54 protein-coding genes and 1 riboswitch (1 of these 55 cut by a window edge) are annotated in these 57,671 nt (G+C 47.9%); of the genes, 6 read left to right on the top strand and 48 right to left on the bottom strand.

The window, feature by feature from the left end; genetic code table 11:
• Positions 1 to 459, bottom strand: the 5' portion of a protein-coding gene (locus M1L66_RS11655) for a redox-sensing transcriptional repressor Rex (RefSeq protein ID WP_055655681.1). 216 nt of this gene lie to the left of the window's left edge; 459 of the gene's 675 nt are visible here — the first part of the coding sequence; it begins with the start codon at positions 457 to 459; its stop codon lies beyond the left edge, outside the window.
• Positions 460 to 706: 247 nt separating this feature from the next.
• Between M1L66_RS11655 and M1L66_RS11650 the strand changes: the two genes are divergently transcribed.
• Positions 707 to 2,644, top strand: a complete 1,938-nt coding sequence (locus tag M1L66_RS11650) for an ABC-F family ATP-binding cassette domain-containing protein (RefSeq protein WP_187021160.1) — start codon at positions 707 to 709, stop codon at positions 2,642 to 2,644.
• An 82-nt stretch (positions 2,645 to 2,726) separates the two neighbouring features.
• Here M1L66_RS11650 and M1L66_RS11645 read toward each other — a convergent pair whose 3' ends face one another.
• Together M1L66_RS11645 and M1L66_RS11640 are read right to left on the bottom strand one after the other, a co-directional pair.
• Positions 2,727 to 3,488, bottom strand: coding sequence for an SDR family NAD(P)-dependent oxidoreductase (locus tag M1L66_RS11645; protein WP_055655319.1), 762 nt, complete (start codon positions 3,486 to 3,488; stop codon positions 2,727 to 2,729).
• A gap of 470 nt (positions 3,489 to 3,958) precedes the next feature.
• Entirely contained in the window at positions 3,959 to 5,155 is a 1,197-nt protein-coding gene (locus M1L66_RS11640) for a cell wall-binding protein (protein ID WP_434693058.1), read from the bottom strand.
• 185 nt (positions 5,156 to 5,340) lie between these two features.
• Here M1L66_RS11640 and M1L66_RS11635 point away from each other — a divergent pair, with 185 nt between their 5' ends.
• Positions 5,341 to 5,556 (top strand): hypothetical protein, encoded by a 216-nt coding sequence (locus M1L66_RS11635; protein ID WP_002600296.1) that lies wholly within the window; start codon positions 5,341 to 5,343, stop codon positions 5,554 to 5,556.
• A 153-nt stretch (positions 5,557 to 5,709) separates the two neighbouring features.
• On the opposite strand, the gene M1L66_RS11630 is transcribed toward M1L66_RS11635, so the two are convergent.
• The 20 genes from M1L66_RS11630 to M1L66_RS11535 all read right to left on the bottom strand — a co-directional run bounded on the left by M1L66_RS11630 (position 5,710) and on the right by M1L66_RS11535 (position 31,250).
• Positions 5,710 to 6,984 (bottom strand): adenylosuccinate synthase, encoded by a 1,275-nt coding sequence (locus M1L66_RS11630; protein ID WP_187021163.1) that lies wholly within the window; start codon positions 6,982 to 6,984, stop codon positions 5,710 to 5,712.
• 302 nt (positions 6,985 to 7,286) lie between these two features.
• On the bottom strand, positions 7,287 to 8,192 hold the full coding sequence (locus M1L66_RS11625) for a LysR family transcriptional regulator (protein ID WP_434693053.1): 906 nt from the start codon (positions 8,190 to 8,192) through the stop codon (positions 7,287 to 7,289).
• A 62-nt stretch (positions 8,193 to 8,254) separates the two neighbouring features.
• Entirely contained in the window at positions 8,255 to 9,685 is a 1,431-nt protein-coding gene (gene purB / locus M1L66_RS11620; protein ID WP_207729101.1) for an adenylosuccinate lyase, read from the bottom strand.
• A gap of 529 nt (positions 9,686 to 10,214) precedes the next feature.
• Complete coding sequence (purF, locus tag M1L66_RS11615; RefSeq protein ID WP_187021167.1) at positions 10,215 to 11,657, bottom strand: amidophosphoribosyltransferase; 1,443 nt, start codon at positions 11,655 to 11,657, stop codon at positions 10,215 to 10,217.
• 23 nt (positions 11,658 to 11,680) lie between these two features.
• The gene (purC, locus tag M1L66_RS11610; RefSeq protein ID WP_002600301.1) at positions 11,681 to 12,388 is read right to left on the bottom strand and encodes a phosphoribosylaminoimidazolesuccinocarboxamide synthase; all 708 of its coding nucleotides are present in this window, start codon (positions 12,386 to 12,388) and stop codon (positions 11,681 to 11,683) included.
• 167 nt (positions 12,389 to 12,555) lie between these two features.
• On the bottom strand, positions 12,556 to 12,942 hold the full coding sequence (locus M1L66_RS11605; RefSeq protein WP_187021169.1) for a hypothetical protein: 387 nt from the start codon (positions 12,940 to 12,942) through the stop codon (positions 12,556 to 12,558).
• 24 nt (positions 12,943 to 12,966) lie between these two features.
• Positions 12,967 to 13,635 (bottom strand): SanA/YdcF family protein, encoded by a 669-nt coding sequence (locus M1L66_RS11600; protein ID WP_187021170.1) that lies wholly within the window; start codon positions 13,633 to 13,635, stop codon positions 12,967 to 12,969.
• Between the two features lie 109 nt (positions 13,636 to 13,744).
• A complete protein-coding gene (locus M1L66_RS11595) occupies positions 13,745 to 14,077 on the bottom strand; it encodes a hypothetical protein (RefSeq protein ID WP_434693049.1) in 333 nt (110 codons plus the stop codon).
• Between the two features lie 284 nt (positions 14,078 to 14,361).
• Positions 14,362 to 15,144: a sugar phosphate isomerase/epimerase family protein gene (locus tag M1L66_RS11590; protein ID WP_434693046.1), complete on the bottom strand. Its 783-nt coding sequence runs from the start codon at positions 15,142 to 15,144 to the stop codon at positions 14,362 to 14,364.
• A gap of 558 nt (positions 15,145 to 15,702) precedes the next feature.
• Complete coding sequence (locus tag M1L66_RS11585; RefSeq protein ID WP_434693044.1) at positions 15,703 to 16,434, bottom strand: hypothetical protein; 732 nt, start codon at positions 16,432 to 16,434, stop codon at positions 15,703 to 15,705.
• 43 nt (positions 16,435 to 16,477) lie between these two features.
• A complete protein-coding gene (locus tag M1L66_RS11580; protein ID WP_434693041.1) occupies positions 16,478 to 16,870 on the bottom strand; it encodes a GNAT family N-acetyltransferase in 393 nt (130 codons plus the stop codon).
• 38 nt (positions 16,871 to 16,908) lie between these two features.
• A complete protein-coding gene (gene dapB, locus M1L66_RS11575) occupies positions 16,909 to 17,664 on the bottom strand; it encodes a 4-hydroxy-tetrahydrodipicolinate reductase (RefSeq protein WP_434693039.1) in 756 nt (251 codons plus the stop codon).
• A gap of 112 nt (positions 17,665 to 17,776) precedes the next feature.
• The gene (gene dapA / locus M1L66_RS11570; RefSeq protein ID WP_187021182.1) at positions 17,777 to 18,661 is read right to left on the bottom strand and encodes a 4-hydroxy-tetrahydrodipicolinate synthase; all 885 of its coding nucleotides are present in this window, start codon (positions 18,659 to 18,661) and stop codon (positions 17,777 to 17,779) included.
• A gap of 184 nt (positions 18,662 to 18,845) precedes the next feature.
• Positions 18,846 to 19,023, bottom strand: a riboswitch (Lysine riboswitch).
• 20 nt (positions 19,024 to 19,043) lie between these two features.
• Positions 19,044 to 19,550: a cob(I)yrinic acid a,c-diamide adenosyltransferase gene (locus tag M1L66_RS11565; protein WP_002600311.1), complete on the bottom strand. Its 507-nt coding sequence runs from the start codon at positions 19,548 to 19,550 to the stop codon at positions 19,044 to 19,046.
• Positions 19,551 to 19,679: 129 nt separating this feature from the next.
• On the bottom strand, positions 19,680 to 20,306 hold the full coding sequence (locus M1L66_RS11560; protein ID WP_002600312.1) for a single-stranded DNA-binding protein: 627 nt from the start codon (positions 20,304 to 20,306) through the stop codon (positions 19,680 to 19,682).
• A gap of 408 nt (positions 20,307 to 20,714) precedes the next feature.
• Positions 20,715 to 22,556 (bottom strand): translational GTPase TypA, encoded by a 1,842-nt coding sequence (gene typA, locus M1L66_RS11555; protein WP_187021184.1) that lies wholly within the window; start codon positions 22,554 to 22,556, stop codon positions 20,715 to 20,717.
• Between the two features lie 226 nt (positions 22,557 to 22,782).
• Positions 22,783 to 24,042 (bottom strand): glycosyltransferase, encoded by a 1,260-nt coding sequence (locus M1L66_RS11550; protein ID WP_434693035.1) that lies wholly within the window; start codon positions 24,040 to 24,042, stop codon positions 22,783 to 22,785.
• A gap of 13 nt (positions 24,043 to 24,055) precedes the next feature.
• The gene (locus tag M1L66_RS11545; protein ID WP_110324804.1) at positions 24,056 to 24,565 is read right to left on the bottom strand and encodes a DedA family protein; all 510 of its coding nucleotides are present in this window, start codon (positions 24,563 to 24,565) and stop codon (positions 24,056 to 24,058) included.
• Between the two features lie 159 nt (positions 24,566 to 24,724).
• Positions 24,725 to 30,343, bottom strand: coding sequence for a polysaccharide lyase family 8 super-sandwich domain-containing protein (locus tag M1L66_RS11540; protein ID WP_434693032.1), 5,619 nt, complete (start codon positions 30,341 to 30,343; stop codon positions 24,725 to 24,727).
• Between the two features lie 247 nt (positions 30,344 to 30,590).
• Positions 30,591 to 31,250, bottom strand: coding sequence for a YigZ family protein (locus tag M1L66_RS11535; protein WP_434693030.1), 660 nt, complete (start codon positions 31,248 to 31,250; stop codon positions 30,591 to 30,593).
• Between the two features lie 197 nt (positions 31,251 to 31,447).
• On the opposite strand from M1L66_RS11535, the gene M1L66_RS11530 reads away from it, so the two are divergent.
• Positions 31,448 to 34,135 (top strand): transglycosylase domain-containing protein, encoded by a 2,688-nt coding sequence (locus M1L66_RS11530; RefSeq protein ID WP_434693029.1) that lies wholly within the window; start codon positions 31,448 to 31,450, stop codon positions 34,133 to 34,135.
• Positions 34,136 to 34,225: 90 nt separating this feature from the next.
• On the opposite strand, the gene M1L66_RS11525 is transcribed toward M1L66_RS11530, so the two are convergent.
• From M1L66_RS11525 to M1L66_RS11475, 11 genes are all read right to left on the bottom strand, one after another.
• Positions 34,226 to 35,332 (bottom strand): autoinducer 2 ABC transporter substrate-binding protein, encoded by a 1,107-nt coding sequence (locus M1L66_RS11525; RefSeq protein ID WP_434693026.1) that lies wholly within the window; start codon positions 35,330 to 35,332, stop codon positions 34,226 to 34,228.
• Between the two features lie 64 nt (positions 35,333 to 35,396).
• Positions 35,397 to 36,356, bottom strand: coding sequence for an ABC transporter permease (locus tag M1L66_RS11520; protein WP_434693023.1), 960 nt, complete (start codon positions 36,354 to 36,356; stop codon positions 35,397 to 35,399).
• A 2-nt stretch (positions 36,357 to 36,358) separates the two neighbouring features.
• The gene (locus M1L66_RS11515; protein ID WP_187021196.1) at positions 36,359 to 37,363 is read right to left on the bottom strand and encodes an ABC transporter permease; all 1,005 of its coding nucleotides are present in this window, start codon (positions 37,361 to 37,363) and stop codon (positions 36,359 to 36,361) included.
• On the bottom strand, positions 37,360 to 38,883 hold the full coding sequence (locus M1L66_RS11510) for a sugar ABC transporter ATP-binding protein (RefSeq protein ID WP_243270223.1): 1,524 nt from the start codon (positions 38,881 to 38,883) through the stop codon (positions 37,360 to 37,362). Before M1L66_RS11510 ends, M1L66_RS11515 begins: the two co-directional genes overlap by 4 nt.
• A gap of 15 nt (positions 38,884 to 38,898) precedes the next feature.
• Positions 38,899 to 39,627: a class II aldolase/adducin family protein gene (locus M1L66_RS11505; RefSeq protein ID WP_187021198.1), complete on the bottom strand. Its 729-nt coding sequence runs from the start codon at positions 39,625 to 39,627 to the stop codon at positions 38,899 to 38,901.
• Complete coding sequence (locus M1L66_RS11500) at positions 39,590 to 41,134, bottom strand: rhamnulokinase (RefSeq protein ID WP_187021200.1); 1,545 nt, start codon at positions 41,132 to 41,134, stop codon at positions 39,590 to 39,592. Before M1L66_RS11500 ends, M1L66_RS11505 begins: the two co-directional genes overlap by 38 nt.
• 17 nt (positions 41,135 to 41,151) lie before the next feature.
• Positions 41,152 to 41,979 carry an aldo/keto reductase gene (locus M1L66_RS11495; RefSeq protein WP_187021202.1) on the bottom strand — a complete coding sequence of 276 codons (828 nt, stop codon included), beginning with the start codon at positions 41,977 to 41,979 and terminating at the stop codon, positions 41,152 to 41,154.
• 15 nt (positions 41,980 to 41,994) lie between these two features.
• Positions 41,995 to 42,726 carry a class II aldolase/adducin family protein gene (locus M1L66_RS11490; protein WP_434693019.1) on the bottom strand — a complete coding sequence of 244 codons (732 nt, stop codon included), beginning with the start codon at positions 42,724 to 42,726 and terminating at the stop codon, positions 41,995 to 41,997.
• 255 nt (positions 42,727 to 42,981) lie between these two features.
• A complete protein-coding gene (locus M1L66_RS11485; RefSeq protein ID WP_172683619.1) occupies positions 42,982 to 43,740 on the bottom strand; it encodes a DeoR/GlpR family DNA-binding transcription regulator in 759 nt (252 codons plus the stop codon).
• A 58-nt stretch (positions 43,741 to 43,798) separates the two neighbouring features.
• Positions 43,799 to 45,349, bottom strand: a complete 1,551-nt coding sequence (locus M1L66_RS11480) for an FGGY-family carbohydrate kinase (protein ID WP_434693016.1) — start codon at positions 45,347 to 45,349, stop codon at positions 43,799 to 43,801.
• Positions 45,350 to 45,365: 16 nt separating this feature from the next.
• Complete coding sequence (locus M1L66_RS11475; RefSeq protein WP_187021208.1) at positions 45,366 to 46,235, bottom strand: sugar phosphate isomerase/epimerase family protein; 870 nt, start codon at positions 46,233 to 46,235, stop codon at positions 45,366 to 45,368.
• 166 nt (positions 46,236 to 46,401) lie between these two features.
• Here M1L66_RS11475 and M1L66_RS11470 point away from each other — a divergent pair, with 166 nt between their 5' ends.
• Positions 46,402 to 47,067: a class II aldolase/adducin family protein gene (locus M1L66_RS11470; RefSeq protein ID WP_434693012.1), complete on the top strand. Its 666-nt coding sequence runs from the start codon at positions 46,402 to 46,404 to the stop codon at positions 47,065 to 47,067.
• Entirely contained in the window at positions 47,064 to 47,414 is a 351-nt protein-coding gene (locus M1L66_RS11465; protein ID WP_187021212.1) for a hypothetical protein, read from the top strand. Before M1L66_RS11470 ends, M1L66_RS11465 begins: the two co-directional genes overlap by 4 nt.
• Before the next feature lie 251 nt (positions 47,415 to 47,665).
• Here the strand turns inward: M1L66_RS11465 and spoVAE are convergent, their stop codons facing one another.
• The 13 genes from spoVAE to M1L66_RS11400 form a co-directional block, all read right to left on the bottom strand.
• Positions 47,666 to 48,019, bottom strand: a complete 354-nt coding sequence (spoVAE, locus tag M1L66_RS11460) for a stage V sporulation protein AE (RefSeq protein WP_002600319.1) — start codon at positions 48,017 to 48,019, stop codon at positions 47,666 to 47,668.
• Positions 48,020 to 48,048: 29 nt separating this feature from the next.
• Positions 48,049 to 49,062, bottom strand: coding sequence for a stage V sporulation protein AD (gene spoVAD / locus M1L66_RS11455; protein ID WP_055655688.1), 1,014 nt, complete (start codon positions 49,060 to 49,062; stop codon positions 48,049 to 48,051).
• Between the two features lie 244 nt (positions 49,063 to 49,306).
• A complete protein-coding gene (locus tag M1L66_RS11450; protein ID WP_002600321.1) occupies positions 49,307 to 49,759 on the bottom strand; it encodes a SpoVA/SpoVAEb family sporulation membrane protein in 453 nt (150 codons plus the stop codon).
• Between the two features lie 23 nt (positions 49,760 to 49,782).
• Positions 49,783 to 50,208, bottom strand: coding sequence for a stage V sporulation protein AB (locus M1L66_RS11445; RefSeq protein ID WP_434693007.1), 426 nt, complete (start codon positions 50,206 to 50,208; stop codon positions 49,783 to 49,785).
• Positions 50,198 to 50,824 carry a stage V sporulation protein AA gene (locus M1L66_RS11440; RefSeq protein WP_187021216.1) on the bottom strand — a complete coding sequence of 209 codons (627 nt, stop codon included), beginning with the start codon at positions 50,822 to 50,824 and terminating at the stop codon, positions 50,198 to 50,200. The genes M1L66_RS11445 and M1L66_RS11440 overlap by 11 nt, the downstream gene beginning before the upstream one ends.
• The gene (locus tag M1L66_RS11435) at positions 50,821 to 50,982 is read right to left on the bottom strand and encodes a hypothetical protein (RefSeq protein ID WP_002600324.1); all 162 of its coding nucleotides are present in this window, start codon (positions 50,980 to 50,982) and stop codon (positions 50,821 to 50,823) included. The genes M1L66_RS11440 and M1L66_RS11435 overlap by 4 nt, the downstream gene beginning before the upstream one ends.
• 63 nt (positions 50,983 to 51,045) lie before the next feature.
• Complete coding sequence (gene sigF, locus M1L66_RS11430) at positions 51,046 to 51,759, bottom strand: RNA polymerase sporulation sigma factor SigF (RefSeq protein WP_025530535.1); 714 nt, start codon at positions 51,757 to 51,759, stop codon at positions 51,046 to 51,048.
• A gap of 5 nt (positions 51,760 to 51,764) precedes the next feature.
• Positions 51,765 to 52,199, bottom strand: a complete 435-nt coding sequence (spoIIAB, locus tag M1L66_RS11425) for an anti-sigma F factor (protein ID WP_117623357.1) — start codon at positions 52,197 to 52,199, stop codon at positions 51,765 to 51,767.
• Between the two features lie 10 nt (positions 52,200 to 52,209).
• Entirely contained in the window at positions 52,210 to 52,551 is a 342-nt protein-coding gene (locus M1L66_RS11420) for an STAS domain-containing protein (protein WP_002600327.1), read from the bottom strand.
• Between the two features lie 261 nt (positions 52,552 to 52,812).
• Positions 52,813 to 54,126: a tetratricopeptide repeat protein gene (locus tag M1L66_RS11415; RefSeq protein WP_187021219.1), complete on the bottom strand. Its 1,314-nt coding sequence runs from the start codon at positions 54,124 to 54,126 to the stop codon at positions 52,813 to 52,815.
• An 11-nt stretch (positions 54,127 to 54,137) separates the two neighbouring features.
• The gene (locus M1L66_RS11410; protein WP_002600329.1) at positions 54,138 to 54,278 is read right to left on the bottom strand and encodes a hypothetical protein; all 141 of its coding nucleotides are present in this window, start codon (positions 54,276 to 54,278) and stop codon (positions 54,138 to 54,140) included.
• Positions 54,271 to 55,593: a bifunctional folylpolyglutamate synthase/dihydrofolate synthase gene (locus M1L66_RS11405; RefSeq protein ID WP_187021221.1), complete on the bottom strand. Its 1,323-nt coding sequence runs from the start codon at positions 55,591 to 55,593 to the stop codon at positions 54,271 to 54,273. Before M1L66_RS11405 ends, M1L66_RS11410 begins: the two co-directional genes overlap by 8 nt.
• A 409-nt stretch (positions 55,594 to 56,002) precedes the next feature.
• Positions 56,003 to 56,383: a RidA family protein gene (locus M1L66_RS11400; protein WP_110324823.1), complete on the bottom strand. Its 381-nt coding sequence runs from the start codon at positions 56,381 to 56,383 to the stop codon at positions 56,003 to 56,005.
• A gap of 177 nt (positions 56,384 to 56,560) precedes the next feature.
• Between M1L66_RS11400 and M1L66_RS11395 the strand changes: the two genes are divergently transcribed.
• Positions 56,561 to 57,175 carry a DUF1836 domain-containing protein gene (locus M1L66_RS11395; protein ID WP_187021223.1) on the top strand — a complete coding sequence of 205 codons (615 nt, stop codon included), beginning with the start codon at positions 56,561 to 56,563 and terminating at the stop codon, positions 57,173 to 57,175.
• A 121-nt stretch (positions 57,176 to 57,296) separates the two neighbouring features.
• Here the strand turns inward: M1L66_RS11395 and M1L66_RS11390 are convergent, their stop codons facing one another.
• Positions 57,297 to 57,593, bottom strand: coding sequence for a YerC/YecD family TrpR-related protein (locus M1L66_RS11390; RefSeq protein ID WP_187021225.1), 297 nt, complete (start codon positions 57,591 to 57,593; stop codon positions 57,297 to 57,299).
• Positions 57,594 to 57,671: the final 78 nt, after the last annotated feature.

The raw sequence follows: 57,671 nt of genomic DNA, 5'->3' as shown, positions 1-57,671 counted from the left end.
TATCGTCAAAGCTGCAATCTGAACATCGTTATCCCTCACAAACTGCTCCAGATCATCGACACTTCTGATCTCAATCCCTCGTACGACGAGCCCGATAAGACGGGGATTAATATCGAACATTCCCTTAATCAGAAAGCCCCTCTTCTCAAAATTTGCATAATTGGCAATTGCCTGTCCCAGATTACCCGCACCGATAATCACAATATTATGCTGTCTGTCGATTCCGAGGATCTTAGCGATCTCCGTATATAAATACTTTACATTATAGCCATAGCCCTGCTGTCCAAAGCCTCCGAAATTATTCAGATCCTGGCGGATCTGAGACGCAGTAACCTTCATACGGACACTCAAGTCATTGGAGGAAATTCTTTCCACCCCATCCTCCATCAGTTCTCCAAGATATCGGTAATATCTCGGTAACCTCGCAATCACTGCTTTTGATATCTCTTTTTCTGCCACATCTTCACCTTCTTCAATAGTTTGTTTATTCCTTTTCATCCCTCTGTCTTACAGCGGCGGGGGACTTTTCGCTTGTTTTGTTAAATTAACTACTATTATACAGGCATGACAAAATAATGTCAAACAGGTTTTATTTTTCTTGCTTGGGCGTTCCTCTTAATCGTTGCAGTTGAAAAAAATTCCAACCTATATTATACTATTCGTGTTATTCAACATTTATTCGATCCATTTAAGGGGAGGAACTACCATGATTTTATCATGCAGCAACATAAGCAAGGCCTTTGGAAGCACGGAAATTATCCGCCATGCTTCCTTTCATATAGAGGATCATGAAAAGGCAGCCATCGTCGGCATCAACGGCGCCGGCAAATCCACACTGTTAAAAATCATCATCGGAGAGCTGGCCGCCGATGAAGGCGAGGTCGTCATTTCCAAGGGAAAGACACTCGGATACCTGGCGCAGCACCAGGAGCTGGGCGGTGATCGGTCCATTTTCGACGAGGTACTGGAGGTAAAGCGGCCGCTGATTGAGATGGAAGCAAAAATCCGCAGACTGGAGCTGGATATGAAGCACGCTTCCGGAGATGAGCTGGAAAACATGCTTACCGTCTACAGCCGTTTAAACCATGAGTTTGAACTTCAAAACGGATACGCCTACCAGAGCGAGGTAACCGGTGTGTTAAAAGGTCTGGGCTTTACGGAGGAAGAATTCACGAAGCCGGTATCGGCCCTGTCCGGAGGCCAGAAGACCCGAGTCTCCCTGGGCAAGCTTCTTTTAACAAAGCCCGATATTATTCTTCTGGACGAGCCTACCAACCATTTAGACATGAACTCCATTGCCTGGCTGGAGGGTTATTTGACCAATTACGATGGAAGCGTCATCATCGTCGCCCATGACCGGTATTTCCTCGACCGCGTCGTCACAAAGATTATCGAGATGGACAGCGGCAATCTCGCCGTATACCAGGGCAATTACACAGCTTACAGTGAAAAGCGCGCCATGATCCGGGACGCAAAGATGAAGGCTTATTTAAACCAGCAGCAGGAAATCCGCCACCAGGAGGAGGTCATTGCGAAGCTGAAATCCTTCAACAGGGAAAAATCCATCAAACGGGCGGAAAGCCGTGAAAAGATGCTGGACAAGATCGAGGTCCTGGAAAAACCGGCGGAAGTCAATGACGAGATGCGAATCCGCTTAGAGCCTAACATCATCAGCGGTAACGATGTGCTGACCGTCCGTGACCTAAGCAAGGCCTTCGGTCCCAACCATCTGTTTGACCATGTGGATTTTGATATCAAACGGGGGGAGAGGGTTGCCATTATCGGAGGCAACGGAACTGGAAAGACCACGATTTTAAAGATATTGAACAACCTGCTGCCTGCGGATACCGGGGAAATTCGTCTCGGTTCCAAGGTGCATATCGGTTATTACGACCAGGAACATCAGGTTCTGCACATGGAAAAGACGCTCTTCGACGAGCTTTCTGATACGTATCCCAACATGAACAACACGCAGATCCGGAACATTCTTGCCGCGTTTCTGTTCACAGGAGACGATGTGTTCAAACGGGTCAAGGACTTAAGCGGCGGCGAACGGGGACGCGTCTCTCTGGCGAAGCTGATGCTGTCCGAGGCCAATTTCCTGATCCTGGATGAGCCGACGAACCATTTGGATATCACCTCCAAGGAAATTCTGGAGGATGCGCTGAACAGCTATACGGGCACAATTCTCTACGTGTCCCACGACCGTTACTTCATCAACAAAACGGCCACCCGCATTCTCGACCTGACGGGTCACACACTGGTCAATTACATCGGCAATTACGATTATTATCTGGAAAAGAAAGAGCTGATGACAGAGCTTTACGCCTCAGAGCCGTCAGGAAATCAGGAAAACGGAACGGAAGGCGGCGCATCACAGACTCCCGAGGGTTCCGAAGTCAAACAGGACTGGAAGGCATTTAAAGAGGAACAGGCCAGAATCCGCAAGCGGCAGAACGACTTAAAGAAGACCGAGGATGAGATTCATCAGCTGGAGACGAGGGACGGCGAAATCGACGGGCTTCTCACCCGGGAAGAAGTCTTCACCGATGTCTCCCGCCTCATGGAACTCAATAAAGAGAAAGAAAATATTCAGACAAGGCTGGAAGAACTCTATGAAATTTGGGAAACGCTTGCTGAATAGGAACGGTTCCACCCGACTCGCTGCTCGCGGGAATAAAAAGAATCCACCGGAAGACGTATCGTCTCCGATGGATTCTTTTCATTTATGGTCTCAATCCGCTTCCACCCTGAAGTGTAATTGTTTCACCTGTCACATAACTGGCGTCGTCTGATGCAAGAAATACGCAGACACGTCCGATATCCTTCTCCGGATCTGCAAATCGCTTGAGAGGAATGCTCTGAATCGTCTGGTCATACAGTTTGGGATACTCATCTTTCCACTTTTCCAGACCAGGTGTCATGGCCAGCGGGCAGACTACATTCACATTGATTCCAAACTCGCCCCACTCTGCCGCCGCCACACGGGACATACCGCGAATTCCCTCTTTGGCTGCTGCATAGGAAGACTGGCCCAGTTTGCCGAACAGGCCCGCTCCGGAGGCGAAATTGATTACGCTGCCTTTTGTCTCCTTCAAATACGGGAATGCCTCTCTCATATAGAAAAACGTCGCATACAGACCGGAATAGATCGCAAGGTCGAAATCCTCTTTCGTGTGGTCCACCAGCATTGTGCCGGACTTGGAAACCTGTGCGTTATTGACAAGACAATCCAGCTTGCCAAAGCGGTCAACCGCCTGCTTTACCACGTTCTTCACAGCCGTCTCATCGCCGCCATCCGCAACTACGAACAGCGCTTCAATGCCGTAATCTGCTTCCAGATTCTCTCTTGCCTCGATCAGTGTACTCGCCGTACGTCCCGTAATAACGATATTGGCGCCCTCTTCCGCAAATGCCTTTGCAATACCATAACCGATCCCTCTCGCACCGCCGGTAATCAGTACGACTTTACCTTCCATCTTCTTCATGGATGCCGCCTCCTCATTAATAATAAAAACGATTTAGATTGAACTAAGATAAGCTTTTCATTTATAAGTTATTTCTATTTTGTTAAATAATTAACGTTCTATGGTTAGTATATACCTGATGCCTTCAGGAGTCAAGAGTAAATAAGTATTTTTTTATCGATTATTTTGTAATGATGTCTTTAACATCGCTTCGTTTATTCGTATCCTGTTTTCTGCGTCTATTATCTCCTGTCTTCTATCTCCCTATCCTTTCAGAAGCAATAAAAAAACAGGATTGCTCCTGCTTTTTTATCGTTCCTATTATTTTTCGTATATAGGTTTCATTCCACGCTTAGTCATTTCGCTAAGTGCCGTCTATTTTGTTGTTTCAATCCACACTCGATCATTTCACAGAGTGCGGCTACATCTTATAGATGCGCGGCTTCACTTCATGTCAGTGGGGGAATTCTCGCTTGTTTTGTTAAAGCCGCTTACCGCGCATACAAAACCTTCCTCAAAATCTCACAGACCTGAGGCGAATCCGCTTCCATAGCGGTTCTCGTATCGTTGTCGCTTAAGTATGCCTCCACCAGCTTACCGAAATAAAACTGCATGTTGTTCGTGTAATAATCGGGGACATCGACGAACTCATCCACATTCCCCTTATTCATGGCCAGATCCACAGCGAACTGGCTGTCGCTGTCAAAACAGTCGGCCGCGTATCCGATGTATTCTCCAAAGGCCTGGGTCAATCCCTCCGGCTTGCAGAACTTAATCTTCCGGTAGCTCGTATCCAGCTTATGATACACATAGTATGTACTGCCGTCGGATTCGGGTGCGGAAAAATATTCCTTATCCGGATAATAGAGAATTTCCCATCCGTGATCCACAAAATACTTGATCCAGCCTCTCGGAATATGCTCGAGGGCTGCTGTGATCTCCTCTTTCGTCTCAGATGCCACAGATGATTCCCTGCTCTTTCCTTCTATCACGATGTCATAGCGCTTATCCCTCTGGCCGTTCTCGTCCATATAGAACAGTCCAACATACTGATTGGCCGCCATCTGGCCATCCTCGAAGAAATAATACCGTTTCCCGTCGATCGACTTATAACCGGAAGAAGCCATCTCTCCTCTTGTGGAAAACCAGTACCAGCTTCCGTCTTCATCCTGAAACCAGCCCTTCTTCGCAGTGCCATCCGCATTAAAATTGTACCATTTCTCATCGTCATCATTGTAGCACCAGCCGATTGCCAGATCTCCCGTCTCCCGGAAACAATAGTTATATCCGCCGATCTTCTGCCAGCCCACAGCCATAAGACCGTCCTTGCCAAAATGGTACCAGTAACCGCCGATCTGCTCCCAGCTGTTCTTCTTATACGTTCCAGCTTCGTTATAATATCTCCAGCCGCCGTCTTCCTGCTTCCAGGTTCCCTTTACTTCATTCCCGGAGTCTGCCTCCGGCGCCTGCCCGGCTGTGTTCTCTGAGGTTCCGTTTGCCGGGTTTCCATTCTCTGCAGCTCCGTTTGCCGGGTTCCCATTCTCTGCGGCTCCATTCTCCGCAGTTCCGCTCTCTGAAGTTGTGTTCTCTGTTTGAACGGCCCCCGTCTCATCTGCCGCGGCTGCCATGACGCTTCCGAGGCTTAAGAGCATACTCACTGCAACCGCCGCTGCCCATCTTTTCTTCAAGAATACACACTCCTTCCCTGTCTTTTCACACGTTATCTCTCTCTGATTGTACTATAATCTGGTAAAAAAGTACAGGCTGCAAATCTGAAGTTTTTGTGAACAAATCCCAAATCCTTACCTTGAGTTTCCGAAGTTTTCTGTTATAATAAAGGGAAGTACCATCCCAAAGAAAGCGAGGTGTCCCCATGAAATGGAAACGCCCTCTGGCCATGGCCGGAGTTATATTCATACTGGCCATGTATGTTATCGCCATCGTTTCGGCTTTCTCCAAAAGTCCGTCCGCAAATAACTGGCTGATGGCCGCTATCTTCTCAACCGTCGTCATACCAGTCATATTGTATGCTTTTCAACTGGTGTACAGGCTCTTAAATCCTGAGGAAAAAGACAGAAACAACGAATAGAAAAAAGACGGCCATATCCGGAGGGTTCTTTCTCGGATTTGGGTGCGGGGCGGACACGGGATATGAACTCTCCCTGCGCGGCCCCGCACCCAAAGCTGAGAAAGAACCCGCATATGGCCGTCTTTCATTTTCTGCCAATGAATAAGGACAGTCTTATCTGTAAATGATCTCGTCTCTCCCCGGTCCATTGGAAACCATGGTGATCGGAGTCTCAATCTCTTTCTCAATAAATTCAATATATTTCCGGCAGTTTTCCGGCAGGTCTTCGTACTTTTTGATACCACGAATTTCACATTTCCAGCCAGGAAGTGTCTCGTAGACCGGTTTTGCGCGCTCCAAACGGACTGTAGTCGGGAAATCCTTCGTAACCTCACCGTCAATCTCATAACCGACGCAGACGTGAAGCTCATCTAAATATCCCAGTACATCGAGAACGGTCAGTGCCACCTCTGTGGATCCCTGAATCCGGCATCCATACCGGCTCGCAACCGCGTCAAACCAGCCCATACGTCTCGGACGTCCTGTTGTTGCTCCATACTCACCGCCGTCGCCGCCGCGCTTTCTCAGTTCATCAGCTTCCTCGCCGAAGATCTCGCTGACAAATGCACCTGCTCCAACCGCACTGGAATATGCCTTCACAACGGTAGTGATATTCTTTATTTCATAAGGCGCGATTCCTGCGCCGATGGCCCCATAAGCCGCCAGTGTAGAGGAGGATGTAACCATCGGATAAATGCCGTGGTCCGGATCCTTTAAAGAGCCAAGCTGGCCTTCCAGCAGGATATTCTTTCCCTCTTTGATGGCATCGTATAAGTATTTAGACACATCACAGACGTAAGGAGCCACCATATCACGGTACTGAAGCATTGTCTGAAACAGCTCCTCTGGGTCGAGAACCGGCTTGTGGTATAAATGCTCCAGCATCACGTTCTTCGTCTCGCACACCTGCGCTACTTTTTCCTTTAAGGACTCACTTTCAAACAGCTCGCTGACCTGGAATCCGATCTTTGCATATTTATCTGAATAGAATGGAGCAATACCCGACTTTGTAGAGCCAAAGGACTTCTTCCCAAGACGTTCCTCTTCATACTGGTCGAACAGAATATGATACGGCATCAGAATCTGCGCGCGGTCAGAGACGAGAATGTGCGGCTTCGGAACGCCCTTCTCTACCAGCTCGTCAATTTCCTTAACCAGAAACGGGATGTTTAACGCCACGCCATTTCCAATTACGCTCGTCGTATGGCTGTAGAAAACGCCGGACGGCAGAAGGTGGAGCGCAAACTTGCCATAGTTGTTGATGATCGTATGTCCTGCATTGCTGCCTCCCTGAAAACGGATGATGATGTCGGACTCATTCGCCAGCATGTCCGTGATTTTTCCTTTTCCCTCATCGCCCCAATTGGCGCCTACTATTGCTCTTACCATTTGTTTGTTTCCTCCTTTACTTCACTACGGTTTGCGGGGGTCTCGATTTTGCTTCGTTCTACACCGCGACGGGCTTCGATTTTGCTTCGTTCTATCCCGCAGTGGACCTCGATTCCGCTCCGCTCCATCTCGGTCACGGGCTTCGCCCTATGGAATCCGGTAAGCAGCAATCTGCTTTCATGCAAGCATGACGCAGATTGCTGCTTACCGGATTCCACACTGCTCATTGCCACCGCGTATATCATAGCTCAAAGCGCATCATAAGTAAAGTCAATATTATTTATATTCTCCATAAGTTTCAGTTATATTATTGGTTTTTCCGGTTTTTCCATCAATAGTTCCAGCAGACGGCCTCCGGCGGGAGACATGGGATTTTTTCGGTCTGTGATGATGCAGAAACTCCGCTCCGGCATTCCCTGCTTAAATTCCAGTTCAAACAGATGGCCTGCTTCGATTTCCTTCTCTGCAAACTCCGACATCACGCAGCCGATTCCAAGATTCCTCATGGCAAACTGGACAATCATATCACTGGTCGCCAGCTCGAATTCCGGTTCCACGACAATACCCAGCTTCTCTAAAAAATCATCCATAAACCGTCTCGTACTCGTATTCTTTTCCAGAAAAATACAGGGAAGTTCTTTCAGAATACCGTATTCCAGCCTTTTCCCCTTTAAATGCTTAAACTGCTCTCCCGCCACAAAAATATTCCGGATCTTCTTTACCTCAGTGACAGAGACCTCCGGCCTCGCATCGACCGGGGAGCTGACCACGCCGAAATCTATGGTTCCATGACTTAAAAAGCCCAGTGTCTCCGGTGTGGGGCCGTTGGACACCGTTACCTTAACCTTCGGATATTTCTCGTGAAAACGCTCCAGAAACGGCAGTAAATAAAACTGAAGCGTCATATCGCTGGCTCCGATTCTAACCTCTCCCGTATCCAGATCCTGCATCCGCCTTAACATATTCTCCCCATACCAGATATCATCTAAACCCGATTTCACATAAGAATAGAGAAGCTCTCCCTCTCTCGTCAGCCTGACACCTTTGGAGGTCCTGATAAACAGCTTCGCATCGACGGAAAGCTCAAGCTGGCGGATCGCCTGGCTGACGGCCGGCTGGGAGATGCACAGCTTCTCCGCGGCCAGCGTGATGCTGCCTAACTGTCCTACGTAATAAAACACCTTGTAATATTCCAGATTGCTGCTCATACCGTATCCTCCTGAAAAGAGCAGAGACTATCGATCGCCTCTGCTCTGTATCTATTCTTATTTTAGACATTAATCTCAGCCGTCATCCCAAGAACATCCTGATTCGCGGAAAGCAGCGGCCGAATCACTTCATCCAGATAGATCTCCACCTGAGCCGGCGCGCATCCGACATACTTCTTCGGATCCATGTTCTGCTTAAGTTCATCAAGGCTTAAATTGAACGCAGGATCGGCGGCAATCAGCTCCAGGAGATTATTGTCCATACCGTTTTCCTTCACATTTCTTCCGGCCTCCATGGACAGCTCACGGATTTTCTCGTGAAGCTCCTGTCTGTCACCGCCTGCTTTTACGGCATCCATCATAATATTCTCGGTAGCCATAAATGGCAGTTCCGCCATCATGTGTTTCTCGATCACCTTCGGATAAACGACGAGACCGTCTACTACATTTAAGTAAAGGTCCAGAATACCGTCAATCGCCAGGAATCCCTCCGGAATGCTGAGACGCTTATTCGCGGAATCGTCCAGCGTGCGCTCGAACCACTGGGTGGAAGCCACCAGCATGGGGTTCATCACATCGGACATCACATAGTTTGACAGAGAGGCGATTCTCTCGCTTCTCATCGGATTGCGCTTGTAGGCCATGGCGGAAGAACCGATCTGGCTCTTTTCAAATGGCTCCTCGATCTCCTTCAAATGCTGAAGCAGACGGATATCATTGGAAAACTTGTGCGCGCTCTGTGCGATGCCGGCCAGTATATTTAAGACACGGCTGTCCACCTTTCTCGAATACGTCTGGCCGGAAACCGGATAGCAGCCCGGATAGCCCAGCTTCTCTGCGATCATCGGATCCAGCTTTCTTACCTTGTCCATATCGCCGTCAAACAGTTCCAGGAAGCTGGCCTGTGTGCCCGTGGTGCCTTTGGAGCCTAATAAACGGATGGAGCCTGCCACATAGTCTAAATCCTCTAAATCCATGACCAGCTCATGCATCCACAGTGTAGCGCGTTTTCCAACCGTAGTCGGCTGTGCCGGCTGAAAATGGGTAAATGCCAGCGTCGGCTGATCTTTGTACCTGTCTGCAAACTTCGCCAGCTCCGCAATCACGTTGACCAGTTTTTTCCTGACTAACGCCAGCGCTTCGGTCATAACGATAATATCCGTATTGTCGCCCACGTAGCAGGAAGTCGCTCCCAGATGGATGATTCCCTTTGCTTTCGGGCACTGTACGCCGTAAGCGTACACATGGGACATGACGTCATGACGCACTTCTTTCTCGCGCTGCTTCGCTACATCGTAATTGATCTCATCCTGATGGGCCTTCAGCTCATCGATCTGTTCCTGTGTAACCGGCAGCCCCAGTTCCATCTCCGTCTCGGCGAGAGCGATCCAGAGCTTCCTCCATGTGCGGAATTTCTTATCCGGTGAAAATATATACTGCATTTCTTTGCTGGCATAGCGCTCAGACAAAGGACTCTGATAGCGGTCGTTCATAAAAATATACCAAGGAGACTGATGGCTTTCGTCATACGTAGGAACCGGCATGTGACTGATACCGTTTCCACGTCTCCACCCTTTCTTTTGATTTTATTTCCATCCACATTCTGAGTCCAGAATACAAAACCCAGAGTGACATAGTAGCTATGCTGCCATTTTATCCGGTTGCCCGGATTGTTTTGGCCTCATGTCAGTGGGGGATATCTGCCCGCCACTGCCGCTAAGTTTGTTTTTGCGATTCATCTCCCACCTGTAGAGGTTGGGAGAATTCTCGTTGATTTTTGTTAAATATCATATCATAATCTGCTCACAGTTAAAAGCAAAAAATCACAAAATTTACGGTTGTGCCGGATCATGCCGAATCTTACCCATCTCACTGCCGCTCTCCCTGCATAAAAGGCGCCGGGCCGGATAGTGACACAATCCGGTGCAGCGCCTCTTTTCTTCTGCGGAATCTCTGAACTACTGCACATACACGTCCGCAGATTTCAGGACTACTGCACGTACACGTTCGCAGACTTCTGAACTACTGCGCGTACTCGCCCCGGATATCCTCCTCAGGCGGCTGGATCGGATACTCACCGGAAAAGCACGCGGTACAGATTGGCAGTCCCTGTGCCATTTCCGTCAGCCGTTCCTGTCTTAAGAAGGACAGGGAATCCGCGCCGATCATGTCGCAGATCTCCTGTACCGTCCGGCCGTGAGCGATCAGCTGGTCCTCGGAAGGAATATCCGTTCCAAAGTAACACGGATGGAGAAATGGCGGAGCGCTGATCCGGACATGGACCTCCTTCGCCCCTGCTTCCCGCAGCATCCCGACGATCAGAGCGCTGGTGGTTCCCCGGACAATGGAGTCATCAATCATGATGACACGTTTGCCCGCCACAGCCTCCTTTAAGACGTTCAGTTTAATCCGAACGGCCGACTCCCGGCTGCTCTGCTTCGGCTTGATAAAGGTTCTGCCCACATAGGAGTTCTTGACAAAGGCAGTGCCATAGGGAATTTTTGACTCCATGGAATAGCCCAGCGCAGCTCCATTGCCGGATTCCGGAACTCCCACCACCAGATCGGCTTCCACCGGTGAATCTAAAGCCAGGGCACGGCCGGCAAGAATTCTGGCCTGATAGACGCTCACTCCGTCAAACACGCTGTCCGGTCTGGCAAAATAAATGTATTCAAATACACATCTCGCTTCCCTGCTCCGGTTCTGAAAGCACAGCCTCGTATCCGATGCGATACCATCCTTCGTAATGGTAACGATCTCACCCGGTCTGACGTCCCGGACGAATTCCGCTCCGATCGTATCCAGCGCACAGCTTTCCGACACCAGAATATAGGCGTTGTCCCGTTTTCCGATACAGAGGGGCTTGAATCCGAAGGGATCCCTGGCCCCAATCATTTTTCTGGGACTCATGGCAACAAGGGAATATGCTCCCACAATCTTCTTCATGGCTCCGGCAACCGCCTCTTCCACAGAAGATGTCTTCACACGCTCCCTTGCGATGTGGTAGGCAATGACTTCAGAATCAATCGTAGTCTGAAAAATCGCCCCCGAATATTCCAGCTCCCGGCGAAGATCCGGCGCATTGACAAGATTGCCGTTATGCGCCAGAGCCAGAGTGCCTTTTATATAGTTTAAAACCAGCGGCTGGGCATTTTCCCTGGTACTGCTGCCCGCCGTCGAATAACGAACATGACCCACTCCAATATTGCCGTGAAGACCTTCTAATATCTCAGGAGTAAAGACTTCGTTACACAGACCCATCCCCTTATACGCGTTTACTTTCCCCTTAGGGCCCGCCGTATCGCTGACCGCGATTCCACAGCTTTCCTGCCCCCTGTGCTGCAATGCGAATAATCCGTAATAAATGGTAGACGCCACGTCCCCGTGATCGAAATCATACATTCCGAAGACGCCGCACTCCTCATGTAACTCATCCCCCGCAGTAATATTCAAGTCATGTCTCATGTAGTAATACCTTTCTGTGCTGTTTACTGGATACCAAGACGGCGGAATACTTCTTCGTAAGCGTCTTCTACGTTGCCCATATCGCGGCGGAAACGGTCCTTATCCAGTTTTTCATGTGTTTCCTTATCCCACAGTCTGCAGGTATCCGGAGAAACCTCGTCGGCCAGAATGATCTGTCCATGGTAACGGCCAAATTCGATCTTAAAGTCGATCAGCTCGATGCCAAGGCTGTCAAAATACTCTCTCATCACTTCATTTACCTTGAAGGTATACTTTGTGATCGCGTCGATCTCCTCCTGAGTTGCCAGGTTCAATGCCAGCGCGTAGTAGCTGTTGATGAACGGATCGCCCAGATCATCATTTTTATAGCTGAATTCCAGTGTAGGACAAGCGAACTTAATGCCTTCTTCCATGCCCATCTTCTTTGCGAAGCTGCCTGCGGAGAAGTTTCTTACAATTACTTCTAAAGGAACGATCTCTACTTTCTTAACAGCGGTCTCACGGTCGCTTAATTCCTCGATGAAATGAGTCGGAACGCCTTCTGCTTCCAGCTTCTTAAAAATGTGGTTTGTCATGCGGTTGTTGATCGCGCCTTTTCCTACGATGGTACCCTTTTTTAAACCGTTGAATGCCGTAGCGTCATCTTTATAATCCACAATTAATACGTCCGGATCCTCTGTTGTATAAACCTTTTTCGCTTTTCCTTCATACAGTAATTCTTTTTTCTCCATGGTATCCACCAGTCCTTTTCCTGAATTAATTTATAAGTTTTATGAATAAAACCAAGGTATTTCAGTAGAAATTATAATACAGTGAAAATGCGATTGCAACATTTTTATATATTATAAATTCTTATGGCCGAGGGCTGTATTCGCATATAAATGCGCCGGACACCGCGTTAATCCGGTCTGTTCTCCACATTTTCACGGCGAAGCTTCTCCTCTGTCCGCCAGAATTCCACCCTGCCCTCTTTCCAGTCAATTGTAACACCGCTGTCCTTTTTGTCAGATGGGGGCACATCTTCTAAAGTCCCAAAATCCGCCGTCTCCACCGTCTCTTCCTTCACGCAGCCGATATGTAATCGACGCGCGGCCTCCGTAAAAATACCGGGATCATTTACACCTATAACGATCAGTTCCGCCAGAGCCATACAGCTTAAACAGTTTCTGAAAATGTGTATACGTCTTCCCATAGACGCCCTGAGAAAGCCGCGGCTTCTCCACGGCTTCTTACTCCGGTTATACCGTTTCATCCGTTGTTTTTCTGCAAACAGGGTATTCTTCAAAAGCCCGTCCCTTCTTTCTCCGCATTAGTCATTTGTTGCATTTCCATCGCCATTCACCGGAATCGCCTCTCCCAGGTACGTCGGCTCCGGCTTGAAGATTCCGGTCATAAAGTCTTTCCCTCTGGCCAGCAGTTCCCTCACATCACGCCGCTTCTGACCGGCGTACGTCCTCTGGTCAGAAGCCACGCCATAAGCGTCGAGTCCCAGCTGTTTCGCGGCATACAGCGCTCTGTAGAGATGGTAGCGCTGTGTCACGATGATCACCTTGTCCGCCTGAAACACATCGCGGGCCCGGTACATGCTCTCGTAGGTGGAAAAACCGGCATGATCCATAAACACATCCTCGGAAGGCACGCCGCGGGCCACGGCGAACTGCTTCATCACGTTCACCTCGTCGTAATTTTTCCGGCCGTGATCTCCGCTCATCAGCAGCTTTAAAGAAGCGCCTGCGTCGTACAGCTCGATCCCGCGAAGCAGACGGTCCTCCAGCATGTTGCTGGGGTTTCCGTCCGGATGGACGCCCGCTCCCAGGACAAGGATGCAGTCCGCTCCCAGCGCGGCCGCCTCCTCCTGTGAAAGAATCCGTTTTTCCGTAGATTTGATCATATATGTATTGACGCCCGCCAGGCAGACAATACCGGCAACGCCCAGAACGATCAGTGTAATAAATGCCTTTTTTATCAGCTTTTTCATTCTTTTATCCTCATTTCTGTTATACGCTCCATTATATAACAAGGAAAAAAAGGCTTCAAGCCTTTCCGGGCCTGAAGCCATTTTATTTTTCGTCTCTGTTCTAAAATACTTATTCTGCAGCAGAGCTCATATCAGCACTGTTGGTCGGATGGCCGTTGCTCTCGCCAGTTATATCATCGACACCTCTCTCAACATCATTGATCATGCCGTCGATGACTCCGGTGCTTTCCTCAGCGTCTTCATCAGCATTTCTTGTAGTACCCATACCTGCTGAGGTCGATTCCATTGTTGAGGAGGATTCCATAGCCGTTGTCTGCGTTGTAGCTGCGCTGCTGCCTCCAGTGGTCTCATTTGTTGTGTTCTTATTGCTGCCGCATGCGGACAGACACATCACTGTCATAATGACAAGTACTGCAAATACATATGGTTTTATTCTTTTCATAATACATTCTCCTTTCATTTTCTATGCTTAGTATGTGTTAGAGGAGAATAAATTATGGTGGGAAATTTTTCTAATTTTTTTAATTGCTTAAAGCCGGAAAACAGCTTAAAAATTCTTGCCTTAAAGTCATTTTGTCCGTTCTGCAGAATATAAAAAAAAGTTCATTTCCGTATTCCTAAAATTCTTTGCAGCTTTATCAATAATTTTCATCCCATTTCGAACAGCAACATTTTGAGAAGCTATATGTGTGTCCCGAATCATCGAGCAGACAGACAAACTGTGATTTAAATTATTCTCATTTCATCTGCTTTTTTAGCTTTTTGATATGCCAAATCCAAAAACTGCTGAATCGATAGATGTTCATAATCCCAATTCATAGGTTCCAAGGAGGTGGCACCTTGATATCCTGTAAGTGCAATTCTTTTCATCACATTAACCCAATCTATATTGCCATCAAACGGCAACTGATGTTGATTATGCTTTCCACCGTTATCCTGTAAATGTAGCGCCATTAAACGATTTCCATATAGTTTCAACAAGTCGTCATCAGGAGCGTAATTCAGGTGATGACAACTATCGTAACAATATCCTACATTTTTTGATTGGAATGCCTCTAATACCAATGCCAAATTTAAAATATTATTCAAATTTTCAAAAGCAACTTGAATATTCTTCTTTTCTGCCTCACTAATAACATTTTCCAATCTTTTAATACCTAAATCATTGACAGGATGCTCATCATCAGGTAAATGAATAACCATTGTTGTTATATTATATTGAAAGCAGTCCTTTACGCATTGCAGATAAGTGTGAAATACATTTTCTCCATCCAAATTGTCTAATGACAAACAGTTCTGTTCATGAACTGGCGTATGAATATTTTCTATATACAATCCGGCACTTCTTGCATATTGAACATCTTTCTGATAATCAATACCCCTGCCGAACCTGTCGCTCCACCAAAGCATCACACAGTCAAAACCAGCATTTTTTATCAATTTATATCTTTCCTCAAAAGGAACATTATAACCTGCACCATACCCAAAACAATCATATATTCCTATCATATAAATCCCCCAACAGCTTCCACTTTGTTAAGTACGCCTTATTTGACTAATGCGAATTTAGCAAAATAGCCTGATTGCTCCGGCCAAAATACTATCTTCTACAGATCAACACGGCATGATTGCTCATTCCTGTGCATGATTCATAACTTGCCATTTGATCAAGCAGCGGTTTCATTATTTCAAATCTTTCATCGCTCATCGCTTCCACGATACTCACAGTTACAAAAAGTCATCTTTATTTTGCGTCAAAATAATTTCGTTGGCGTTTTCGTTCGGATAATATTCTCTCAGTTTGTCGTGTACACAGGCACCCGTATAAATACCGATTTTGCTTATATATGAAAATACAACAATTCCGTTATTTTTACAGATTCACCTGCATTCAGCAAAAACAAGCTCTACTACTTTTGTGTTTTGGTTTATGTATTCACTGATGAGCAGCTCTCTTTTCCTCACCGGCATTTTAATATTTTTCTTTAACTTTATTTTCATTGCCAGACATGTGCATTCCACGTTTTCAGCCCGTTCTCCACTTCGCGCTTCCTTCGATCATCATTCTTAATTTTCATCACGTTTTATATTCAGCCCGGACAGTTCCCCCTTTTTATCCCGGACCGCATAAATTTTAATCGAACTGTCGTCAAAGGGGCCGAAATAGTGCCCCAGCTCTTTGTCTTCAAAATACCCTACCAATTCGCTTTCGTAGTATAAACGGTCGCTTTCCCGGTCATAAGTCAGGCCGTACTGCTGATAGACCGTATACGCCTCTTCAATGGTGTCTTTGATATACTCATTTAATTTTTCATCGTTCCCGCCGCCATTAAACGGTGCTTCCCCGTCGTCTGTATACCCGTTTATATTTTCCGTTATCTGCAATTCACAGAGAGCTGACCGCAGAGAAGGCGTTCTATCCGCAAATGCCTGATCATCAAAAAGTTCCAGGCCGGTCACACCGCCTCTTTCATCGTGCAAGGCATAAATATCCACGGTTCCATCCTGATTGGGCCATTCCTTATAGTGGTCGTCATCCACAACGTCTTCAAAATAGCGCACCAGCGCTCCATTATAGTATAACCGATTGTCCTTTTTATCGTAGCTCAGCCCATACGGCTGGTAAACCTCAAATATCTCTGCAATCTCTTCCCGCTTCTGATCAGACGGCCGCCAGGACGCTTTCGCCTTCGTATGAAACAGAAGCCCCGCCACCGCGCACAGCAGACATAACCCCATCACTAATATGATTATCTTTCTGCTTCCGAAACTGCTTGATCCACTGGTATTTCTGTCCATAAGAATCTCCTTTACACGAAATTATCTAAAGATGCTTTTTCCTTCAAACTGATTTGGGGGAAGCGAGCTGCAACTGCGCCTTTTGCATCAAATCACAGGAAAGATTCATCCCGTTCTCTTCCACCATAAAGGAACATATCTTCTCAAACCCGTGTGCTTCATAGAATCTGATCGCCCGGGCATTGGAGGACAGCACCTCCAGGACACAACTCCGGAACCCCTGCGCCCTCATTCGGGCCTCGATTTCACAGTAAAGCCCGTGCCCCGCGCCATGTTCTGTATATTCGGGCAGCAGATAAATCGCGTAAAGTTCGGCACAGTCCTGATTCCCGCGCCCTTCCGATCTGCCGCAGACCGCGGCTCCCACAATCGCCTCACCGTCTGCTGCGACTAAGCAGATATCGCCTCTTTCCATGCTGGCCTGCAGGATCTCCACCCAGTGGTCTTCCTGAAGGGAGATCAGATACGCCTCTCTTAGCCGATCACATCCGCCATGGTATAAAGTCTCGGTTCTTTTCCCGCCAGGAACTTTGCTGCCGATACTGCGCCCTTTGCAAAAATAGCCTTGGAGTAGGCGGTATGCTGGAAGGTAATCACCTCATCCTGTCCGGCGAAGATCACGTCGTGCTCACCGACGATGGAGCCTCCGCGGATAGCCTGGATTCCGATCTCATCCTTCTGGCGCTTCTCCCTCGTCTGGGAGCGGTCATATTGATAGTGGTAGTGGTTGTCCATCGCCTCATTGATGGAGTCAGCCAGCGCCAGAGCGGTTCCGCTGGGCGCGTCCACCTTTTTATTGTGGTGTTTTTCCAGAATCTCGATGTCGAAACCGGACTCCGCCAGTACCTCTGCCGCCTCTTTCACCAGCTTTAACAGCAGATTGATCCCCAGCGACATATTGGCGGAACGAAGTACCGCCACCTGACGGGAAGTCTCTTCCACAAGCTGAATCTGTTCTTCTGAAAGTCCTGTCGTACACACTACCACAGGAATCCTCTTATCGGAACAGTAGCTGAGAAGACCGTTTACCGCCTTTGCCGATGCAAAGTCCACGATCACATCCGCCTCCACGGTACACGCCTCCAGAGAGGGAAATACCGGGTAGGAATTCTGTATGGTGTCATTTACATCAATTCCTGCAGCAATCGTGATATTCTCGTCTTCTTCAACAATTTTAGAAATCACCTGTCCCATGGCTCCATTGCAGCCGTGCATAATCATCTTTACCATAAGTATTTTTCCTCCATTTTATAATGAGTGCAGGGAAGTTTCTGAGAGTGCTCAACAGGCCGGACGCCCTGATACCGATGCGTCCGGCCTTGCATTTAATGATTAACGGGGTTTATAAAATTCCGTATTCTTCCATAGCTTTCTTTAAACGTTCCTGGTTTGCAGGCTCCATCTCAGTGAGCGGCAGACGAAGCGGGCCAACCTTCTTACCCATTAAGTTCATAGCCGCCTTAACCGGAATCGGGTTCACTTCACAGAACAGAGCATTGATCAGCGGAATCGCTTCCAGCTGAAGTCTTGCACTCTCTTTCACATCGCCGCGGAACCAGGAAGCGCAGATCTCGTGGGTCTGTGCAGGCGCTACATTGGACAGAACCGAAACGACGCCCTTTCCTCCGAGAGAGAGAAGCGGCACGATCTGATCGTCGTTGCCGGAATATACATCCACACAGCCGTCTGCCATCGCAAGCATCGTAGCGATATTCGTGAGATTTCCGCTGGCCTCCTTCACACCGACAATGTTCGGCACGTTCTTACAGAGTGTTACAATCGTCTGCGGAGCGATCGTCACGCCGGTACGTCCCGGTATATTATAGAGAATGATCGGAATCTTCACCGCATCTGCAACCGCGGTAAAATGTGCGATCAGGCCGTTCTGAGTCGCCTTGTTATAATACGGGGACACGAGAAGCAGACCGTCTGCACCGAATTTCTCCGCCTCCTTTGAAAGATAGATGGCTGTATCCGTACAGTTGGAACCGGTTCCGGCCACTACGGGTATTCTCTTATTTACCACTTCACACGTATACTTTATTACGCTTAAATGTTCCTCATGGGTCATGGTGGAAGCCTCACCTGTGGTTCCACAGATGACGATGCTGTCCGTACCGCCGGCAATCTGCTCTTCCAGCAGTTCTTCCAGCTTCTCGTAATTTACCTCTCCGTTGTCCTTAAATGGTGTAATCAGCGCTACACCCGCTCCTTCAAAAAGTGCCATAGTCTTATCCTCCTGATTCAATCTGTTCCTGTTGCCAACGCTTTCGCTACATAAAATCATGCGCCCGCCCCGTGCCATTATCCTGCTCTTATCCTTTTGCCTGCAAAACGATCATTCCTGACAGAGAAAAAGAGCTGACAGCGGGGTCAGCTCTTAAAGTTCAGAATCCGGTAAATACTTCTTATCTTCAAGCAGCGCCCCATCCATGCAGGATGACAGTCATATGATTCTTCATCATATGCCCAGAACAGATACGTCCCGGGCCGTACCGTCCTTCGGCGTCTCATCCTTTCCTCCACCCTCACATGCACCCTGATGCATCAGGCAGAATACTCATAATCAACGCAACCTCTACTTTATTATGTATGTTACCATACTACCATTATTGCTTTGTATTGTCAACTTTAAGATGATCAATTTCTCTGATACCATCCACGAGGGGATCCAGCTCCTTCGGGAATACCTTTCCAGTCAGAATCAGGTCGATTTCCTCAACCCTGGACTGAAGCAGCGTCGTCATCTCATCCATCTCGATAATCCCCTGATCCAAAAGTCCCAGCACCTCATCGAGAATAACCAGGTCACACTCACCGGTCGAAAGTACTTTTCTTGCAAAATTCATGCCGTTGCGGATATTCATCCGTTCTTCCTTCTGCTGCTCCTCCGATAATGTCTCGAAGAAAGCATCGGACTTTTCAAACCGGAAAATCTTCAGTTCCGGTTCCAGCCGCTCTAAAATCTCACAGGAGGCCAGCTCCTGACAGCCCTTTAAAAACTGTATCATGATTACCGTCTGCCCCTTTAACAGAGCGGAGATCCCCATGCCGAGCGCAGCCGTCGTCTTTCCTTTTCCTTCGCCGCATATAACCTGTATTGTACCTTTACTCATCCTTTTGCACCTCATACCAGCAAAAAAGCAATATATTAATATACTACGTTAGAACCCGCTTATCGTATCACAAAATTTAAATTTTTGCAAGTTTTCTTACCGTTTTCTTAATTGCCGCCTTATCCTTTGCTATTCCGCGCATTCCAGCTTGCTGACAGATACCTCGTAAGCGATCCGCTTCTCACACTCGGTTTCGCTGAGCTTCTTCGTATACTCTCTGCTCTGCACGCGGCCCCAGACCTTCACCCGCGCGCCGACTTCGAAACCGGAGGCGTATCTGGCGTTTCTTCCCCACGCGATACACGGAATGTAGTCAGACTTCCCATAAGGCCGGTTTACGGCGAGCAGAAGATCCGCGATCTCTCTGCCCAGAGGAGTCTTTCTGTATATAGGGGCCTTACATATATATCCATCCAGAAAAATCTGATTTGTTTTCGTATAATCCGTAAATTCCTCCAGGAAATGGATCTCACGCACGAAGATGGACAGAACCAGGCGGTTTTTCGTCCCTTCATGCCGGTTATAGGAACGGAACTGTCCCAGGGCTTCCATGGTACAGCCTATGTAATTCGCTTCTACATCGATGAGCCGCTCCGATATCATAAGAGGTATGACATCAGCCTGCTCGCTAAGACGATTTACTGCAACGTCCACCATATAGAATCCTTCTCCGAATACCTCATGGCTGAAGGTGAAGCCGGAGATGATCTCCCCGATTACGCTTACTTTGTTGTTCTCAATCATTTTTTCCGACATTGTATTTCTCCTCTTCTTTCACTAATTTGCCGTAACGATTCAGCCGGGCGTCCTGCGTATTCTGTTTTCCTGCTTTTGAAAACAGAAAGATGCACGGATGAATGGTTACAATTTGCTTTGCAGCTAATATTAAGTGTATGAAAAGGGATTCCGTGAAATGATAAGAACACATCCAAAAATATCGACAGAAAATACCTGTCAAACCTCACAAAAAATCAGTTACCCCCATATTTCCCCGAAATACCGGATGCCGGATACCGGCGGATTCTCTTTTCCTTCCGTTTTCGACATTTATTGACAGTAAACGGATTTCACTATTTCCAGGATGCAAATATGCCCTGCGAAAGTTTCCTCCCGCAGAGCATAATCTTATATACAGCCGTTGTCGGTATAGCTAATATAATTCCATTAACCCAATGATTTCTTGTTCAGGGAAGACCTCTTCCTCATCGTCGGATCCAGGATCTTCTTTCTGATTCTCAGGGATAACGGTGTGATCTCAAGGAGCTCATCCGTATCGATAAAGTCCAGACACTGCTCCAGACTCATTTCCTTTGGCGTCGTCAGCTTCAGGGCATCATCCGCACCGGAGGAACGGGTGTTGGTCAGCTTCTTCATCTTGCAGACGTTGATCTCGATATCCTCTGCCTTCGGGTTCTGACCGATTACCATACCGGAATAAACCTTCACGCCGGCTCCAATGAACAGGATGCCTCGCTCCTGCGCATTGAACAGACCGTAGGTAATGGATTCACCTGACTCATAAGCGATCAGGGAGCCGGTCTTACGATAGGATAAATCTCCCTTGAAAGGAGCGTAGCCGTCAAATGCCGTATTCATGATACCGTTGCCCTTTGTATCGGTCATGAACTCACCGCGGTAGCCGATCAGGCCTCTGGACGGAATCGAGAATTCAAGCCTTGTATAGCCGCCGTTAGCCGGGCTCATGCCCTGCAGTTCGCCCTTTCTGCTGGTCAGCTTCTGGATAACCGCGCCGGTAAACTCCTCCGGTACGTCGATATAGGCGATCTCCATCGGCTCCAGTTTACGGTTTCTTTCATCATACTGGTACAGAACCTCAGCCTTGCTGACTGCAAATTCAAAATTCTCTCTTCTCATGTTCTCGATCAGAACGGAAAGATGCAGCTCGCCGCGGCCAGATACCTTAAAGCAGTCAGGAGATTCGGTCTCCTCCACGCGAAGGCTGACATCGGTGTTCAGTTCGCGGAACAGACGCTCTCTGATATGACGGGAGGTGATAAATTTACCTTCCTGTCCTGCCAGCGGGCTGTCATTTACCATGAAGTTCATGGCGATAGTCGGTTCGGATATCTTCTGGAACGGAATGGCTTCCGGGTTTTCCGGAGAGCAGAGCGTATCACCGATATGAATATCCGTAATACCGGAAATGGCCACGATCGCGCCGATTCCCGCTTCCGTCACTTCCACCTTGTTCAGTCCCTCGTACTCGTACAGCTTGCCTACCTTAACCTTACGCATCTTGTCCGGGTCGTGATGGTTTACGATGACACATTCCTGATTGACACGAATCGCTCCGTTATCCACCTTGCCTACGCCGATACGGCCTACGTACTCGTTGTAATCAATGGTGCTGATCAGAAGCTGAGTCGGCGCTTCCGGGTCTCCCTCCGGAGCCGGAATATGGTCGATGATTGTCTGGAATAAGGCGCTCATGTTCTCTTCCGCGTCCTCTAAATTCTTCTTTGCAAAGCCGCCCTTTGCGGATGCGTATAAGAACGGGCAGTCTAACTGCTCTTCTGTCGCATCAAGGTCCATGAGGAGCTCTAAGACTTCCTCTTCAACCTCGTCCGGTCTCGCCTCCGGACGGTCAATCTTATTGATACAGGCTACAACGGAGAGGCCCAGTTCCAGCGCCTTGCGCAGAACAAATTTCGTCTGCGGCATAACGCCCTCGTAGGCATCCACCACCAGAATAACTCCGTTTACCATCTTTAAGACACGCTCAACCTCACCGCCGAAATCCGCATGGCCTGGCGTATCGATAATGTTGATCTTCGTACCGTTGTAGTTGACAGCGGTATTCTTGGAAAGGATGGTAATACCACGCTCTCTCTCAATATCATTGGAGTCCATAACCCGGTCAACAACTTCCTGATTCTCGCGGAAAATTCCGCTCTGTCTGAGCAGGGCATCCACCAGGGTAGTTTTGCCGTGGTCAACGTGGGCGATGATGGCTACATTTCTGACGTCTTCTCGTTTCATCTTCATAATATGTGTACTCTTCTTTCCTTTGGATAAAAACTCAATAAAAAACTAAGGACTCTATACTGTCCTTAGTTTCATTTACACTCTTCACAATAAATTAGTATAGCACCCTATATACCAGATTGCAAGGTGTTTTTCAGAAATTTGGCTATCGCCTTTCCAGTTTTTTCACTTTCGCCGGTACATTCCTCCTGATCCGACGGTTCTCTCACCTACCTGGAAGGCATAGTCAGGCAGTCTTAAACAGCCGCAGGAAAGACGGCACAGGCAGCTGCCTGCCACTGTATTCCCATTCCGGAGAAGTTCTTCTTTCTATCATTTTCCGGTACTGGTGTTCCGCTTCCCTTGCCACCGTCTCCGCCTTATATAAGGAAGCAGTTTCTGCGGCTCCCGCCGATAATTTCTGATACAGCTGCGGTTCTGTCATGAGGCGTGCTGCGGCAGACGCCCATTCTTCTTCCTCTTCTCCGGTCATGAATCCGTTCTTTCCCTGGCTGACGACATCGACGACTCCGCTGGCATGCACCGCAACTACGGGACAGCCTGCGGCCATGGCTTCCAGAAGAACGATTCCCTGCGTCTCCGATTTGGAGGCGAACAAAAATCCGTCTGCCGCATGGAGATAATGGGATACCTCGGCGTTGGGAACCCGTCCGGCAAACACGATCTGACGTCCGATTCCAAGCTCCTCCGCCAGATTCTTAAGGGTCTTTTTCCTCGTCCCATCCCCAATTATCAGAATGCGGAAGCAGTCTCCCACCAGTTCCTTGAGACGGGCGGCTCCCCGCAGCAGAAAATCGAGATTCTTCTCCTTTTCCAGGCGCGCAGTCGTGGCAAACAGCCACGGTTCTCCATTTAAATACCGGGATCGGATCTCCTTCTCACGTTCAGGATCCTGTTTAAATGCCTCCTCTCCAATTCCCGTGGGAAGGACCTCCAGCGGGGTCGCAACTCCCTGTGTCACCAGACATTCCTTCATCGATGACGTCGGTACGAATACCGTGTCACACTGATCCATAAATGTATTCAGATACCCTGGCACCAGCACTTCCCTGCTGAAACGCGCTGCATTTCTCACAGGCCCCCGCCCCGCCGCCATCTTCTCATACAGTTTAAAATAGTGAAGATATTCCTCATAGCGGGTGTGGTACGTATATGCCAGCGGAATTCCGTATTTTTTGCTTAAATATACGGCCGTAAATCCGATTACCACCGGGTGATGTACATGAATAACGTCAAACTGTTCTTCGCGGAAACTCTTCTCAATGCGGCTGTCACTGAAATTGCCGATTACCAGTCCCTTGTCCCGCCACTCGTAAAGGACCCGGAATCTCACCACATCCGGTTCTTCCTCCCATCCTGCCCCCTCCGGTGCAAACACGGTCACCTGATGCCCCAGGCTCCGAAGCCCCTCTGCCAGCCTCTCAACGGAAATTGGAACACCGCCGATGAATGGTTTGTAATTGTTTGTCAGCATTGCGATCTTCATTTTGCTCCTCCTCTTATGAAAACAGACTGATTGCCCTGTCACCCAGCCAGTAACCGGCTCCTATCAGGAAAAAATTCCATACAAAAATTCCAAGCGCCGAGCTCACGCTGTATTTAATAAAATTCATGCGGATCACTCCGGCCGGAATGGAAATCACGGTCCTGACCATGGGAATCAGCTTGCTGATAAAGATTCCGATGGCCCCCCGCCTCTCCAGCATGGCAAAGTTCTTCTCTATGACCGGCCGCTGGGCCGGAAACTTCTTTAAATACCGTTCCAGCAGCACATGGCCGCCCAGCCTTCCCAGCCCGTACAGTATCCAGCTTCCCAGCAGTCCCGCAGCCAGCGCCAGCAGCAGCGCCATGCCAAGTCCGATCTGCCCTCTTGCGGCCCAGATCCCTGCCAGCGGCATGATAACACCGGCCGGAAAGCCGGGAAGATTCAAATATTCCAGCAACACAATTACAAATATAAAAACTGCCCCGTACTGCAGAAAATACTGTGTCAATGCCTGTATATCCATAAAAAAACCTCCTTGATGATAGAATCATAAAGGAGGAATCTTAACACCGCTTGCTGATTTCAATGAAAAAAAGAAGGATAAAAAATAAATATTATCTTAACAGAAAGAGATTTCCCATGATCTGGAAACCTCTTTCTGCCATTTGTTATTTGTTATCTGTTATTTGTCTTCTCTATTCCACGCACCGTCTTCCGCGACCGTATACCCATCCGGTGTCACGCATCCGCTGTACATCGCTCCGTGAGGACGATAAGACGTTTCCGGTTTTTCGTAGACCCAGCGGCCATTTACCAGACTCCATCCTGGACTTCCTTCGGTCTGGGGAGCAAAGTAATACCAGAAACCGTTAATCGGATTCCATCCTTCTGCCATGGAGCCATCCGGTTTTAAGTAATACCAGAAGCCATCGGATTCGTTAAGCATCCATCCGGTTTTCATGGCTCCGCTGGAATCCAGCCAGTACCATTTTCCATTGTCCAAAAGCCATCCTGTCGTTTTTCTTCCATTGGTGTCGTAATAGTACCATACCTCGCCTGATTTCTTCCAGCCGCTGTTGAATCCAGAAGAGGAGCCTGAACCTGAGCTGCTGCTGCCGGATCGTTTGAACACGCCAGTCAGATGTGTATCTTCCCGAAGCACAAAGGTACAGCGTCCGTCGCTGCCGGCAGTAAGCAATTTTCCATTGGCCGACAGGCTTGCCAGACGGTAACCGCTCTGGGGAACTGCCTGCACGGTTACCTTTGTGCCCTTCTTTCCGGTCATGGGAGAGGCCGTAATCCTGCCTCCTGTCAAGTCTTCTTCGATCGACACCTGGAAGATTTCTTCTGCGGCCGTTGTCTTATCTCCTGTCAGATACACCCTGGCACTGTCCGGAAGTACAAAACAGATTCTCCCGGCTTCCTCCAGGCTGACTGACAGTGACTGTACCTCTCCGCTGCCGGTGTCTGAGTATGCACGAATGGTGTCTGTCTGTACCTCGTCCTCAGAAAACTGCATCCAGACGTTCGCAGGAGCCTTCCAGGCCACAGGGCCGCTTCTCACACCATTTTCATCTTCCAGACAGAGCTGGAACTTATACGACTGGCTCCAGTCCCCGCGCGGTCTGTCCTCAGGCCAGCCTGCATCGCTGTTTTCTGTCACTGTTAATATGACGGAATGTACCGCGGCGCGCACTCCTTCCTCCTTTTTCTCTTTGGAAGAAGCCGATGCCGGGGAATCTGCCGTTGATGGAGTCGCTGTTGATGAAGTCGCTGTTGATGGAGTCGCTGTTGATACACCTGACGCTAATGCATCCGACGCTGATTGGCGTGCGGCTCCGAAAGCTTTATAACCGGCATTGGAGGCCGTAGCCTTCTTCGCCTGAGACGGAGTCGCCGGCATTAAGCTGTCATCCCACGGGACACTCAGCAGAAGTCCTGCCGCCGTAACTGGGCTGTCCATAAGCTCTGGTGTCTCAACCCTGACCTCAACGCGATTGCCGTGGGCCGCCATAACCTCTCTGTACAGTTTTTCCAAAACCAGCAGATCTTTCATGCAGTACTCTGCCAGTTCTTCGTTTGATACGCTCCAGACTGCGCTGACCGCCGTCTTCACTGCCTTTACCACTTCGAAAGCTCCGTAATCACCGGCCGCCTCTGCTGTTTCCGCTGCCTGTGTAATCAGTTCCACAACGTGTTCCACGGACGGCGGTGTCACGGACGGAGTCAGCCTTACGGACGCGTAAGAACTGTTTCCATTGGTTCCTTTCGTATGTACGACGAGCCTCACTCCGTTTTCTGTCAGCTGGACGTCAACATTTTCATCGTGAGTCAGGATTTCTTCGGCCGGGCGTTTGATATCCACAGTGACCGACCCGGAATTCTTCATGGTCGGATCAGACACAGCGATCGTCAATACGCCGTCTTCATCCTCTTCTGTCATGACAGATGCCGCTCTGCTGGCCGCTACTGCCCCGATTTCCGCCTGTCCGTCTGTCCAGAAATTCATTCCTGTCAGAAGTCCGTCTGCTGTTGCAGCAGCCTGGATCTCCGGCGTATTCTTCAATATTGTAATTCCCGGTTCTTTTGAATAGGCTTCCGTCTCTTCGGCGCTCAGCCCAGGAAGGAGAACGTATTCATATGCATCATTCTCCGGATTGGCTCCGTGATCAAACCACATCTCCAGGTAAGTCTCCAAAGCCTCGCCTTTTGAAGTCCCGATCAGAGACCAGTCTCCCTCGTTTCTTCCCTTTCTGACGGATACCGTCTGGTCTCCTCCCGGGAAATAGTATCCGATATCGCTTCCTTCCACATTGCCTTCCAGATGGGCCCATGACACCTCGGGAATTCTGGTTCCTGAAACGTCGATGCTGCCGGCCACAATATCTTCCAGATCAGCCTCCTGAACCGGCAGGTCCTCGGCTTCTCCGTTGACCGTCAATACATTGTCCTCCTCCGGTCTCAGTCTCCGGTTCTCAATGATGCTCTCCACCGGATATGACTCTCCGGTATTGGTGATCCCTGCTCCCAGACACACGATCTGTCCGCCGAACATGAACCAGGACTTTTTAGCCGAGAACTCCGGGGCATACAGTATGGAAGGAGATCCCTCACCCTCCTTCACCCTGACCTCTCCGGTCATGGACATACCATTGATTCCGTTCGTGCCGATCGTACTGCCGCCTACCCAGGACTCTTTCGACCGGAAATCCCCTCCCTGGGCAAAGCCGGAACTGTCAGGCTGTCCTGTGCCGATATCCTTGGAAACTACAGTCGTACCTGCCAGCCGCAGCGGATTGACTGTATTCCAGAAATTCTCTGTATACTGCAGAACGTCACGGTTGTATAAATAGGTCATACCGCTTCCCTGATGCCATCCGTAACGGTTTTCATGGTTCATGATCTCCGTGTTTTGAATTCGCTCGGAATACATAGACAGCGCCAACTGGAAATCACCCGTTCTGTGAACAGCCCGGTCCATCAGCGGCATGTTTTTATGGATAGGCTGTATACTGCTTACGATGGAATCATCATCTCTGATTTCTATGGCCTTCTCTTTTACCGCCATATTCTCCGCGCCGGTTAAAGTATCCAAAAAGCCCGGATCGAGATCAATCCACGTCTTTAAAGCGCCCTTCAGTTCTTCTTCCACCTCCGGGGAAACGGAATTCATAAGCTGAATCATCAGAACCATGGCTTCTCTTCCCGAATCACGGTCACTCGCCCCCGGTCTGGATACAGAACGGCCTTTCAGGCTGTCCATCATCAAACCGTTGTATATACCGTTTAAAAACCCTTCTTTCAGATAAAATTCCAGATTCTCCTGAACTTCCCTTGGAAAATCCCACGGTGATTTTGCAAGCAGCGGAGGAAGGCCAACACCGCCCTTTAAGAATTCGATCCCATAAGAGCCGAGATACGGCACATGGGAGTGATCGAGGTAGGAACCGTCTGCGTAGAATCCGCTGGTGTAGCCCTGATCCGCAATCTTTGTGCTGTCTTCCACCGACTGGATGACAAACGTCTCCGAGGCTGCCTTGGAAGCTAAGTAAACCAGTTCATTGTCTTCTCTTAAAACCCCCAGCCCCAGCGCGGTTCTGGAACAGTCGATGATATTGGCCCCCTGGGCTGTCCGGTAACCCTGCGCATGAGTGCTTCCGGTTCCGATCAGCCCTTCATGATAGGGATCCGGCTGGAAGAAGTAGAGTGCTTCGGTATAAAGCGCCGTTTCTTCCGGAGTCAGATCGTCATATAAGAGCACCAGTGCCGGAATCAGATCCTTCGGCAGACCGATTTCCCATGTCCACCAGTTATCGGTCTGCGTCTTCGGCGTATAACAGTTTGAACAGAGCCAGTTCAGAATATGCTTCATGTCGCTCAGTATCTGGCTGTCCTTATAATACCGGCTTCCCTTCGCCGCATAGGCGCTTGCCATGGCCAGTACCTTTTTAAATGCCGGCCTGAACTCGACCGCATCGTCCTCATACGCTATGTCAGCATTCCCCGCTGCGCCGGCATCCTCCGGCCACGGAATATCCTGGCAGGAATCCTGTCCGCGGTATGCATACGCCTCCCAGGCAGCCATGGCCCGCTCGTCGATCGTTTCCAGAATTTCAGTACCGCCGTCCACAGCTGTCAAATCGGCTCCGATGATCGATTCCTTCCAGCGTTTGCGGATTGCAGCATAATCGGCTGAGTCCGCCTCCGGCAGATTATCCGGATCCTCATAGAGAACGGTTACCTGCCATTTTGCGCTCGTTCCGTATTCATCCGTCGCTACGATCGTCACGGTTCCTTTTTCCCGTGCGGTGATCATGCCGTACCCATCTGCTGCCCCTCGAACGGAGGCAATATGGCTGCCGTCTGCATCACCGGCTTTTCTGTCCCCGTCTGTCTCTCCTTCCTTTAGTTCCCGCTTGATTTTACTGCTTCCTGCATTGCGGACAAAGCTTCCATCCGGCTTCGGAATCTTTACTTCCCACCGGATCGCCCCCTGCAGGGATTCCGGCGCTTTTATTCTTCCATCCGATCCCCGGACCAGAGTAATCTCTTCGCCCGTCAATGTATCCGGAACCTTTCCCTCAATGGTTACAGTCGCCGCATTGCCCTTCATGGCCGCGGTGTCAAACTTAAGTATTACCTTTTCTCCCATAACCGCTTCCTGCAGCGCATCCGGATTCGAATTCGCTAAAATCTGTTTACCAGCGGTCTCAAGGATCACCTCCAGAATCCCATCCTGCTGTGACGGCATAACTGCCGCTGTGAGTTCGATGTTTCCTGTGGAAGAATCCTTCTTCAGTTCCAGTGCCGCAGGGTAATCCATGGTAACAGGAACGACCTGATTGTCCACCCGGACACTTCCCGGTTCCCACTTTGTGATGGCTACTGCGCCTTCCCCCACATCGGCCGCCGCCTGGACCGCAGTCGTATTCACGAGCAGTCTGGCATCCGTCTGATACAGGCTCTTGTTGGAATAATCATCCGTCTTCCCGCCGGCAACCAGCGTATACTGGTACGTTTCCTGCGGTGCGAGGAACAGTTCTGCAAGCTGAGCGGCATCTGTTTCCTTTGTATTGAGCCTGTAATAAACGGATTCCTTCGTTAAATAGGACCCGCTCTCACCGTTGCCGAATACATAGGACCAGTCCAGACTGTTGGAAGCTCCTGATCCGGAAGACGCGCTGAGCCAGTTCCGTTGGGTATGGACCCCCTGGGTCACCGTGTCGATCAGCGATGCCCACAAACCGCCTTCTTTACTGGCTGTACGCACAAGCCGGAATCCATTATTCGGGTTTGTCAGTGCCAGCTTTGTGCTGTCGGTAACCGGAATGGTATCCACTATCGTCACGAGCCTGCCGCTTTCCTCCTTTCGCACCTTTACGCCTGCTCCTGCACAGATGATCTCATCCTCAAACAGGAACCAGGATTTCACCCCTTCTGCTTCATCTCCCAGCCTGATTCCGGTGGCTGCGCCGCTGTTTAAGCCTGCACTCATGACTGCCTCCGGTGTTATCTGCAGCTTCCTAAAACCGCTGCTGCCGTCCCACAGCATCGTCGTCCCCGGAACCAGCGCTTCGTCCATAGTGTTCCAGGCCTGATCCGGCTGGCTGCCGTTAAACAGGGCAAGACTCCCGCCGCCTGCCGATGGGTCGAGTACCGCAGCATACTGTCCCGTGTTAAACTTTGACTGCTGTTTTCCCGCCGGCAGAGTCACCGCAGCGGCCGGCGACGTCACCGCCATCTGAAATACAAGACACATACTGACGGCTTGTTTCCATTTGTTTTTACCCCTTCGTTTCACACAATCTCCTCTTTCCTTCTATAAGATAAAAAAATTATAGAAAGTTCTGATGTAAAACGAAATGGAACATTTTTATATTTCTTATAAAATTTCAGGATTTCACCCGATAATTCTATTACTATTTTCAGATTTTTATATTATTTATATAAAAATACTATTTTCAGTAGTATTGCATACTTATATTCATATTATTATCAAATTATTCCGTGTTTTTTATTTTCATTTATTTAATATTTTTTGCCGTACTTTACCTGTTATCCAACAGAATCACATGTTTATCCAGAATACCAAAAGCTACCTCGTCCTGTACCTCAATCCCGGCCTTTCCATTGGTTAAATCAGTCAGCTCCGCAAGCATCCGTTCTTTCTGCTCCTCCGGGATCAGCACCGTGAGCATCACCTGGTCTGAATACTGGCTGTCCAGAATGGTAATATTCCTCTGTCCAAGCAGATACTGAATCTTGCCGACTCCATTGTAATCGGTAGTGACAGCCGTCTTTATTGCAGGCGTCACAGAGAGAACGGTACTGTTTTTAAGCCCCTCCTGGACAGCGGAAGAATAGGCACGCACCAATCCGCCGGTCCCCAGCAGGGTTCCGCCGAAGTAACGGGTAACAACAGCACAGACGTTGCATACGCCTTCGCCTTCCAGCACATCAAGCATGGGACGGCCAGCAGTCTGGGAAGGTTCTCCGTCGTCACTGCACCGCTTCTGCTCCCCATTCTCTCCGATAATCCAGGCATAGCAGTTATGTCGCGCATCCCAATACTTTTTCCGTGTCTCTTCCAGAAACAGAAGCGCCTCCTCTTCTGTCCTGACGGGGCGCAGAGACGCAATGAATCTGGATTTCTTCTCCACAATTTCGGCGGTTTGGCCCTGGTATAATATCTTATATGGATTTCTCATAGGATTCCTCGTTTCTTTTTTCCTTTTCAGCGTATTTCTTTTTACATAATTATAGGTAAAATTCCAGACTTAATCAAGCACGTTTTCCCCACTCTTTTTTCTGATCCACGTATAATCTTTGCAATTTCTTCCAAAACTGGTAAGTGTTGAATTGATTTTCAATCTCTGGTATAATGATTCGGTAAAGGAGGTTTCCTATGAACTATGGCAAACATGAGACGGAGAAAAAGATCAAATCCGTCAATTCAAAAGCGAAGAAATACACCAGCCGGGTTTTTCTTGCCTTTTTAAAGAGTCTGTTCGTGCTGTGCCTGTTCTGCCTGGTAGTCGCCGGGAGTATCGGATTTGGCATGGTTAAAGGAATCATAGACAATGCTCCTGACGTCGATATCGCAACCATTGTTCCAAACGAATACGCCACTACGGTGTATGACAGTGCCGGCAATGTGACCGAGACTCTCGTCACCGCCGGTTCCAACCGTGAGGAGGCAAGCTACGACGAACTGCCCAAGAACTTAATCAATGCGTTCGTAGCATATGAAGATGCAAGATTCTGGGAGCACAATGGAATTGATCTGCGCTCCATCATGCGTGCGGTAAAAGGCGTGCTGACAGGCGATTCCTCTGCCGGCGGCGGAAGTACCATCACCCAGCAGCTTATTAAAAACAGCGTTTTTGGCGGGGGAATGGAAAAAAGCTTCGGGGAACGGCTGGAACGGAAGATGCAGGAATGGTATCTGGCCGTCAAACTGGACAGCGCCATGTCAAAAGAGCAGATCATTACCAACTACTTAAACACGATCAACCTGGGAAAGAATTCTCTGGGCGTCAAGGTAGCGGCAAGGAGATATTTTAATAAAGAGGTGTCCGACTTAACGCTGTCCGAATGCGCCGTGCTCGCGGGCATCACCCAGAACCCATCAAAATTCAATCCGGTTACCGGACAGAAGGCCAACTCCGACAAGCAGAAGGTCATCCTGCAGTATATGGTGGATCAGGGCTATATCTCCAAGGAAGAGCAGGAGGAAGCGCTAGCGGACGACGTCTATTCCAGAATTCAGGATGTGGAGATCGTCACTAAAGAGACTTCCACACCTTACAGCTATTTTACGGACGAGCTGGTGGAACAGGTGCAGGATGCCATGAAGGAAAAGCTTGGCTACACCAACACTCAGGCCCACAACATGCTGTATTCCGGCGGCCTCTCCATCTATACTACACAGGACCCTGCGATTCAGTCCATCGTAGATGAGGAGATCAACAACCCCGACAACTATTCGGCGGCCCGCTATTCCATCGAATACAGACTTTCCGTCACCGGGGCAGACGGCACCACCACCCATTACTCGGAAGAGAATTTAAAACGCTACCACCGTGACAACGGGGACAGCGGCTATGACGGTCTGTACGACAGTGAAGAAAAGATACAGGCCGATATAGACAATTACAAGAACAGTATTTTAAAAGAAGGCGACACTGTCATCGGTGAATCCCTTCACAAGACGCTTCAGCCTCAGGCCTCCTTCGTAATCATGGATCAGAAGACGGGGCAGGTAAAGGCCATCGCCGGAGGGCGCGGGGAAAAGACCGCGAGTCTTACCCTAAACCGTGCCAGCAATACCCTTCGTCAGCCCGGTTCCACCTTCAAGGTGCTGACTGCGTTTGCCCCCGCCATGGATACGTGCGGCGCGACGCTGGGAACCGTCTATTACGATTCGGTTTTCACGGTTGGCAAGAAGACCTTCTCCAACTGGTACAGCTCCGGTTATCAGGGCTATTCCAGCATCCGGGACGGTATCATCTATTCCATGAACGTCATTGCGGTCCGCTGTCTGATGGAGACCGTTACACCGCAGCTCGGTGTGGAATACGCGAAGAACTTCGGAATCACATCGCTGACTGATACGGACTACAACGCGGCTCTGGCCCTGGGCGGAATCACCGACGGCGTGTCCAACTTAGAGATGACGGCGGCCTATGCCACTATCGCCAACGGTGGCGTCTACACGAAGCCGGTGTTCTTTACGAAGATTATCGATCACGACGGCAAGGTGCTGATCGACAACACGCCTGAGACCCACCGCGTGTTAAAAGATTCCACGGCGTTCCTGTTGACGGATGCCATGGCGGATTCCATGGAAAGCAGCCGGAAGTTTGCCCGTCCGGGCGCCGGCCCCAGCTCCACCAGCTCGTCGGCCAACATTCCCGGCATGTCCAATGCCGGGAAGAGCGGAACGACTACTTCCAACAACGATATCTGGTTCGTTGGATATACGCCGTATTATACCGCCGGTATCTGGGGCGGATGCGACAATAACCAGAAGCTGACCAAGCAAAATGGCGGCACGTCCTTCCATAAGGCCATCTGGAAAAAGATCATGACCCGTGTCCACGAAGGAATGTCCGATCCCGGCTTTACGGTTCCGGACAGCGTGGAGACTGCGCAGATCTGCCGTAAATCCGGCAAACTCCCCGTCTCCGGTGTCTGTACCAACGACCCGAGAGGAAACGCAGTATACACGGAATATTTCGCCAAGGGAACCGTTCCCACGGACGTGTGCAACAATCACGTGCGTGCCACGGTATGTGCGGAATCCCACTGTCTGCCCACCCCATTCTGTCCGGAACGGACGACCGCCGTATTCATGGCGCTGCCGGCCGGTGAAGAAGGTACCACGGACGATTCCGTATTTGCAATGCCGGGCTACTGCCCGATCCACACTGAGGCGTCTGTCATTATCCCGCCTGCGGATGATACCGGAATGCCGGAGACGGCAGCTCCGGGAACACTGCCTTACGGACCTGGCTATGTGTCGCCAAATGCACAGACCAGTCCTGCACCTACTATAGGATCTCCGGTGCAGGTGAGTCCGGGGGCGCAGTAAACATGAACGATAAAAGGGGTGCCACACCATATTCGTGCGGCACCCCTTATTGTTATCTTAAACAATCAGAGAGGATCATCATGTTATATGCTAGAAATTAAAATCGTCAACGTTTTCATCCGTAAAAATAGAAGGCGCTCCCATAATCACGTGATTTCCCTGAATCGTAACAGTACCAAAACCGGGCACTTCCATATCACCGTCTTTCAGTGTCTTTCCATCCAGAATTTCCTTTGCAAGATAAACCGTAATATAGCCAAGTCTTGCCGGATCCCAGAGAAGAACCGTATCGATAGAGCCATCGTGCAGGTAAGTCCTCGCATCATTCGGCATCGCTGAACCTACAAGCGCAATCGAATCCTGAAGTCCCTTTTCGGATATTGCCTGGCCTGCTCCAATGGGTGCCGGTGAACTAAATCCTATAATCCCCTTTAAGTCCGGATATGTAGTAATTAAATCCAGCGTTTTTGTATAAGCTTCCTGAACACTTTCGTTTGTACAAACCGGATCTGTAACAAGCTTGAGCCCTGGATATTTTTCCGCGGCGTAATCGGAACCGAACTTGATCCATTCATTACACGTTCCTGCAGTCAGAGTACTCGTAAGAATTGCATATTCGCCTTCCTCCCCCATCGACTCCACAAGTGCATCCCAGTTTGCCTCTGCATACGTCTTATAATCAATTTCCTTCACCGATAAATCCACCACAGACGGATCCGCAGGAGAATCCCAATCCAGAATCTTTATTCCTGCTTCCTTTGCCTGTTTAAGCACCGGGGTAAGGGAATCTGCATCATTTGCTGATACACAGATCGCATCTACTCCCTGGCTGATTAAATCCTGAATCATCTTTACCTGCTCTGCTGCATCCGCTACTGTTGGTCCCGTAAATACAGCATTGACACCATCAATCTCTTTATCTGCTTTTTCCACACCAGCTCTGGCCGCTTCGAAATACGTAAGTCCCACAGCCTTAGGCATCACCACTATATTATACTCTTTTGCTGATTGTGCGCTCTCTTCGCTTTCTGCTTTCGTTTCTTCTGCAGGAGTCTCCTCCTTTTTCTCAGCAGTTGTTTCTGCTGCCGCCTTAGCAGTCCCATCCGGTGTTTTTTCCTCATTCTTTCCCGCACAGCCTGAAAGGGCGCAGACACACATTGACAGTGATAAAACCATTGCAAGTAATCTTTTTTTCATATGAATTCTCCTTCTCCTTTTATCCTCTCATGATTAAGATTCGATTTCCAATATTACGATATTTCTATCTGCTTTTTCGATATTCATTTAAAAAATTCAATGTGAGCACACCGATCAGTATCACACCATTAATTACTGTAGTCAGATTACGGTCAAGCCCGAAAATGTTAAATCCACTCGATATGATCTGCAGGATAGCAACCGCGATCACCACTCCCCCCACTTTTCCATATCCCCCCGTAATCATGGTTCCTCCCAGTACAGATGCCGCTACAGCCTGCATCAGATAAGATGACCCATAATCAACTCTGGCTGAGTTATATCTTGACATCATGATTAACATAGCCAGACTTCCTAAAAACCCGGAATACATATATACTTTCATCATGATGCGGTTCACATTAAGACCTGAGAAGGATGCAGCTTTTCTGTTGCAGCCTACCATATAAACGCTCTGTCCCCAGGCAGTTTTTTCCAGAAGAAGCCATGTGACAACAGCCACAAGACCAAACACGATCATAGGTACCGGCACACCGCAAACTGTACCATTGCCGATCCAATGAAAGGCAGCCGGAAAACCGGAAATGGAATTTCCTTTTGAAATATAGAGACCAATTCCTTCAAACAATGTTGAAGTACCAAGTGTTGCCATCATAGCGGCTGCCCCAATATACGATACCACATAGCCATTGATGATACCGCATAGAACAGAGGCCGCCATCGATGTTAAAACAGCGATCATGATGATGAGTGTTTCGTTCCAGTTCTGCTTATAAAGGGAAGCCATCACAGTTGCCGATACGACACCGCCAAGAGTAGCAGCCGTAACCAGGGATAAGTTAATACCACCTGTCAGTATGGGGACCATCATTGCAAGCGTCAGAATACCAAATTCAGGCAGCTGAAACGCCATGGACCGAATGTTCGTCACTGTCAGAAATTTATCTGGAGACAGGAAGGATAAGGCGATAAATACCAGGGCGAAAACAATCAGCAATATTCTTTCTTTAGAATTCTTCTTCATCTTCACCCCTCCTCGATATCTACTTTAGCCAAATGTCTTCCGGCACGGCGTTTCCCAATCACCACAAAACAGATTGAAAATACCATAAATACGCCCAATATAACCTTCTGCCAGTAGCTTGAAACCTTCATGAGCGTCAGGCCATTATTTATGACTGCAAATAACGCAACTCCCAGCAATGTGCCGGTTATACTGCCCTCACCTCCCATAACGTTCACACCGCCCAAAATGACTGCGGCAATCACCTTCATGTCATATCCATTAAATGCGTTCGGATCGATTTGTTTTAATATAGATACATGGGTCATCGCCGCAGTCCCGCATATAAACCCCATATAGCCATATACAAATACTGTGATTTTCTTAACATGAAAGCCGAGGCGTTCAGCTGACAACCGATTTCCACCTATTGCAAAAACGCCCCTTCCTACCTTGGTGTATTTCATAATTATATGAGTAAGAACAACAACTGCCGCCAGGATAAGAATCTGTACCGGTATCCCAGTCATCCCACCTCTACCGTTCGGAATCACATTCAGTACTGTTATTCTCCCAAATGCAGGAAAATTATCAGGAATATTATTGATGTATGCTCCCTTTGTTATATACAACATGAATCCGCTTATGATACTGTACATCCCCAGGGTCTCAACGATAGGAGGCAGTTTGATAAAAGCAATCAGAAGACCATTTACGATTCCCATACATGAACCAATCACCATACCCAGAAAAAAAGAGAGTATCACATTTCCAGTATAAGAAACCATAAAATTGCCAACAAAAAGCGTTGTAGCCGCTATAATGCCCCCTACTGATACGTCGATACCACCTGTAATCATAACCAGAAGCATCCCCAGTGACACGATAGCCAAAACCACATTTCCCTTCAATATGTTCATGATATTATCTACACTTAAAAATGCCGGATTTTTAATCGTTATGATAAAGCTTACGGCCACAAGAATGATCACCAGGCCCATTTCTTTGTGCTTTAATACGTTCTTCATGAGGCTGGTCCCCCCTTCGCTTTTTCATTCTTTAAGATTGCCGCATTCATAATGGTAGTCTGACACGCTTCAGTTCCATTAAACCGCCCATTGATTCTTCCTCTCCTTACGACGAGTACACGATCGCTGATTGAGAGGATTTCAGTCAATTCAGAGGAAACCATAATAACTCCCATCCCCTGGTCGGAAAGTTTTCGGAGCAGATCATGGATTTCTGATTTTGCACCCACATCAATTCCGTTTGTGGGCTCATCCACAATAAGGATCGATGGTTCTGATGCCAGCCATTTAGCAACAACAATCTTCTGCTGATTGCCTCCGGACAGCTTTTGTGCCTCCATATCGGGATACCCTGGTTTGATATTTAATTTTTCGATCCACTCCTTTGCCAAATCTTCCTTCTTTTTCCTGCTGATCAGGCGGCTCTTTCCTCTCAAACGCTTTAATACTGTAATTGTAATATTATCTTCTACTGATTTTGTTAAGATAAGGCCCTCTGTCAAACGGCTCTCAGGTACGTAGCTGATTCCATATTTTACTGCCTCCTCCATGGAACGGATCTGTACCTTCTTTCCCTTTATGTATATCTCACCGGAATCTGCACAGGCAATTCCGCAGATGGCCTGTATTATTTCTGTTCTTCCCGCTCCCACAAGGCCGGTAATTCCAAGAATTTCTCCTTTATGAAGTACAAAAGAAATATCTTTAAAATTCCCTTCTTTGGATAAATTCTTAACCTCGAGGACTGCTTCTCCTATCTGCTTTGCACTTTGATGGTTAAATTCCACTTTTCTTCCAACCATAAGCTTAATCAATTTTTCGTTGTCCATCTCTTCTTTTGGATAGGTACCGATATACTGGCCATCGCGTATTACAGAAAAAATGCTGCACACCTTAAACAATTCTTCCAGTTTATGACTTACAAAAAGGATTGATATCCCTCTTGCCTGTAAGTTTTTTATGATAGTAAACAGAAGCTCTACCTCTCCTCCAGACAGGGTCGATGTCGGTTCATCCATAATGATAAGCTTGGCCTTGCAAGCCAGCGCTCTTGATATTGCAACGAGCTGCTGTTTGGCTATCGATAAGTTTTCCAGAACCGTATCTGTATCAATATCCACTCCAAGGGCTGAAAGAGCCTGCTTTGCAGTTTCCCTCATTTCCTTCCAGTCCACTGGTTTTCTTTTTTTCTCAAGCTGATTGCTGATAGAGATATTTTCCGCTACAGTCAAATTAGGAAATAAAGAGAAATCCTGATAGATCACAATGATCCCCCGCCGTATCGCTTCCATTGGTGTCAGTCCAGATATCTTCTCTCCCTCGATCTCGATCAGTGCGCCCTCGTCAGGCTGATAATTTCCTGCCAGAATCTTTATTAAGGTTGATTTGCCTGCACCATTTTCTCCTACCAGAGCATGTACTTCTCCATACTTTATTTCCAGTTCAATTCCGTCAAGTGCCTTCACCCCCGGAAATGTCTTACTGACATTCGACAGTTTTATGTAAGTACCTTCCATCATCTGTCTCCTCCCACATCATCGGTCAAAGGCTTCTGAAAGGGTATGGTAGCGCCCCGGAGCTCCCGGAAATTCCCATTTCAAATCCTTTATCACCCGATCCAGGCCATTCATATCTTCCTCTGTCAGACTCTTCAGTTCCCCTCCCATAAGCTTCGCAGTTAAAATCGACTCCGCCATCGACTCCATAATCTGAATATATTCAATTGTATCCCGTGCACAGGACCGGCTTACTGCCACGACTCCGTGATTTTCCAGTATAAAACCATTTGCATCAGCTACATAAGGATCAAATACGTAGCCCAGTGCCTTTGCGTTAGGCTCCGCATAAGGAATCGTAAGAATCGGGCCGAGCAGCATCATAGCCTCTGGTATCAAAGGCAGCATCATAGCTCTTTTCCCTTCTTTTGAGGTAGACATTCCTATACAGAGCGGCGGATGGGCATGCATAACAGACTTGATCTCCGGCCGTTTCTTCATAATATGAAGGTGCATGAACGCCTCCCCGGTCGGCTTCTTTCCTTCCGGCGTGTATAGAACATTTCCTTCCATATCAACTGCGCAAATCATATCTGCAGTAATCTTTCTCTTTGGGGTCTTGGTTGGGGTAATCAGAACCAGATTCTCTTCTACACGGTAAGACAAATTTCCGCCAACACTGGCTCCATATCCCAATTGACCGTCTCTAATACACACCTCAACCATTTCATCAAGTTCTCTCTTGTATTTTTGCAGAACTTCTCTCATTCCCTTCTCCCTTCACGATCGGAAGCCAGCCAAATACTGGACTCATCCTTTTATAAATCCGTTCCCAATCATTCTCCCTGGCTGCATTCGGATGGTATGTTTTACACTTCCAGGTTCTCTCTATAATCCGAAGTCCCTCCTCCATCGATTGTATCATACCGGCAGCTATCGCCTGCTGGATAAAATTACCAGTGACAGAAGCTTCCACCGGCCCGGCTGCAACCATGATCCCCAACGCATCTGCAGTCGATTGACACAAAAGCTCATTTCGGCTTCCGCCTCCTAAAAGCTGTAGTTTTCGGAACCGGCAATCCGCATATAGCTCCAGACAATCCCGGCTGTAACGGTATCTAAGCGTCAGACTTTCACAAACGTTTCTCACAATTTCACCGACCGATTCCGGAATGCTCTGTCCAGTTCTTCTGCAGTATTCCTTTATTTTTTCTACCATCCTGCCTTCCTTAAAAAAGTCCTGTGCCTCTGTATCAATAAACGAATGAAATGGTTCTGACTCATTTGCCATATTCGTCAATTCACTCCAGCTGTAATTCTGTCCCTGCAGCTCCCATTCGCGTTTACACTCCTGCAGAATCCATAATCCTGTATGGTTAAATCTTAAATTTCTTTTCCCATACAAGGAAAGATCATTGGTCAGTCCATACCGGATCAGAGACAGGTCTTCTATTGGTTCGTCAATCAGGCAGCCCATACATGACCAGGTACCGCAGCTCAAATATAGGCTTTCCTCCTTATGCTCCATATCTGCGCAAACAGATGCTGCGGCTGTATCATGACCTGCCACCGCGATAACCTGGAGACTCCCTGATATCCCTGTTTCAGATATGATCTCTTCTGTCAGATTACCTAACGGCGTACCGCTCAATATAATATCTGGAAAGCGGTCCGGAATTCCGAGCATCTCTCTGTAATAATGATTCCACCTCCCCGACCGTATATCAAGAAGCTGTGAGGTGGCGGCCATAGTAATTTCCGAAGCCTTCACTCCGGTCAGGAAGTAATTAAACAGGTCCGATATCATCAGTATCGTATCCGTCTGAGAAAGAAGTTCTGCTTTTTTCATCCCCAGATACTTTAAGAAAACAGTAGGCTGAATATCCATAGGCTTAAAAAGAGTCATCGTAAACTGTTTATCCTTAGGAATTACTTTCTGCATTGATGCAAGAATACAATGTGAATTGCAGTCCCTGTAGTGGTACGGCTGAGCCAGCAAATCTCCCTGACAGTCGAGAAGCCCTATTGTATTTCCCCAGGAATTCAGCCCCATCGTATCAATTGGCAAACCTTCCTTCGCAGCAGCTGCAAGTCCATTCTTGATCTCCTGGAAAAGCTGCAAAAAATCCCAGTAAAGAACGCCTCCCAAACGTACAGGACGATTTACAAATCGATGCAGTTCCCTGATTTTTAACGTTCCGTCTTCCAGTATGCCATATATGATTCTTCCATTACTGGCTCCCATATCACAGGCAAGCATATGAAGTGTTTTCACCCTCATCCCTCTTTTCATTACAAATAGTATTCATCCGGGTCCTGATAATAGCGGCGCCCTGTGTTGAGAGTCATCATTAATTCAATATCTTCTTTTGTTAGCTGAAAGTCAAATATATCCAGATTCTGTCTGGCATGGTCCGGATTAGAAGCCTTGACCAGCACCCTGGCTCCTAACCCGGTAAGATAACGAAGTGTTATCTGAACAGGCGTTCTGTCATAATGAGACGCTACCGCTTCAATTATCGGATTATGAAGTATCTCTGCTCCACGAAGCAGCGGGCTCCATGCTTCCACGCATATATCATTCTTCCTGCAGTAATCAAGCATCTCCCAATCAATAAAAAATGGATGCATCTCAATCTGGTTGACCATGGGAATCTCTCCCCCCAGCTTCTTAAGCTTTTCCAGATGATGAATCTTAAAATTACTTACTCCGATTGCCTTTACACGCTTTTCTGCATATAAATCCTGAAACGCTTTCCAGGTTTCTTCATAGAGTCCATTCATCGGACAGGGCCAATGGATCAGGAGTAAATCAATCGTTGTTCCCAACCGCCGTTCACTTCTTTCAAATGCTTTAATGGTCTTTTCGTAACCATGATCCTCATTCCATATCTTTGTGGTAAGAAACAGCTCTTCACGATTATAATTACAGGTACGAAGTGCTTCTCCAATTTCACTCTCATTGCCGTAATGTTCGGCAGTATCAATTCCTCTGTAACCAAGTCTCCATGCCGTATGAATGATTTCTTTCATACAACCTCCGGCTGACGCCTTATATGTACCAACCCCAATCATCTGCCGGGAGATTCCGTTTCGAAGCATTGAAATATTATCATCCATTACGAATGCCTCCATCTATGCCTTATCAAATAAATCTTTCATTCCGGTAAATTGTTTTTTTCCTCCCGGCATATGCTCTCCTCTGATCAGAAGCAGATTGTCCAGGCCTTCCATTTCTTCATTGGTAAGGGTTCTAATATCTTCCCCCATAATCCTATTTGTCAACAAGGATTTTGCCAGGCTTTCCAGAACCTGAACTGATTCAACAGTATCCAGAACACCACTGGTGCTGCATACAAGGCAGCCATGATTCGCCATAATGAATGCATTAGATTTTTGAATATATGGTTCGAAGGAATACCCCAGTTCTTCTCCATTCGGCTGAACGTAGGGAATTGTAAATACAGGTCCTAACTGTGTCATAGATTCCGGAAGTAATGGCAAAATCATCGCTTTCTGCCCTTCCGCCGTTAGAGACATGCCTATTGCGTAAGGTGGATGCGCGTGCATGATACCTGTTACATCCGGCCTCGCTTTCAGGCAGTATAAATGCATAAACATCTCTCCGGTTGGCTTTCGCCCCTCTTTCGCGTAGAGTACCTGCCCCTCCATGTTGACAATACAGATATCATCGAAAACAATGTTCCTTTTAATAATTCCGGTAGGTGTAATTAATATCACGTTCTCCGCTACCCGAAAAGACACATTACCTCCAGACGCCGCTCCAAACCCCAACTCTCCGGATCGTCTGCACACTTCGACAATTTCTTCGATCTGTTCACAATATAACATTTGCAGCTCATTCAACTAATATCCATCTCCTTTTCCACTTTATATTCTCTTGTTATTAAAATTATATATCGCATTTTTGCAAAAGTCAACATTATTTTTCTATTTTACAATTTTAAATCTTTGTTTTCCAATTTAAAAAGAGTAATATTTTGTTTTTAGATTTTCTTGTTAACTCCCGGATGATTTTATTTCATAGAACAAATTTTCTTACAAAATAAAAATAACAGGATCATCTGTTTCATACAAGATGATCCTGCTAAAGTACCATGGCTATTCTACAATTTTCAGGCAAATCCCTTTTGCCCGGAATAGATCTGCTGTCTGCGGATCAATTCCGCAGTCCGTATAAATAGCGGTAATCTTTTCAAAACCGCTGGTCGTAATATGAGCAATCTTATTAAACTTGGAGCTGTCAGCAAGCAAATATACCTCACCGGCAGCGGCAATCATACATTGCTTAATCGCTGCCTCCTCCTCATTCGTATCCATAATTCCCCGTTTGATGTCAATAGCACTGCAGGAAATAAAAGCCTTCTGTATATTATACAGCTTAATTGCATTCTTCACCATATCACCCCGGTACGACATGGATTTTGTATTAAGCTTGCCGCCTGTAGAAATTAGGGTTACGCCTGCCTTCTGTGACAGAATGACTGAAATATCCAGAGAGTTTGTAATTACGATTACTTCTGAATTCTCTGGTATACACTTTGCAAGCGCACTGGTGGTAGATCCCGCATCCATAACTATTAAGTCCGATTTTTGAATCAGATTGGAGGCCTCCGCCGCTATTGCGCTCTTCTGCGGATAATTGTAAACGTTTCTCTGCTCCAGCGAGCTTTCATTCGTCTCTTTGGCCGTCGCACCACCAAACGTTCGAATAATCAATCCTTCCCCACTCAAATACGTCAGATCTTTGCGTATCGTCTCCTCCGTCACATGAAAGTAAGCGCTCAATTCACTACTGGTTACCGCCTTTGTAGTTGTTATAATATCTAATATCTGTTTTCTACGAGCATCTTTCGTCATCTGCTGCATCCGGAAATACTGACCCCAGCATTTCTTACCTTTCCTGAATAATTTAATTTTATTCTAGCATACAATCCTTTTTATCACAAGTTTGTTTCCATCTTAGTTTCCAGCTTTTTTCCAGGCCGCGGTATGTTGCCTGAAATACCTCAAAATACTTTTCATACTCCACATGGCGTTTGATATCAGGCATATAACTCTTATTTTCATGAACTGTACATAGTGCAGCTTCCTTCAGGCTGCTGTACACTCCCTGTATCACCATGTTGGTCAAAGCAGCCCCCTTTGCTCCCAGTTCGCCGCCCTGCACCGTCACTACTTTTTTTCCCAGAACATCTGCAAACATCTGGCACCACATATCACTGGCCGAACCACCGCCGCAAACTGTTATTTTTTTAATCTCACCCGGCATATGATCATAGCAGTCGCGCATTGCATATGCAACGCCCTCATAAACTGCTCTTAACAAATCTGCTTTTGTATTTCTTACCGACAAACCAGTAAAGCTCGCTCTGGCATCTGGATTAGTAAATGGAGCCCGTTCCCCACCTGCCAATAGGTAAGGATGATAGAGAACACCAGCTGAACCGATTGGAACGCTTCCTGCGAGCTGCTGTGCGTATTCATATAAGCTCAGTCCCAATTTCTGTGCCTCCGTTTCAAATTGATTCCCAAAAAGGCCTAGAAACCATTCCAGATTTGGTGTACCCGCCAAAGATGCCATTAGTCTCAGCCACTTCTGGCTGCAGCCATGGAATACCGTCATTCCTGCATATACGGAATCCCTGCATGGTTCATTGATGACCATTTCATGAAGCGCTGCCGTTCCCATAATACTGCAGCATTCACCAGTTTCCAGCACACCAGTGCCTATTGCGCAGGCCGCCACATCCATCGGGCCGCCAGATACGATTACCTCCTCGTTAAGACCTAAAAGCGATGCCATATCTTTTCTGATGCGCGCATAATTATCAATACACGGTTTTACTTCTGGATATTTTCCCTTATACTCCAATAGCCCGTACACCTCAAACAGTTCTCTGGAATAGGTGCCAGTTTCCATATTTAAAAATATCAGGGACTGATCCGTCACATCCGTTGTTGCCTGTCCTGTCAGTCGATAAAACAGTGCATCCTTTAAATGCATAATATACTTTGCATTCTTAAGGCTTTCGGGCTCCTGCCGATCCAGCCATTTGATAACACAGGGCTGATTGCCCGTAAAAATCCGCGTTCCTGACTGTTCAAAGACAGTCCGTGCTGTTCCGTCTGCCGACCACTGTTCAAATTCTTCATGACCTCTTCCGTCGCAGAAACAACAGCCTCTTCTGACAGGTTCTCCTTTTTCATCAATCAGCCAGGCTCCATCTCCTTGTGCTGTAATTCCGATTCCTGAGATAGAAGCACCACCGAATTTCTTTGTGATAGCCTGAATAGAGCGTACTGTTTTTTCCCATATCTCATTAAAATCTTCTTCAAACCAATTTTCCTGTTCACAAACAGCGGTTAGAGGGAATCCCTGTTTCATGATTTCCTCCCCTCTCGTATTAAAAAGAACCGCTTTAATCCCGGATGTACCAGAATCCAGTCCTATTATGTATTTTTCCATCTGTCCCTCCTTACAGTCATGATTCCATTAGACCTTTGATATAAGCGAGTCCTTCCTTCGCCATCTCATCCATTCTCTTATCATCTGCCTGATTTGTCATATCCCGCCAGATATTACTGTCTCTCGATACAGTGCCTCCTGTCCTGACTAATGGTTCCAGGGTAATGGTTTTCTGATAACCAATCTCCTTTAAGCCTTTAGCTACCTGATCCCAGGCCATCATACTCCCTCCATAAGGAACCACTCTGTTGTTTTCCCCTGCATGGAAATGACCAAGCTTTTCTCCCGCTCCTATGATCGCATCATACATCGAGGCTTCTTCTATATTCATGTGGAATGTATCAAGAAGAATGTTGACATTTGGGCTGTTCACTTCTTTGACGAGATCGACTGCCTCTGCTGATGTATTAAGCAGAAAATTTTCGAACCGGTTCGTAATCTCCAGATTATAGGAAATGCCATATTCTTCCGCTACCTTTCCAAGCTCCTTCAGGCTTTTTATACTGGATTTTGTTTTTTCTGCTTTTCTTTCATACTCCGAGAAATCCGCCCATGCACAATAATTGATGCCTGAAAAATTTTTCCCGCCTAAAAAGTGTACTTTTTCTAATATCTGTTTCAAATATTCAACACCGGCTCTGCGCACACCATCATCTTCTGATGAAATATCATGATCCTTTCCCAGTCCGATGAGAAAGCTCAATTCTATCTTTCTCTCCTCTGCCGCTGCTTTTACTTCTTCTAATTTCTTCTGTGGAAGCGTAAGAAGCAGGGGAGTAAAAATTTCCAGTACATCAAAGCCGCAATTGGCTGCCCGCTCAATTGTTTTTATATACTCCCCTTCCCAATCCTTGGACCAGTATGCATACACAATTCCATATTTCATTTACGTTTTCCTCCTTCTATTATTTGTTTTCCAATTAGTACTTTCATATTATCACACCATATTTTATTTTACAACATTTTATTTTTGTTTTCCAATTATTATTCTTGACTTTTTTTGCCTTATGATAAATAATAAAGATAAAAGAAAGAGTAGGGGGTAAAACGAAATGGACTATTTTAAGGAAAGAAATTTGATAATTGAGACCTGTTTATGGCTGCAAGAAAAGGAGTTGGTAATCGGTACGTGGGGAAATGTAAGTCTTCGTCTGAACAATAATCTTATCTTAGTAACGCCCAGCCGTGTTGAATATGAAGAAATGATTCCAGAAGATCTAGTCATTGTTGATATGGCAGGAAAGAAAACATCCGGATTCAGGGCTCCAACATCAGAAATGCACATTCACAGGCTAATTTATGCAGCAAGGCCCGACATTCAGGCTATTATCCACTGTCACCCCTGCTATGCTTCAGCCATGTGTGCCTCCGGCCAGTCTATTCCGCCCATCTTAGAAGAGATGACACAATTAATTGGAGGAGAAATCCCGATTACACAGAAATATATACGAGCGGGAGAACATCTTGCTCTTGCTGAAGAAACCGTTCATGCACTCGGTCAGCAAAGTGCAGTCCTGATTGCTAATCATGCCCCCGTCTGCTGCGGCAGATCCCTGTCTGAAGCAAAAATCTGCTGTCTGGTTACAGAAAAAGCTGCAAAATGTTACCTTTCGATCTTCGGTCACCATCAGGTATTTAAAATTCCTGATGATATGGTGAGAGCAGAACATCACCGATATCTTTTTGAATATGGGCATGAAGAAGGGAGTAAATCATGAAGAAAAAATGGAACCGTGTTCATGTATCTCATTCATTTATGAAGCGGCTTCATAATTTCAGAATGGCACATGAAAAGACAATACTTTTTAATCGGAAAGAAAAAATAAATCAGTTGTACCAAAAAATACATACGGAATCAGAAAGCAAGATAAAGTGCGGACTAAAAAATGAACCGGACAGCGTTACCATAAGAATTCTGACAAAGGAATTTATGGCTAATGATGATACGCCTGCCTTGTTTGAGCTCATCCATTTATCCGATACCATCTATATTAAATCAATAAAAAAATACACTTTAATTGAATTATGGTTTCGTTGTTGGGAATGGTCCGGCAACTCAATGTAAATGCGAATAACAAACAGATGGCCCCAACTAAGAGACATTTTTCACAGTTCCTTATTGGGGACCTTGAACTGTGGATATTTCCTGCCCGACGCCTCCACCAGACAGGCAATATTAAGGATATGAGCCTTTGAGAGAAGTATTCTTTTCCGGCAGATTCCGTAAAGATTTTGAGACCGCAGTCAAGTGCGGCTGCATTTCGATTTTTTTAAGGCGGTGAGAGGGATCTTTCCTCTCGCCGCCTTTCGCGTTTTTTATTTCATCTTCGGCTTAAAAATCACCGACCCCAGATACCCAAAAATCAGTGCTCCCGAGATCCCCACCGCACTGGCGGTGAAGCCGCCTTCAAAGATTCCCAGAAGTCCGTCCTCTCCCATGCTCTTCCACACGCCCTTCCAGAGCGTGTTTCCGAAGCCGAGCAGTGGTACTGTGGCTCCGGCGCCTGCCCAGTCCGCAAACGGCTGATAGAGGCCCAGAGCACCAAGAATTGTTCCGCTCACCACCAGCAGCACCATAATCCGGCCCGGCATCAGCTTTGTGTTGTCCATCAGGATCTGAACCAGGGCGCAGATTACTCCGCCTACAAGAAATGCTTTTACAAATTCCATCGTTATCTCCTTTCTGCCAAAGGCTTGTTTTAACCGATATGCTCCAGCATAACTGCGTGTGCAATACCCGGAATCGGCTGTCCCTCGTTAAAGCTGACCGTGGAAAGCAGCGCTCCCGTCGGTACAAACAGCACCCGTTTCCAGGTTCCATCTTTAATCTTTGGAAGAATGTAGGAACACAGTGTAGCCGCCGAACAGCCGCATCCGCTTCCGCCCGCATGGGTGTCCTGGGTCTCCTGATCGTAGATTTCGATTCCGCAGTCCGTATGGATTTCCTCCAGCAAGTGGTCCTTATTCTTCATAAAATCGAGGAGAATGGTGCGTCCGATTTCTCCTAAATCCCCTGTGATGATCTTGTCATAGTACGATTCATCCACGCCAAAATCTTCAAAGTTCTGTTCAATGGTGTGGAACGCCGCCGGTGCCATCGCGGCCCCCATATTCATGGAATCCTTGCTTCCCATGTCCACCATACGGCCTGTTGTGATGCCTGTAATGGCCGCTATTCCCTCACTTTTATGCTTCGATACCACGACGGCTCCGCAGCCTGTCACCGTCCATGTAGCTGAAAATGGCCGCTGGTTCCCGTAGGCCAGTGGAAAACGGAACTGCTTTTCCGCGGTTGCAAAGTGGCTGGAGGCCATTGCGATGATTTTGTCCGCGTATCCGGCGGCTACGGTCATTGCGCCCAGGTTCAGGGCCTCTCCCATGGTGGAACACGCTCCGTAAAGTCCGAACAGCGGAATTTCCAAATCCACCGTTCCGAAGGAGGTGGCAATCAACTGTCCCAGCAAATCTCCGGCAAACAGATACCGGATATCCTTTTTCCGAATATCTCCCTTTTCAATGGCCAGATCTGCCGTCTGTTTCTGCAGCGCGCTCTCCGCCTGCTCCCAGGTGTCCGCACCAAACATGTCGTCCTGCTCCACCACGTCGAACAGCTTTCCCAGAGGACCTTCTCCCTCCTTTTTTCCTACGATGGAGGCCATGCTTTCTATGACCGGAGGTTCCTCAAATTTGATACTCGCTTTTCCTATCTGCATTCTGTCATTCACTCCATTTCTCTGTAAACCGTAAGTTTCTCTCTTCTCTGCTACTTTCTCCATTTTCCTTTTTTTCTATTCATCCGCCGCAAATCATTCACCATAAATCAATCATAACAAGCCGGCTGCCGCAGCCCTTACGCCGCAATTCAAGCCCCTCACTTCACACGCCCCAAAAGAAAATGCCCCGGCGGGACCGCCGGGACAGAGATTGCTGATAACGAAGCCGCTAACGCTTACAAGACTAAAAAATTCCCACCCACCGGCCGATCCAATAGAGGATGCCGAGGACCCAGCTGCTCAGGATTCCGTACAAGATAACAGGTCCTGCAATAGTAAATATCTTGCAGCCGATACCGAATACCTGGCCTTCCGCCTTGAATTCCACGGCAGGCGCCACCACTGAGTTGGCAAAGCCCGTGATCGGGACGAGGGCGCCTGCGCCGCCGAATTTCACGATCTTTGGGTAAATGTTAAGCCCCGTTAAAATAACGCTTCCCGCAATTAAGACCAGGAGCGTCCAGGAGGCTGCGGTATCCTTGTCCATCCCGCTGTTCATGAACCAGGTGCTCACCAACTGTCCAATGGTGCAGATAGCGCCTCCCACAAGGAAAGCCTTCACAATACTCAGCCATTTGTTGTGGACCGGTGTGACCTCTTTTACATAGGCATCGTATGCCTGTTTGTTAATCTCCATATTTTACCTCCGATTCCTGTTTTCTACTGTCCGAAATTGCCCGTGAAATATACGAGTGAACCAATGAGCTTGCCAAGACCGATGGCCAGGATCACGTACTGAAGTCCCACGGCCAGATGAATTCTCCTGCTGATAACCGGCAGGGCCTTTAAAGTCTCCGCCAGAGACATGACGAGGCAGCCGACAAAGATTCCGACCGCCAGCCCGTAGATCCCCAGGAACACATTCCCGCCCATGTGAATCGGGATTTCATAGATATCGGATACGTTTCCCAGTACACCGCCTATGATAATGACCGTCTCATACAGAAAAATGTGTTTATTTGCATGGGTCTTTCCTATCAGCCGCGGAAAAACGCCGATAATTGCCAGAAATGCAAAAACGCCGGCTGCTATGACGCCGCCGGCGCTAAGCCCCAGAAACACGAGAAATAACTGCTTAAGAAACATCAATATCCTGCTCCTTTCTGCCGTCATTCTGAATCAGGGTCTTGCTGACATTGTCCTCGTAAAGACGCATTTCCACCTCCAGCGGCGTCGGATCCGTATTGATCTTAAACTTCGCAAAATGATTGAAGAATCCTACGATTCCCAGCGCCAGTCCTATGGAATAGCTCACCTCCAGAATCGTGAATCCGGTGGATTCCTTTCCCATGATGATACGGTAAATCTCGCTGAAGACATCCGTCACACTGACATCGTTGTTAAAGGTCATGATGGCAAAGGACGCGCCGCAGAAACAGATAATACAGACAAATATGGTCTTGATCCATTCCCAGGCCCAATTCGGGGACTTCGGCCGGTGGTAATCGATGATAAAATCCACTTCACCCACATTGTTGACGGTGATCGTCGGATCCATCTCCGTGATCTTCTTAATCACATCCAGCGCACTCTCCACGTAACGTTTATCTCTGTCCAAATGAATCGTTTTAATGCGCAGGGCGCTGCACTTGTTTGTTACGGCGGAATCATCGCTGTAGACCGTCGCCACATCCTTTAACTGAATCTCCTTATGATGGACCTCAGTAATCTGGCTGATGTTTAGATAGACAGTCTTGCTCATATTCTCATCTGCCCCGCTTTCCGGATGAGTTCTACCAGCGTTCCATCCATTTCGCCGCCGTCCGGCACCGCGGCGATTAAGTACCATACAATGGCGGCCACAGCGATCAGGCATACGACAAGGAGTGCAATTCCCAGCTTATGTTTCATGGATTCCATACGTGCTCACATCCTTTTCTTTCACTTTTCATGAGTAGTATGAGCCGTATGAAGTATTTTATTCTATATTTTTTCGCGCATCTGCTTTAAAATCTTTTTTTCAAGACGGGAAACCTGGACCTGTGAGATACCGAGACGCGTTGCAATCTGGCTCTGGGTTTCATTATAATAATACCTCCTGACAATGATTTCCCGGTCCTTATCGGAAAGCTCTGTCAGCAGCTCCCGCAGCACCATACGGTTTAACAGCTCCTCCTGGGCAGAGTTTTCCTCCTCGATCTTGTCGATGAGAAGAATGCTGTTTTCGTCATTTTTATTGACTGTCCGGTAAAGCGATTCCACCTCCGCTCCGGCCTCTATGGACGCCGCCACTTCCTCCTTGCTGGCCCCGATCTCTCCGGCGATCTCCTCGATGGTCGGTTCCCGTCCAAGGGTAAAGTTTAATGCCTCTCTGACACATTTTACACGGGTGCCCATCTCCTTGATGGAGCGGCTGACCTTTATCATGCCGTCGTCTCTTAAAAAGCGCTTGATCTCTCCTGTTATCATGGGGACCGCATAGGTGGAGAATTTAACCTCGAAAGACATGTCGAACTTGTCGATGGCCTTCATGAGGCCGATGCTTCCTATCTGAAATAAATCCTCCGGATCATATCCCCGTCCTGTAAATCTTCGCACAATGCTCCAGATCAGTCCCATATTCTCGGTGACGAGACGGTCGCGTGCTTCTTTATCTCCTTCGTGAGCCATTTCTATTAATCTCATGGTCTCATCCATAGGACTCACCCGTTAATCTTCTTTTTCATGGTCACAACGGTACCCTTGTCCGGTTCTGACTCCACACGCACCTCGTCCATAAACGCTTCCATAAAAGAGAATCCCATGCCGGATCGTTCTCCCTCTGGATCGGTGGTAAACATCGGTTCCATCGCCTGCGAAATATTGGGAATCCCGATTCCCGTATCCCTCACAGTCACGGTCAGCTCCTGTTTCAGTATCTCCACCTCGAGATAGATGATCCCGCCATTTCCCTGATAACCATGTATCACCGCATTCGTCACAGCTTCCGACACCGCGGTCTTTACGTCGTCCAACTCCTCCAGCGTCGGATTCATCCGAGCCATAAATACGGCCACCACAACCCTTGCAAACTCTTCGTTCCGGGACAGGCTCTCAATTTCCATTCTCAAAACTTCTGGTCTGTTTTCTTCTAACATGTCTTCCTCCTCAACCTGTGACTGCATCTTCCTTTGAGTCATATAATTTCATTAATTTTAAAATGCCGCCCATTTTCAGTATTCTGAGCACCTGGGCTCCCGCTCCGTAGATTGTCACCTTTCCTCCGCTCCGGGCCATCTGCTTGTATCGGTTTAACAACACTCCAATCCCTGAAGAATCCATAAATCCGGTTCCCGAGAAATCAAACACAATGCGGTTAATATAATTTTCCGAAAGGATCAGATCGGTTTCATATTTTAAGCCGGTGCAGTTGTGGTGATCCAACTCCTCCGGCAGGTGGACAATCAGCACGTGGCCGTCCGCCTCATAGGTAAATAGTGGCTTGTTCATAGTTCTCCTTTCCAAAAAGAATCCCGCTTTCCGGACTCTTTGTTCTAACACAGAGCTCTTTTTTATGAATTAAGAGTCCGGCTCACCGGACTCTCGCGCCGGAGCGCGGTCGCTTCAGCAACCATACTTCCTTAGCACGGAGTGCGCATCCTGCCCGAAGGGCTTTTTGTGTAACAGGAGCACTTTTCTGTTACACAAAAAAGACACGGCAAAAGAGCTCTCTTTCTCTTCTGTCGTGTCTTACTTTTTACGCAAACAGGATTAGAATCCCCGTTCCGTTCTGGCCTGCGCTATCAATGTTTCATCTTTGCTGTTATTTATGATGTCCGTAAACATCTCATTCGCCTGTTCCTTCTGATTCATTCCCTTGTAAATGACGGCCGCCTTATACCTGGCAGCCCAGTAATCCGGCTTTACAGCCAGGCTCTTTAAATAGTAATCGAGAGCCGTCTGGCTGTCTCCCGCGCCCGAAGCCTCGTCTCCAAGGCTTTCCAGCACCTGATATCCCCGTTCCTCCATGTCGGCCTTAATCTCTCCGACGATGGCCAGCACATCCGGTGACGCGATGAGTTCCGTCTTCAAGTCGGCGTAAAGCTTTACCGCCGCGGTAAAATCATCCTTTTTATACGCCTGCAGAATTCCGATCACGTTCTGGTATTGAGCCAGCACGCTGTCCGAATCATTGGTAAATGTGGACAGGGAATCTTCCGCCGTTTTCTTATCTGCCTCCAGGCCGGCGATCTGCTCACTTAAGCTGTCCGCCTTCTGATTCGCCTGGCTTAAGCTCTCGCTGTACTTAAGCATCTCCTGGTTGTGTTTTTCATTGATCGCCCTCGTATTCGCCGGCATAACCAGAAAAAAGACGACCGCCGCCCCCAGAAGCAGGCCCGCTAGGATATTGACGACCGCCATATCCTTCGTATTCTCTCTGTAGCTGGGCGGAATGATGACATCGTCATCCTCCATCTGCCGGTGGGACAGGACATTTTTCAGCTTCCTCTTTTCAGGCTCACGCTCGGAGCGGCTGCCTGTATTCGCCTTGACGATCGACTTATACCAGAGCGCCTTCGGGTGATTCCTGTCTATCTGCAATACCTTGTAGACTGATTTTCCCGCCTTCTGGTAATCCTCTCTCGCAATACAGAGAATAGCCAGCAGCAGCTGGGCCTTCACGTAGTTCGGCTTCGCCTCCACCACCTTGACGAGCTGAAGGATCGCCAGGTCCTCGCTGCCGTTCTGGGCGTAGACGAGGGCCTGGTTAAACCGCCGGATCATGTGGCGCTCCGTGTCGAGACTCCCCTTTTTTCTCTGGATTTCACCCAGATAGTAGTCCGCCCGGTTCTCCTGCGGCTGCAGGTTCATGCTGATGACCCACTGAACAAGCGCATCCCCGACCTCCCCGACCTCATAGTAAATGAGGCCCAGAAGGTTCCTGGCATCCGTCTGATACTTATTAAAATGTAGGCTCTTCTTTAAACATTCGGCCGCGCCGGACAAATCCCGCAACCGCGCCCGCTCTAATCCCATGTTATAATAGCTGTTGGCAATGACACGGGTTTTTCTTACATAATCCATATCTTACCTGCCTATTCCTTACCAACTTCCTTGATCAGTTCCATCATCAAATCATTCATATCCGTCAGATCGCTTCTCACGATCGCGTCCTCTATGGCATCTACTTCCAGACTCGGTCTGTAATCGTTTATCTCGGTTTCAAAATCAATCATCTTTTATACCTCCAAGAATTGTCTTTATCTCTCCCATCAGATACAGGGATCCCACACAGAACAGCAGATGTTCCCCATCCTGCCATGTGAGCAGTTTCTCCAGTGCCTCTTCTGCCGTATCAAAACCATATATTCTGCAATCGGAAACGGCTAAAAACTCCGCCTCCAGCACTTCCTTTGCCATTCCCCGATCCGAATGGATATGGGCTACAGCAACCGAATCCAGCGGCAGACCCGCCGCGATCTCACGGATCATGGTATCGTGGGCCTTGTCCGATACCGAGGAAAACAGAAGACAGGCCCGCTTCCCGCTTTTCTCGCAGAGACGCGCGGCTGTCTTTATAAATTCTTCGATTCCGCCCGGATTGTGCGCTCCATCCAGGTAAAGCCCGGGCGCCGCCTCTTCCATGCGTGCCGGCCATCTCATGGACTCCAGTCCGGCCTTAAGCTCCTCTTCTGATAAGCATATGTCTTCCCTCTGCCGCATCAGTACTTCCACCGTCCTGAGCGCAGTCAGTGCGTTCATCACCTGATATTCCGCCTGGGAGGGAATCAGCACGCGGAGAATGCTGCCGTCAAGCCGCTTAAGTCCCGCCCGGATTCCCTGTTCTTCCCATGCCTCTATCACATAGTCCTGCCTGTCCACCGGATATACCGGGCTGTGGCTGGCAGCGGCCTCTTCCTCGATCACAGCGGCTGTCCCCTGGTCGCCTCTCTCATATATGACGGGAACGCCGGACTTTATGATACCGGCTTTCTGATAAGCGATCTTTTCCACGGTATCGCCTAAATATTCCGTATGATCCAGACTTATGGAAGTGATGGCCACTGCCAGCGGATGACGGATCACATTCGTCGTGTCCAGCCTTCCGCCAAGTCCCGTCTCCAGAACCGTGAAATCATTGTCCATCTGGTCAAACAGCTTCATACCCATGTAAAACAGGAATTCAAAATAGGATGGATGACAGTATCCCTCTTCCGTCATACATTCCGATAAATCCCTGATTTCACGAAAGCTGCTCTCAAACGGTCCATATTCGACCGGCTTACCGTCGAATAAAAACCTCTCCCGCACCTCCGTCAGATGAGGCGAGATAAATGCTCCCGTGTGGTATCCCCCTGCCATCAGCATGGAGGTTATATATGCACAGACCGAACCCTTTCCATTGGTCCCGGCCACATGAATGATCTTTCTCTTCTCGTCGGGGTTGTCCATCCGCTCCAGAAAAGCCCTGATATCTTCCAGGGAATTCTTTTTTCTGGCCCACATGGGGATATCGGCCAGATATTCTTCCGCAGTTTTTTCCAAACTCATCTTACGCCCCGGCTTTCGTTCTTTATGTAATCTTAATCCTTATGCTGCCTTACTGCGCGCCTTTTCCCGCACGCCAATTCGGGCTTTCTTATTTATTATAATATAACTCGGCCATTATGCAACCTCTTTCTTTCGCAAATACAGACGGATTTCTACATTTTTACTCTGGTTTTTTCACGGAAACGCTCCTGTAAAATGAAAAACAGGAGTATTCCGGAACCACAATCCGGGATACCCCTGTTATCATCTGTCAATTTATTCCCGCGGGCAACGAGCCAAGCGGACACGCTGGCGCGTCCATTTGGCGATTGCATGCCCCGCTTTATCGGGTACTGCCGCGAGGGTCAAAAAACCCGCTGCCCGCAGCGCTGCAAATTTGATGTCCCGTTGCTTGCAGCGGATTTTTTGACTATCCGCAGTATGCGATCGCTTCGATCTCAACAAGCGCTGCCTTTGGAAGAGCAGCTACTTCAAATGCAGCTCTGGCCGGGCATGCACCCTCGAAAAAGGTTGCGTAAACTTCGTTCATAGCGCCGAAATCGCCGATGTTCTGTAATAAGACAGTTGTCTTTACCACATTTGCCATAGATAAGCCTTCGCTCTCTAAGATCGCCTTGATATTAGTTAAGGACTGTTTCGTCTGGGAGGCGATATCCTCGCCTGCAAATGCTCCTGTTGCCGGATCGATCGGAAGCTGGCCGGATACGTATACGTAATCTCCGCCTCTCACTGCCTGGGAATATGGTCCAATCGCTGCCGGTGCTTTTTCTGTAGCCAATACTTTTTTCATTCTATGTATCTCCTTTCGTTCTTCACGTTATATATCTAGATTATCACACATTCCGCAAAAGTCAAGAAAGTTTTTTAGGTTATCTTAAAAATATTTAGTTTAACTGTTTTTCTTTTCGTATATTTACCTCTTGTCATCTAGTATTGAATACTATATAATAGGATATGAGGTGAAACTATGAAGACGAATGACGAAAGAATACAGGATATCCTAAAACGTCTGGATACCTTAAGTTATATCAGGCCTGAAGAGATTCCGGGCATTGATCTTTACATGGATCAGGTTACTACATTTATGGATGATCATCTGAAGAACACGAAGCGCTACCCCGAGGATAAGGTGCTGACGAAAACCATGATCAACAACTATGCCAAGAACAACCTGCTGCCTGCGCCCAACAAAAAGAAGTATTCCAGAGAGCATATCCTGCTTCTGATTTTTATCTATTATTTTAAGAATATTCTTTCCATCAACGACATCGAAGAATTGTTCCGGCCGATCACCGCAGGACATTTCGCATTGAAGGACGGCCTTTTGCTGGAGGACATCTACAAAGAGATTTTCGCTCTGGAAGCGGAGGAGATGAAACACTTGCGGGAAGACGTGAAAGCAAAGTATGAACGCGCGGGCGGTACATTTACGGACGAGAACCTGGCTGAGGAAGACAGGGAATACTTACGGCTCTTCGCCTTAATCTGCGAATTATCCTTTGACGTCTATTTAAAGAAGCAGATGGTGGAACAGATGATTGACGAGCTTCGGGAAGCGAACCCGTCCAAAAAGAAAAAGTAAATAAGCGAAGATAAAACGCTCCCTTTCATAGGAACAGTCCCCTGCGGAATCTGTTCCCATGAAAGGGAGCGCTGCATTTATCTCTCCATTTTGTCTGAAGCCGCGGCCTCTCCGGGCTGCACTAGGCCTCTGTATCCTCCAGACGCTTAAATACCATATCATATCCGTCGTTTCCATAATTCAGGGAACGGTTCACACGGCTGATCGTGGCTGTGGAAGCCCCGGTCTTTTCCGCAATCTCCAGATACGTGCGGCCCTCGCGAAGCATCTTGGCTACCTCATACCGCTGGGATAAGCTGAGCAGTTCGTTGACCGTGCACACATCCTCGAAGAACGTATAGCACTCTTCCGGTGTCTTCAGTGTCAGTATTGCCTGAAACAGATGGTCAACCGCATCTGTCTTAATTTTTTTATTCATGGTTTCAATCAGTCCCCTTTATTTTTGCTGTTACTTCATCTATGGAGTATTTTAACATATTAAAGTCATAAAGTCCAC

The organism is Hungatella sp. SB206 (assembly GCF_051132295.1).
GTDB classification, from domain to species: domain Bacteria; phylum Bacillota; class Clostridia; order Lachnospirales; family Lachnospiraceae; genus Hungatella; species Hungatella effluvii.
The sequence above is the reverse complement of the archived record's forward strand: the minus strand, read 5'-3'. Positions and strand labels throughout refer to the sequence as shown.

Excerpts from the sequence above, each read along its gene's own strand:
- M1L66_RS11650 (WP_187021160.1), top strand. The coding sequence starts at position 707 with ATGATTTTATCATGCAGCAACATAAGCAAGGCCTTTGGAAGCACGGAA.
- M1L66_RS11645 (WP_055655319.1), bottom strand. The coding sequence starts at position 3,488 with ATGAAGAAGATGGAAGGTAAAGTCGTACTGATTACCGGCGGTGCGAGA.
- M1L66_RS11635 (WP_002600296.1), top strand. The coding sequence starts at position 5,341 with ATGAAATGGAAACGCCCTCTGGCCATGGCCGGAGTTATATTCATACTG.
- M1L66_RS11630 (WP_187021163.1), bottom strand. The coding sequence starts at position 6,984 with ATGGTAAGAGCAATAGTAGGCGCCAATTGGGGCGATGAGGGAAAAGGA.
- M1L66_RS11625 (WP_434693053.1), bottom strand. The coding sequence starts at position 8,192 with ATGAGCAGCAATCTGGAATATTACAAGGTGTTTTATTACGTAGGACAG.
- purB (WP_207729101.1), bottom strand. The coding sequence starts at position 9,685 with ATGAACGACCGCTATCAGAGTCCTTTGTCTGAGCGCTATGCCAGCAAA.
- purF (WP_187021167.1), bottom strand. The coding sequence starts at position 11,657 with ATGAGACATGACTTGAATATTACTGCGGGGGATGAGTTACATGAGGAG.
- purC (WP_002600301.1), bottom strand. The coding sequence starts at position 12,388 with ATGGAGAAAAAAGAATTACTGTATGAAGGAAAAGCGAAAAAGGTTTAT.
- M1L66_RS11600 (WP_187021170.1), bottom strand. The coding sequence starts at position 13,635 with ATGAAAAAGCTGATAAAAAAGGCATTTATTACACTGATCGTTCTGGGC.
- M1L66_RS11595 (WP_434693049.1), bottom strand. The coding sequence starts at position 14,077 with ATGAAAAGAATAAAACCATATGTATTTGCAGTACTTGTCATTATGACA.
- M1L66_RS11590 (WP_434693046.1), bottom strand. The coding sequence starts at position 15,144 with ATGATAGGAATATATGATTGTTTTGGGTATGGTGCAGGTTATAATGTT.
- M1L66_RS11585 (WP_434693044.1), bottom strand. The coding sequence starts at position 16,434 with ATGGACAGAAATACCAGTGGATCAAGCAGTTTCGGAAGCAGAAAGATA.
- dapB (WP_434693039.1), bottom strand. The coding sequence starts at position 17,664 with ATGGTAAAGATGATTATGCACGGCTGCAATGGAGCCATGGGACAGGTG.
- dapA (WP_187021182.1), bottom strand. The coding sequence starts at position 18,661 with ATGGCACTTTTTGAAGGAGCGGGTGTAGCGCTGATTACACCATTTAAG.
- M1L66_RS11565 (WP_002600311.1), bottom strand. The coding sequence starts at position 19,550 with ATGAGTAAAGGTACAATACAGGTTATATGCGGCGAAGGAAAAGGAAAG.
- M1L66_RS11560 (WP_002600312.1), bottom strand. The coding sequence starts at position 20,306 with ATGTCGGAAAAAATGATTGAGAACAACAAAGTAAGCGTAATCGGGGAG.
- typA (WP_187021184.1), bottom strand. The coding sequence starts at position 22,556 with ATGAAGATGAAACGAGAAGACGTCAGAAATGTAGCCATCATCGCCCAC.
- M1L66_RS11550 (WP_434693035.1), bottom strand. The coding sequence starts at position 24,042 with ATGAAGATCGCAATGCTGACAAACAATTACAAACCATTCATCGGCGGT.
- M1L66_RS11545 (WP_110324804.1), bottom strand. The coding sequence starts at position 24,565 with ATGGATATACAGGCATTGACACAGTATTTTCTGCAGTACGGGGCAGTT.
- M1L66_RS11535 (WP_434693030.1), bottom strand. The coding sequence starts at position 31,250 with ATGAGAAATCCATATAAGATATTATACCAGGGCCAAACCGCCGAAATT.
- M1L66_RS11530 (WP_434693029.1), top strand. The coding sequence starts at position 31,448 with ATGAACTATGGCAAACATGAGACGGAGAAAAAGATCAAATCCGTCAAT.
- M1L66_RS11525 (WP_434693026.1), bottom strand. The coding sequence starts at position 35,332 with ATGAAAAAAAGATTACTTGCAATGGTTTTATCACTGTCAATGTGTGTC.
- M1L66_RS11520 (WP_434693023.1), bottom strand. The coding sequence starts at position 36,356 with ATGAAGAAGAATTCTAAAGAAAGAATATTGCTGATTGTTTTCGCCCTG.
- M1L66_RS11515 (WP_187021196.1), bottom strand. The coding sequence starts at position 37,363 with ATGAAGAACGTATTAAAGCACAAAGAAATGGGCCTGGTGATCATTCTT.
- M1L66_RS11510 (WP_243270223.1), bottom strand. The coding sequence starts at position 38,883 with ATGATGGAAGGTACTTACATAAAACTGTCGAATGTCAGTAAGACATTT.
- M1L66_RS11505 (WP_187021198.1), bottom strand. The coding sequence starts at position 39,627 with ATGAGAGAAGTTCTGCAAAAATACAAGAGAGAACTTGATGAAATGGTT.
- M1L66_RS11495 (WP_187021202.1), bottom strand. The coding sequence starts at position 41,979 with ATGGATGATAATATTTCAATGCTTCGAAACGGAATCTCCCGGCAGATG.
- M1L66_RS11485 (WP_172683619.1), bottom strand. The coding sequence starts at position 43,740 with ATGACGAAAGATGCTCGTAGAAAACAGATATTAGATATTATAACAACT.
- M1L66_RS11480 (WP_434693016.1), bottom strand. The coding sequence starts at position 45,349 with ATGGAAAAATACATAATAGGACTGGATTCTGGTACATCCGGGATTAAA.
- M1L66_RS11475 (WP_187021208.1), bottom strand. The coding sequence starts at position 46,235 with ATGAAATATGGAATTGTGTATGCATACTGGTCCAAGGATTGGGAAGGG.
- M1L66_RS11470 (WP_434693012.1), top strand. The coding sequence starts at position 46,402 with ATGGACTATTTTAAGGAAAGAAATTTGATAATTGAGACCTGTTTATGG.
- M1L66_RS11465 (WP_187021212.1), top strand. The coding sequence starts at position 47,064 with ATGAAGAAAAAATGGAACCGTGTTCATGTATCTCATTCATTTATGAAG.
- spoVAE (WP_002600319.1), bottom strand. The coding sequence starts at position 48,019 with ATGGAATTTGTAAAAGCATTTCTTGTAGGCGGAGTAATCTGCGCCCTG.
- spoVAD (WP_055655688.1), bottom strand. The coding sequence starts at position 49,062 with ATGCAGATAGGAAAAGCGAGTATCAAATTTGAGGAACCTCCGGTCATA.
- M1L66_RS11450 (WP_002600321.1), bottom strand. The coding sequence starts at position 49,759 with ATGGAGATTAACAAACAGGCATACGATGCCTATGTAAAAGAGGTCACA.
- M1L66_RS11445 (WP_434693007.1), bottom strand. The coding sequence starts at position 50,208 with ATGTTTCTTAAGCAGTTATTTCTCGTGTTTCTGGGGCTTAGCGCCGGC.
- M1L66_RS11440 (WP_187021216.1), bottom strand. The coding sequence starts at position 50,824 with ATGAGCAAGACTGTCTATCTAAACATCAGCCAGATTACTGAGGTCCAT.
- M1L66_RS11435 (WP_002600324.1), bottom strand. The coding sequence starts at position 50,982 with ATGGAATCCATGAAACATAAGCTGGGAATTGCACTCCTTGTCGTATGC.
- sigF (WP_025530535.1), bottom strand. The coding sequence starts at position 51,759 with ATGGATGAGACCATGAGATTAATAGAAATGGCTCACGAAGGAGATAAA.
- spoIIAB (WP_117623357.1), bottom strand. The coding sequence starts at position 52,199 with ATGTTAGAAGAAAACAGACCAGAAGTTTTGAGAATGGAAATTGAGAGC.
- M1L66_RS11420 (WP_002600327.1), bottom strand. The coding sequence starts at position 52,551 with ATGAACAAGCCACTATTTACCTATGAGGCGGACGGCCACGTGCTGATT.
- M1L66_RS11415 (WP_187021219.1), bottom strand. The coding sequence starts at position 54,126 with ATGGATTATGTAAGAAAAACCCGTGTCATTGCCAACAGCTATTATAAC.
- M1L66_RS11410 (WP_002600329.1), bottom strand. The coding sequence starts at position 54,278 with ATGATTGATTTTGAAACCGAGATAAACGATTACAGACCGAGTCTGGAA.
- M1L66_RS11405 (WP_187021221.1), bottom strand. The coding sequence starts at position 55,593 with ATGAGTTTGGAAAAAACTGCGGAAGAATATCTGGCCGATATCCCCATG.
- M1L66_RS11400 (WP_110324823.1), bottom strand. The coding sequence starts at position 56,383 with ATGAAAAAAGTATTGGCTACAGAAAAAGCACCGGCAGCGATTGGACCA.
- M1L66_RS11395 (WP_187021223.1), top strand. The coding sequence starts at position 56,561 with ATGAAGACGAATGACGAAAGAATACAGGATATCCTAAAACGTCTGGAT.
- M1L66_RS11390 (WP_187021225.1), bottom strand. The coding sequence starts at position 57,593 with ATGAATAAAAAAATTAAGACAGATGCGGTTGACCATCTGTTTCAGGCA.